59 protein-coding genes, 3 tRNA genes and 1 riboswitch (2 of these 63 running past the window's edge) are annotated in these 57,671 nt (G+C 41.8%); of the genes, 8 read left to right on the top strand and 54 right to left on the bottom strand.

Going from position 1 to position 57,671, the window contains the following annotated elements:
* The 24 genes from BLS16_RS07490 to BLS16_RS07375 form a co-directional block, all read right to left on the bottom strand.
* Positions 1 to 24, bottom strand: the beginning of a protein-coding gene (locus BLS16_RS07490; RefSeq protein ID WP_092331817.1) for a low molecular weight protein arginine phosphatase. It extends 426 nt beyond the left edge of the window; 24 of the gene's 450 nt are visible here — the first part of the coding sequence; it begins with the start codon at positions 22 to 24; the stop codon falls past the left edge of the window.
* Between the two features lie 86 nt (positions 25 to 110).
* On the bottom strand, positions 111 to 695 hold the full coding sequence (locus BLS16_RS07485; RefSeq protein WP_092331815.1) for a manganese efflux pump MntP: 585 nt from the start codon (positions 693 to 695) through the stop codon (positions 111 to 113).
* 62 nt (positions 696 to 757) lie between these two features.
* The gene (locus tag BLS16_RS07480; protein WP_092331812.1) at positions 758 to 1,804 is read right to left on the bottom strand and encodes an L-threonylcarbamoyladenylate synthase; all 1,047 of its coding nucleotides are present in this window, start codon (positions 1,802 to 1,804) and stop codon (positions 758 to 760) included.
* 6 nt (positions 1,805 to 1,810) lie between these two features.
* Positions 1,811 to 2,656, bottom strand: coding sequence for a peptide chain release factor N(5)-glutamine methyltransferase (gene prmC, locus BLS16_RS07475; protein ID WP_092331810.1), 846 nt, complete (start codon positions 2,654 to 2,656; stop codon positions 1,811 to 1,813).
* Between the two features lie 64 nt (positions 2,657 to 2,720).
* Positions 2,721 to 3,791, bottom strand: coding sequence for a peptide chain release factor 1 (gene prfA / locus BLS16_RS07470; RefSeq protein ID WP_034600832.1), 1,071 nt, complete (start codon positions 3,789 to 3,791; stop codon positions 2,721 to 2,723).
* A 16-nt stretch (positions 3,792 to 3,807) separates the two neighbouring features.
* Positions 3,808 to 4,689, bottom strand: a complete 882-nt coding sequence (locus tag BLS16_RS07465; protein WP_092331807.1) for a DUF1385 domain-containing protein — start codon at positions 4,687 to 4,689, stop codon at positions 3,808 to 3,810.
* Positions 4,690 to 4,853: 164 nt separating this feature from the next.
* A complete protein-coding gene (gene rpmE, locus BLS16_RS07460) occupies positions 4,854 to 5,051 on the bottom strand; it encodes a 50S ribosomal protein L31 (RefSeq protein ID WP_014905285.1) in 198 nt (65 codons plus the stop codon).
* Between the two features lie 126 nt (positions 5,052 to 5,177).
* On the bottom strand, positions 5,178 to 6,149 hold the full coding sequence (gene glpX, locus BLS16_RS07455) for a class II fructose-bisphosphatase (RefSeq protein ID WP_034600834.1): 972 nt from the start codon (positions 6,147 to 6,149) through the stop codon (positions 5,178 to 5,180).
* Between the two features lie 215 nt (positions 6,150 to 6,364).
* Positions 6,365 to 7,003 carry a fructose-6-phosphate aldolase gene (fsa, locus tag BLS16_RS07450; RefSeq protein ID WP_092331804.1) on the bottom strand — a complete coding sequence of 213 codons (639 nt, stop codon included), beginning with the start codon at positions 7,001 to 7,003 and terminating at the stop codon, positions 6,365 to 6,367.
* Positions 7,004 to 7,046: 43 nt separating this feature from the next.
* Positions 7,047 to 7,901 carry a class II fructose-1,6-bisphosphate aldolase gene (locus BLS16_RS07445; protein ID WP_092331802.1) on the bottom strand — a complete coding sequence of 285 codons (855 nt, stop codon included), beginning with the start codon at positions 7,899 to 7,901 and terminating at the stop codon, positions 7,047 to 7,049.
* Positions 7,892 to 8,578: a hypothetical protein gene (locus BLS16_RS07440; protein ID WP_014905289.1), complete on the bottom strand. Its 687-nt coding sequence runs from the start codon at positions 8,576 to 8,578 to the stop codon at positions 7,892 to 7,894. The genes BLS16_RS07445 and BLS16_RS07440 overlap by 10 nt, the downstream gene beginning before the upstream one ends.
* Positions 8,579 to 8,685: 107 nt before the next feature.
* Positions 8,686 to 9,057: a response regulator gene (locus tag BLS16_RS07435; protein ID WP_176786099.1), complete on the bottom strand. Its 372-nt coding sequence runs from the start codon at positions 9,055 to 9,057 to the stop codon at positions 8,686 to 8,688.
* A gap of 18 nt (positions 9,058 to 9,075) precedes the next feature.
* Positions 9,076 to 10,263, bottom strand: coding sequence for an alanine racemase (gene alr, locus BLS16_RS07430; RefSeq protein WP_092331799.1), 1,188 nt, complete (start codon positions 10,261 to 10,263; stop codon positions 9,076 to 9,078).
* A gap of 4 nt (positions 10,264 to 10,267) precedes the next feature.
* Complete coding sequence (locus tag BLS16_RS07425; protein WP_092331796.1) at positions 10,268 to 11,350, bottom strand: lipid II:glycine glycyltransferase FemX; 1,083 nt, start codon at positions 11,348 to 11,350, stop codon at positions 10,268 to 10,270.
* A gap of 226 nt (positions 11,351 to 11,576) precedes the next feature.
* Positions 11,577 to 13,172, bottom strand: coding sequence for a CTP synthase (pyrG, locus tag BLS16_RS07420; protein ID WP_092331794.1), 1,596 nt, complete (start codon positions 13,170 to 13,172; stop codon positions 11,577 to 11,579).
* Positions 13,173 to 13,397: 225 nt separating this feature from the next.
* Positions 13,398 to 13,805 (bottom strand): DNA-directed RNA polymerase subunit delta, encoded by a 408-nt coding sequence (rpoE, locus tag BLS16_RS07415; RefSeq protein ID WP_034600842.1) that lies wholly within the window; start codon positions 13,803 to 13,805, stop codon positions 13,398 to 13,400.
* A 92-nt stretch (positions 13,806 to 13,897) separates the two neighbouring features.
* Complete coding sequence (gene argS, locus BLS16_RS07410) at positions 13,898 to 15,580, bottom strand: arginine--tRNA ligase (RefSeq protein ID WP_092331791.1); 1,683 nt, start codon at positions 15,578 to 15,580, stop codon at positions 13,898 to 13,900.
* Complete coding sequence (locus BLS16_RS07405; RefSeq protein WP_092331789.1) at positions 15,580 to 16,014, bottom strand: YwiB family protein; 435 nt, start codon at positions 16,012 to 16,014, stop codon at positions 15,580 to 15,582. The genes argS and BLS16_RS07405 overlap by 1 nt, the downstream gene beginning before the upstream one ends.
* A gap of 249 nt (positions 16,015 to 16,263) precedes the next feature.
* Positions 16,264 to 17,628 (bottom strand): PepSY1/2 domain-containing protein, encoded by a 1,365-nt coding sequence (locus BLS16_RS07400; RefSeq protein WP_092331786.1) that lies wholly within the window; start codon positions 17,626 to 17,628, stop codon positions 16,264 to 16,266.
* Between the two features lie 10 nt (positions 17,629 to 17,638).
* Positions 17,639 to 18,331 carry a spore cortex-lytic enzyme gene (gene sleB / locus BLS16_RS07395; protein ID WP_092331784.1) on the bottom strand — a complete coding sequence of 231 codons (693 nt, stop codon included), beginning with the start codon at positions 18,329 to 18,331 and terminating at the stop codon, positions 17,639 to 17,641.
* A gap of 320 nt (positions 18,332 to 18,651) precedes the next feature.
* Complete coding sequence (locus BLS16_RS07390; RefSeq protein ID WP_092331782.1) at positions 18,652 to 19,215, bottom strand: hypothetical protein; 564 nt, start codon at positions 19,213 to 19,215, stop codon at positions 18,652 to 18,654.
* An 8-nt stretch (positions 19,216 to 19,223) separates the two neighbouring features.
* Positions 19,224 to 20,222, bottom strand: a complete 999-nt coding sequence (gene floA / locus BLS16_RS07385) for a flotillin-like protein FloA (protein ID WP_092331780.1) — start codon at positions 20,220 to 20,222, stop codon at positions 19,224 to 19,226.
* A gap of 32 nt (positions 20,223 to 20,254) precedes the next feature.
* A complete protein-coding gene (locus BLS16_RS07380; protein WP_092331778.1) occupies positions 20,255 to 20,740 on the bottom strand; it encodes an NfeD family protein in 486 nt (161 codons plus the stop codon).
* 38 nt (positions 20,741 to 20,778) lie between these two features.
* Positions 20,779 to 21,348 carry a DUF1836 domain-containing protein gene (locus BLS16_RS07375; RefSeq protein ID WP_092331775.1) on the bottom strand — a complete coding sequence of 190 codons (570 nt, stop codon included), beginning with the start codon at positions 21,346 to 21,348 and terminating at the stop codon, positions 20,779 to 20,781.
* A gap of 349 nt (positions 21,349 to 21,697) precedes the next feature.
* Between BLS16_RS07375 and BLS16_RS07370 the strand changes: the two genes are divergently transcribed.
* The gene (locus BLS16_RS07370) at positions 21,698 to 22,573 is read left to right on the top strand and encodes a radical SAM protein (protein WP_092331773.1); all 876 of its coding nucleotides are present in this window, start codon (positions 21,698 to 21,700) and stop codon (positions 22,571 to 22,573) included.
* Positions 22,574 to 22,628: 55 nt separating this feature from the next.
* Here BLS16_RS07370 and BLS16_RS07365 read toward each other — a convergent pair whose 3' ends face one another.
* Complete coding sequence (locus BLS16_RS07365; RefSeq protein WP_092331771.1) at positions 22,629 to 23,768, bottom strand: MGDG synthase family glycosyltransferase; 1,140 nt, start codon at positions 23,766 to 23,768, stop codon at positions 22,629 to 22,631.
* A gap of 312 nt (positions 23,769 to 24,080) precedes the next feature.
* On the opposite strand from BLS16_RS07365, the gene ybaK reads away from it, so the two are divergent.
* A complete protein-coding gene (gene ybaK / locus BLS16_RS07360; protein WP_092331768.1) occupies positions 24,081 to 24,560 on the top strand; it encodes a Cys-tRNA(Pro) deacylase in 480 nt (159 codons plus the stop codon).
* 152 nt (positions 24,561 to 24,712) lie between these two features.
* On the opposite strand, the gene BLS16_RS07355 is transcribed toward ybaK, so the two are convergent.
* The gene (locus BLS16_RS07355; protein WP_092331766.1) at positions 24,713 to 25,423 is read right to left on the bottom strand and encodes a C40 family peptidase; all 711 of its coding nucleotides are present in this window, start codon (positions 25,421 to 25,423) and stop codon (positions 24,713 to 24,715) included.
* Between the two features lie 300 nt (positions 25,424 to 25,723).
* Here BLS16_RS07355 and BLS16_RS07350 point away from each other — a divergent pair, with 300 nt between their 5' ends.
* Positions 25,724 to 26,812 carry a putative NPN-dependent ornithine cyclodeaminase gene (locus tag BLS16_RS07350; RefSeq protein WP_092331763.1) on the top strand — a complete coding sequence of 363 codons (1,089 nt, stop codon included), beginning with the start codon at positions 25,724 to 25,726 and terminating at the stop codon, positions 26,810 to 26,812.
* A gap of 107 nt (positions 26,813 to 26,919) precedes the next feature.
* Here BLS16_RS07350 and BLS16_RS23505 read toward each other — a convergent pair whose 3' ends face one another.
* The 7 genes from BLS16_RS23505 to scfA form a co-directional block, all read right to left on the bottom strand.
* Positions 26,920 to 27,081: a hypothetical protein gene (locus BLS16_RS23505; RefSeq protein WP_165574424.1), complete on the bottom strand. Its 162-nt coding sequence runs from the start codon at positions 27,079 to 27,081 to the stop codon at positions 26,920 to 26,922.
* Positions 27,082 to 27,197: 116 nt separating this feature from the next.
* Positions 27,198 to 28,889 carry a glutamine--tRNA ligase/YqeY domain fusion protein gene (locus tag BLS16_RS07345; RefSeq protein ID WP_207649737.1) on the bottom strand — a complete coding sequence of 564 codons (1,692 nt, stop codon included), beginning with the start codon at positions 28,887 to 28,889 and terminating at the stop codon, positions 27,198 to 27,200.
* A gap of 319 nt (positions 28,890 to 29,208) precedes the next feature.
* Positions 29,209 to 30,357 carry a S1C family serine protease gene (locus BLS16_RS07340; RefSeq protein WP_092331758.1) on the bottom strand — a complete coding sequence of 383 codons (1,149 nt, stop codon included), beginning with the start codon at positions 30,355 to 30,357 and terminating at the stop codon, positions 29,209 to 29,211.
* Between the two features lie 21 nt (positions 30,358 to 30,378).
* Positions 30,379 to 31,188 (bottom strand): MBL fold metallo-hydrolase, encoded by an 810-nt coding sequence (locus tag BLS16_RS07335; protein WP_092331755.1) that lies wholly within the window; start codon positions 31,186 to 31,188, stop codon positions 30,379 to 30,381.
* A 14-nt stretch (positions 31,189 to 31,202) separates the two neighbouring features.
* The gene (locus BLS16_RS07330; RefSeq protein WP_092331753.1) at positions 31,203 to 31,868 is read right to left on the bottom strand and encodes a tetratricopeptide repeat protein; all 666 of its coding nucleotides are present in this window, start codon (positions 31,866 to 31,868) and stop codon (positions 31,203 to 31,205) included.
* A 115-nt stretch (positions 31,869 to 31,983) separates the two neighbouring features.
* Complete coding sequence (gene scfB / locus BLS16_RS07325; RefSeq protein ID WP_092331750.1) at positions 31,984 to 33,459, bottom strand: thioether cross-link-forming SCIFF peptide maturase; 1,476 nt, start codon at positions 33,457 to 33,459, stop codon at positions 31,984 to 31,986.
* A gap of 100 nt (positions 33,460 to 33,559) precedes the next feature.
* On the bottom strand, positions 33,560 to 33,700 hold the full coding sequence (gene scfA, locus BLS16_RS07320) for a six-cysteine ranthipeptide SCIFF (protein ID WP_014905314.1): 141 nt from the start codon (positions 33,698 to 33,700) through the stop codon (positions 33,560 to 33,562).
* Positions 33,701 to 33,977: 277 nt separating this feature from the next.
* Positions 33,978 to 34,143, top strand: a riboswitch (M-box (ykoK) riboswitch).
* 190 nt (positions 34,144 to 34,333) lie between these two features.
* Between scfA and BLS16_RS07315 the strand changes: the two genes are divergently transcribed.
* The 5 genes from BLS16_RS07315 (at position 34,334) to BLS16_RS24860 (ending at position 38,856) form a co-directional block, all read left to right on the top strand.
* A complete protein-coding gene (locus tag BLS16_RS07315; RefSeq protein WP_092331747.1) occupies positions 34,334 to 35,632 on the top strand; it encodes a magnesium transporter in 1,299 nt (432 codons plus the stop codon).
* Positions 35,629 to 36,891 (top strand): Nramp family divalent metal transporter, encoded by a 1,263-nt coding sequence (locus tag BLS16_RS07310; protein ID WP_092331745.1) that lies wholly within the window; start codon positions 35,629 to 35,631, stop codon positions 36,889 to 36,891. The genes BLS16_RS07315 and BLS16_RS07310 overlap by 4 nt, the downstream gene beginning before the upstream one ends.
* A gap of 181 nt (positions 36,892 to 37,072) precedes the next feature.
* Positions 37,073 to 37,747 (top strand): DUF421 domain-containing protein, encoded by a 675-nt coding sequence (locus tag BLS16_RS07305; protein WP_092331742.1) that lies wholly within the window; start codon positions 37,073 to 37,075, stop codon positions 37,745 to 37,747.
* A gap of 501 nt (positions 37,748 to 38,248) precedes the next feature.
* Entirely contained in the window at positions 38,249 to 38,581 is a 333-nt protein-coding gene (locus BLS16_RS07300) for a LysE family translocator (RefSeq protein WP_207649736.1), read from the top strand.
* Entirely contained in the window at positions 38,563 to 38,856 is a 294-nt protein-coding gene (locus BLS16_RS24860) for a LysE family translocator (protein ID WP_092331737.1), read from the top strand. Before BLS16_RS07300 ends, BLS16_RS24860 begins: the two co-directional genes overlap by 19 nt.
* Before the next feature lie 353 nt (positions 38,857 to 39,209).
* On the opposite strand, the gene BLS16_RS07290 is transcribed toward BLS16_RS24860, so the two are convergent.
* The 21 genes from BLS16_RS07290 to BLS16_RS07190 form a co-directional block, all read right to left on the bottom strand.
* A tRNA-Gly gene (locus tag BLS16_RS07290) sits at positions 39,210 to 39,284 on the bottom strand.
* A 105-nt stretch (positions 39,285 to 39,389) separates the two neighbouring features.
* A complete protein-coding gene (locus tag BLS16_RS07285) occupies positions 39,390 to 39,695 on the bottom strand; it encodes a DUF3846 domain-containing protein (protein ID WP_092331734.1) in 306 nt (101 codons plus the stop codon).
* A gap of 118 nt (positions 39,696 to 39,813) precedes the next feature.
* Complete coding sequence (locus tag BLS16_RS07280) at positions 39,814 to 40,494, bottom strand: PhoH family protein (RefSeq protein WP_014905325.1); 681 nt, start codon at positions 40,492 to 40,494, stop codon at positions 39,814 to 39,816.
* A gap of 255 nt (positions 40,495 to 40,749) precedes the next feature.
* Positions 40,750 to 40,825 (bottom strand) — tRNA-Phe (locus tag BLS16_RS07275).
* Positions 40,826 to 40,833: 8 nt separating this feature from the next.
* Positions 40,834 to 40,909, bottom strand: a tRNA-Glu gene (locus tag BLS16_RS07270).
* Between the two features lie 361 nt (positions 40,910 to 41,270).
* Entirely contained in the window at positions 41,271 to 43,040 is a 1,770-nt protein-coding gene (locus BLS16_RS07265; protein ID WP_092331732.1) for a methyl-accepting chemotaxis protein, read from the bottom strand.
* A gap of 451 nt (positions 43,041 to 43,491) precedes the next feature.
* The gene (locus BLS16_RS07260) at positions 43,492 to 44,775 is read right to left on the bottom strand and encodes an adenylosuccinate synthase (protein ID WP_092331730.1); all 1,284 of its coding nucleotides are present in this window, start codon (positions 44,773 to 44,775) and stop codon (positions 43,492 to 43,494) included.
* Between the two features lie 27 nt (positions 44,776 to 44,802).
* Entirely contained in the window at positions 44,803 to 46,101 is a 1,299-nt protein-coding gene (gene purB, locus BLS16_RS07255; RefSeq protein WP_486598906.1) for an adenylosuccinate lyase, read from the bottom strand.
* A 65-nt stretch (positions 46,102 to 46,166) separates the two neighbouring features.
* A complete protein-coding gene (locus BLS16_RS07250; RefSeq protein ID WP_092331725.1) occupies positions 46,167 to 47,579 on the bottom strand; it encodes an NAD(P)/FAD-dependent oxidoreductase in 1,413 nt (470 codons plus the stop codon).
* Positions 47,580 to 47,790: 211 nt separating this feature from the next.
* Positions 47,791 to 49,125: a replicative DNA helicase gene (gene dnaB / locus BLS16_RS07245; RefSeq protein WP_092331723.1), complete on the bottom strand. Its 1,335-nt coding sequence runs from the start codon at positions 49,123 to 49,125 to the stop codon at positions 47,791 to 47,793.
* 91 nt (positions 49,126 to 49,216) lie between these two features.
* The gene (gene lonC / locus BLS16_RS07240) at positions 49,217 to 51,124 is read right to left on the bottom strand and encodes a Lon family ATP-dependent protease (RefSeq protein WP_092331720.1); all 1,908 of its coding nucleotides are present in this window, start codon (positions 51,122 to 51,124) and stop codon (positions 49,217 to 49,219) included.
* Positions 51,125 to 51,176: 52 nt separating this feature from the next.
* Positions 51,177 to 51,623, bottom strand: coding sequence for a 50S ribosomal protein L9 (rplI, locus tag BLS16_RS07235; protein ID WP_092331717.1), 447 nt, complete (start codon positions 51,621 to 51,623; stop codon positions 51,177 to 51,179).
* Between the two features lie 13 nt (positions 51,624 to 51,636).
* Positions 51,637 to 52,554, bottom strand: coding sequence for a DUF2232 domain-containing protein (locus BLS16_RS07230; RefSeq protein ID WP_242876223.1), 918 nt, complete (start codon positions 52,552 to 52,554; stop codon positions 51,637 to 51,639).
* Positions 52,555 to 52,596: 42 nt separating this feature from the next.
* A complete protein-coding gene (locus BLS16_RS07225; protein WP_014905335.1) occupies positions 52,597 to 52,887 on the bottom strand; it encodes a MazG-like family protein in 291 nt (96 codons plus the stop codon).
* A 289-nt stretch (positions 52,888 to 53,176) separates the two neighbouring features.
* Entirely contained in the window at positions 53,177 to 53,407 is a 231-nt protein-coding gene (rpsR, locus tag BLS16_RS07220) for a 30S ribosomal protein S18 (protein WP_014905336.1), read from the bottom strand.
* A 20-nt stretch (positions 53,408 to 53,427) separates the two neighbouring features.
* Positions 53,428 to 53,838, bottom strand: a complete 411-nt coding sequence (locus BLS16_RS07215; protein WP_092331712.1) for a single-stranded DNA-binding protein — start codon at positions 53,836 to 53,838, stop codon at positions 53,428 to 53,430.
* An 18-nt stretch (positions 53,839 to 53,856) separates the two neighbouring features.
* On the bottom strand, positions 53,857 to 54,144 hold the full coding sequence (gene rpsF / locus BLS16_RS07210) for a 30S ribosomal protein S6 (protein WP_014905338.1): 288 nt from the start codon (positions 54,142 to 54,144) through the stop codon (positions 53,857 to 53,859).
* Positions 54,145 to 54,338: 194 nt separating this feature from the next.
* Positions 54,339 to 55,439, bottom strand: coding sequence for a redox-regulated ATPase YchF (ychF, locus tag BLS16_RS07205; protein WP_092331709.1), 1,101 nt, complete (start codon positions 55,437 to 55,439; stop codon positions 54,339 to 54,341).
* Positions 55,440 to 55,566: 127 nt separating this feature from the next.
* Positions 55,567 to 55,761: a DUF951 domain-containing protein gene (locus BLS16_RS07200; RefSeq protein WP_092331706.1), complete on the bottom strand. Its 195-nt coding sequence runs from the start codon at positions 55,759 to 55,761 to the stop codon at positions 55,567 to 55,569.
* Between the two features lie 194 nt (positions 55,762 to 55,955).
* Positions 55,956 to 56,825 (bottom strand): mechanosensitive ion channel family protein, encoded by an 870-nt coding sequence (locus BLS16_RS07195; RefSeq protein ID WP_092331703.1) that lies wholly within the window; start codon positions 56,823 to 56,825, stop codon positions 55,956 to 55,958.
* A 27-nt stretch (positions 56,826 to 56,852) separates the two neighbouring features.
* A protein-coding gene (locus BLS16_RS07190; RefSeq protein ID WP_092331701.1) for an aminopeptidase crosses the window boundary here: on the bottom strand, positions 56,853 to 57,671 show its 3' portion. It continues 558 nt past the right edge of the window; 819 of the gene's 1,377 nt are visible here — the last part of the coding sequence; the start codon falls outside the window, past its right edge; the stop codon is at positions 56,853 to 56,855.

Here is a 57,671-nt window from a genome sequence, read left to right as displayed (position 1 = left end):
ACAAACAAATAAAAGTTTTAACATTTAAAACTCACCTCAATTGAAGAAAAAAATGGGTTTACACCATAATAAAGTTGCAGCAGAAATTGTCGAGTTCGGATCCAAATAGGCTAAAAGAGAAGTTTGATACCAATTAATAGTAACGCCAATCCGCCGAATAATTCAGCCCTATCTCCCAACCTTGTCCCCATTACTCGTCCTAAAACCAAACCAATTCCAGTCATCAATCCCGCAATCATACCCATAATCAGAACTGTCATAAAAATATCCGCTCGAATAGTCCCAAGTGAAATCCCGACACTTAAGGCATCTAAACTTACACTTACTGCCAAAAGATAAATACCGTATCCTTCCAGAGAGCTTTGATTGGTAATATTCCCAGCAAAAAAGGCCTGTCTAGCTTCTCCAAAGGGCAAACTTTGCTTAGCCGGCCAATAAATCTTATAGAGCATTCTGCCTCCTAAAACAATTAGAACGAACGCTCCAGCCAAACTTGCAAATTGCCCCAAAATTGACCCCAAAGCTTGGCCGAGCATCATGCCGCTAAGAGGCATAAATACGTGGAATACAGCTACTAATAACACTAACCTGACCATCATGCTCTTTCTTATACCGGCTAACCCAATTGCGAGAGCTAAGGAAAATGCATCTGCTCCCAAAGCAGTTGCAACAGCCACAACCCATAACAAATTCATACCCTTCCCCTCCGTTCCCCTATGTATATGCAATGGAAAGGGATGATTAGACGAATTACTTTCTAAATGTGTTGAGTTCGCTTTCCCGCTGCTTTCTCTAAGCGGTTCATCACCGCGCTCCCTAAGCCGCCTTCTTCAATACCTTCAACCAAAATTAAATCCATTTTCCTTTCATCACACAACCTTAATCCCTCAAACATATTCCTTGCCACTTCCGAAGGTTGATCTTTTGAACCTAGAACAAACAAAAGATCAGGATGCCGGTCATGCAAATAGGATGCACTTTCCAATGTACACAGTACTCCCACCTTCTTAAACCTGGAATGTCCTCTTATGATTTCTTGAACCATTCGTTGTACGACTCTTTCCCGCTGGCCGCTAACCAAAATTAATTCGCCCTGAGGCGCGTAATGCCTGTATTTCATTCCAGGGGCTCTGGGAGCTTGATTTTCGGAACAAGAGTCTGTATAAACGTCCCCTAATACCGCTTCTAACTGTTCCCTGGTAATCCCACCCGGACGAAGAATAGTGGGAACCTCCCCACTGACATCGAGCACTGTTGATTCCAACCCAACCTCACAGGCTCCTGCATCAAGAATTAGGGGTATCTTCCCTTTCATATCCCGCCAGACATGGCCGCCTCTAGTTGGACTAGGCTTCCCGGAAAGATTGGCACTAGGGGCGGCAATTGGGACTCCTGCCGCCTCTATTAAGCGTAGGGCAACCGGATGACTGGGCATACGAACAGCAACATTATCCAGGCCGGCAGTTACAATATCCGGGATTAAGCTGGTTTTCGGCAAGATTAAGGTTAATGGACCCGGCCAAAAATTCTTAACACATAACTCTGCTGAAGACGTCCAATTATTAACACAAGAGTTGGCCATAGAAAGACTGGAAACGTGCACAATTAACGGATTATCTTGAGGTCTTCCCTTTGCAGCAAAGATCTTAGCACATGCTGAAGCATCTAAAGCATTTGCTCCCAGCCCGTAAACTGTTTCTGTTGGAAAGGCTACCAACTCGCCTGCTCTTAGCCACTCCGCACCCTCTTTTATTAGTTCAGCTTCTGGATTGACTCTATCAACAGAAATTCTTTTTGTCTCCATTATCACTCACCTCGCCAAGATCACTCGATCACGTCCGGCCAAATCCGAAAAGACCTCTGTTTTAAAGCCATTTAACCGAAATAGCTTGCAAACAGCTTCTGCCTGATTCCAGCCAATCTCCATCAGTACTTTCCCTTGAGGATTCAATAAAGGGCGTATCTCATTAGCTAAACGCCGATAAAAATCCAATCCGTCCGCTCCACCTAAAAAGGCCATAACAGGCTCATGGAAAATCTCAGGTGCACACTGGCGATAGTCTTCTGCAGAAACATAAGGAGGGTTTGTAATCACATAGTCCCAACATTCTCCCCGGATGGAATCCACAAAGTCCCCTTGTCGCCATTGTACCGGAACCCCTAACTGTTTGGCATTTTGCTGCGCTACCTCTAATGCACCTGGGGAAAGATCAACTCCAAGCACCTCTGCAGACGGGAAAAAATGCGCTAAGGAAATTGCCAAGACGCCACTTCCAGTACAAAGATCTACAACTCTAACAGGGCGATCCAGCCCATTTTTATGATCTTGCCTTAGAATATCTAAACATTTCTCGACTAAAACCTCGCTGTCGGCACGGGGAATAAGTACTCTTTCATCAACAGAAAAAGAAAGCCCCATAAATTCTTGTCGACCTAAGATATACTGCAGCGGGACGTTCTCAGAACGTCGTTGTATGAGTTTCTGATAATGTTCCGACTCTTGCTCTGATAAAATTCGATCCCAATCCAAGTATAAACGATCTCTTGTTACCTTTAGAACCTCAGCTAATAACAAGTCTGCGTCAAAGCGAGAATTATCAATCCCTTTTTTTAAAAGTTCACTCTCGCCCCAACGCATTCCATCAATTACTTTCAAACCTGCAAACCCCTTACTCGATGTTCGAGACTCGATATTCGTAAGTTCGAATCTCATTTAACAATTACTGTATTTCTGCTTTTAGCCGTTCTGCCTGATCAGAAGAATTAAGGGCTTCAATAATCTCACCCAAATCTCCCGTCAAGATCGTATCCAAGCGGTGCAGCGTAAGGTTTATTCGATGATCCGTCACACGCCCTTGAGGAAAATTAAAGGTTCGTATTCTCTCACTTCGGTCTCCGGTACCTACTTGATTCTTGCGTTCAGAGGCTTGTTCACCCATGGCTTCTTCTTGTGCTTTTTCTAAAATGCGAGCACGTAAGACGCGTAAAGCTTTCTCTTTATTCTTAAGCTGTGATTTTTCATCCTGGCAAGAAGCAATAATTCCAGTCGGTATATGCGTAACACGAACCGCTGATTGTGTTGTATTTACACACTGTCCCCCCGGTCCACTGGAGCAATAAACATCAATACGCAGATCATTGGGGTTAATAGAGACTTCAACTTCCTCTGCTTCAGGAAGAACCGCTACTGTGGCTGTCGAAGTATGAATTCTCCCGGAAGATTCTGTGGCAGGAATCCGCTGAACACGATGTACGCCACTTTCAAATTTCAATTTACTGTAAGCCCCGTGCCCTTCTATCAGGAAAATAATCTCCTTATAGCCCCCAGCATCAGAATAACTCACACTGAGAACTTCAACCTTCCAGCCCTGACCTTCTGCATAGCGTGTGTACATACGATGCAGGTCACCTGCAAACAATGATGCCTCATCTCCTCCGGCTCCAGCGCGGATCTCCATAATGACATTTTTCTCATCCAAGGGATCCTTTGGCAAAAGTAGAATTCGAATTTGCTCTTCTAATTCCTCGGATTTTGATAATAAGTTTTCTTTTTCTTGCTCAGCCATCTCCTGCATTTCGGGATCCAACTTTTCTCGTAGCAGGGTCTCGGTCTCATCTAATTCCCGCTTCACTTCTTGATATTCCCTAAACACTGTGACGAGATTTGTCATCCCCGCCTGAGCTTTAGCATATTTTTGCCATTCACTCTGGTTAGAGATAATTTCCGGATCACTAAGGAGTTCTGTTAATTCATCATATTTCCGTTCAATTTCATAAAGTTTCTCTAACATTTTTACACCTCAAAAATTACGATAGTTCTTGACCTGAATCTAATACGCCCTTTAAAGCTGCTAGGGCAACTTCCAACTGAGCATCATCCGGTTCTCGTGTTGTTAATTTTTGTAATAACAAGCCAGGAACAATAAACCACTGCATCCAGGGAGACTCCAGATTTCGCGAGGAAAATTTTAAGACCTCGTAAGCAATCCCAGCCACCAAAGGCATGAGCAACATACGAGAAAGCAACCTCCACCACAAGGGATACAGTCCCACGAAAGCAAATACAAAAACACTTACAATAACAACTATAAGTAGAAAACTAGTCCCACAGCGCGGATGGAGTCTTGAAAAAGAGCGAGCATTTTCTATAGTAAGATCTTTCCCTGCTTCATACGTAAATATTGCTTTATGCTCTGCTCCATGATATTGGAAAACTCTTTGAATGTCTTTAAGTCGAGATATTAGAAGTATATACAAAAAGAAAATTACAAGTCTTATTGCTCCCTCTAAAAGATTCTGCCCTACCGCGCCAACAACCCTTGCTTGAAACAAGTGTGCTGCTCCCGTAGGCAATCCCACAAAAAGCAAAAGACCTAAGGCAAAGGCAACTCCTATTGTTAAGGCCATTTCCCAAAAGCCAAGTTCTTTTCCATCCTTTTCTTCTCCCATAGAACGATTGGCGGAAAATGTTAAGGAGCGAGTTCCAAGGACCAAGGAATCAACAAGCGCAACAAAACCTCGAATCAAGGGTAATTTCATGATCGATTTTGATGACCATGTATTGAGCTTACTGCGAGTAACTTCAATCTCTCCATTGGGCAGCCTTACCGCAATAGCACTCTCCTGGGGCCCGCGCATCATTACACCTTCGATGACCGCTTGCCCGCCATATTGAACCGGTCTGCTCATCCCTTCGTCCTCCTCTATTATATGGAGGCGCAGTGGGCGAAGTTCTGGGCTCGAAGGTAAACTATCGCCCTTCGCACCGCGTACTCGCGCATCACTTTAAGTAATTACGCAAAAAGCAGAGCTTGCGCTCTGCTTTTCCACCAGCAACGACCGCAGGCCGTTGTTTACATCCCATATTTCTTTTTAAACCGATCAACCCGTCCGCCAGCATCGACAAACCGCTGTACCCCGGTATAGAAGGGATGGCATTTTGAACAAATTTCCACTTTAATGTTCATTTTTGTACTTCCGGTTGGGATAACTTCTCCACAAGCACATGTAACAGTGGTTTGTTCATATTTTGGGTGAATTTTTTCTTTCATGTCTTCACCTTCTTTCCCATTTGGATCGAGGCGCTTTTTTGTCGCACCTTAAAAAACAATTTCCAGTCAACTCTTACTATTCTAGCACAAGGAGTATTAAACGGTCAAGGATTGTCTTTCTAAGTTTTAACAACCCTTCATCGCATAGCGTGGCTTTTTATCAAAACTATGCCTTGCTTCAATAAACCGAACTGTTCCGGTCTTACCGCGAGCCACAACAGTATGAGTCAGGGCACCCTTTGCAGTAAAGGTAACCCCCCGTACTAAAGGACCTTCTGTTATTCCTGTGGCAGCAAAAAAGACATCATCGCCCTTTACTAAATCATCCATTGTTAACAATTTATGAACATCCGTAATCCCCAGAGCCTTAGCGCGAGCTATATCTTCATCGTTTTCCGGCCATAAACGCCCTTGCATCTCTCCGCCAATACAGCGGAGGGCCGCCGCAGCGAGAACCCCTTCCGGGGCTCCACCGACCCCCATCATCATATCCACCCCAGTATCTTCAAAACCACAAGCCACCGCCGGAGATACATCTCCATCAGTAATGAGACGAATTCTCGCCCCACAAGCACGCACATCTTGAATCAGCTTGTGATGTCTTGGCCGATCCATAATTACAACCGTGATGTCCTCCATACTCTTACCTAATGCTTTTGCAACATTGGCAACATTCTCTGCTACTGGGGCATCAAGATTTATCCGACCAACCGCGGCAGGGCCAACAGCAATTTTATCCATATACATGTCCGGAGCATGAAGCAAGCAACCTTTCTTAGCAATTGCTACAACCGCTATTGCTCCGGCCATACCTTTGGCCACAATATTCGTTCCCTCGAGTGGGTCAACAGCCACGTCTAACTGAGGTTTTTCTCCGTTGCCAACTCGTTCTCCAATGTATAGCATCGGAGCTTCATCCATTTCTCCCTCTCCAATAACCACTGTCCCATCCATGTGAATAGTATCAAAAACCGCTCGCATCGCTTCCACTGCGGCGTTATCTGCAGCATCTTTATTTCCGAGACCTACCCAACGCGCCGAGGCTAAGGCCGCGGCCTCTGTTACTCTGGCAAATTCCATTGTAAGTTCTCTCTCCAATTTCAATTCCCCCTTAAATCTTAACCCAACCTTAAAGAATTATTCCATTGATTGTGAAACAGAATGAAACCACTTTTAAAAATCTCTATCTTATTGTGACACGCTTTTATTTGTTTTTCAACCAAGTTTCATAGGTACTCTATATAAACATAAAAATTTGGCATCACCTTATCCATTCAGATAGGCCAATGCCAATTTTATCTATAAAAGCAGTTCTATCGTTTTTTCCAATCCGCCAAAAACTTTTCGATGCCGGCATCTGTTAATGGATGCCGGAAAAGTTGCCTCAGTACCCCAAAAGGAACCGTTGCAAAATCCGCTCCTATTTTTGCCGATTCAGTCACATGGACTGGATTTCGTATACTCGCAGCAATAGTTTTGGTTGAGATGCCATGAGCCTGGTAGATCTCGCAGATATCCGCTAGCAGATTTAATCCGTTTTCCCCGATATCATCCAGCCGACCAAGAAAAGGACTAACATAGGATGCACCGGCCCTAGCTGCCAGTAAAGCTTGGTTAGCCGTAAAAATTAGTGTGACATTTGTTTTTATTCCCTCGCTGCTTAATACTTTTACAGTTTTGAGACCCTCTTCTGTCATCGGAATCTTAATTACAATGTTTGGATGAATAGCAGCCAGTACATGTGCTTCCTGCAACATCCCTTCATAATCAAGGGCTATTACTTCTGCACTAATCGGGCCATCAACAATCCCAATCACCGTGTTAAGAAGTTCATGGAAGTCCATTCCTTCTTTAGCAACTAAACTGGGATTTGTAGTAAGTCCCCCTATTACTCCCATATTCCAAGCTTGCTTAATTTCTTCGATATTTGCAGAGTCTAAGAAAAACTGCATTCAGCTACCTTCTTTCTAAAGTGCATTCTTTCTAGTGGTCGAGTTATGCCTTCCCAACGCTTCCAAAAATCCGAATTTTTTCTTGAATTATCTTTGTAGCCGCTTCTCGAGCAGGCCCTAACATTTTTCGAGGGTCAATTTCCTTCGGGTTTCCTTCAAGTGCTTGACGTGCAGCAAATACAAATGCTTCCCGGATATTCGTATCTATATTAACTTTACAAACACCTCGTGAAATAGCTTCCCGCAACGCGTCCTCTGGTACTCCTGAAGAACCGTGTAATACCAAGGGTGTGGAGACTCTTTCTCTAATCTGGGTTAAACGATCAAAATCAAGTTTGGGAGTACCTTTGTATTGCCCATGGGCTGTTCCTATAGCAATTGCCAAAGCATCTACTTGAGTTTTCTGTACAAAATACTCAGCTTCTTCAGGGTCAGTAAACAAGGCCTCCCGTTCACTAACCGTAATGTCATCCTCTGTCCCACCGATTTTCCCTAATTCTGCTTCAACCGAAATACCCAAATGCCGTACAGCTTCAATTACTTTGTTCGTTAAAGCAATATTATCTTCAAGAGGATGCTTGGATCCATCAATCATTACTGAAGAAAACCCATGGCGTGCGCATTGCATTACTTGAGCGAAACTTGTGCCATGATCTAAATGCAAAGCAATTGGCACACTTGCTTTTTCGGCTGCCAACTTGGTTAAAGTAGTAATGTATTCAATTCCCGCATATTTTATTGCACCTTGACTTGCTTGGATGATTACAGGGGCTTTTTCCGCCTCTGCAGCAGCCACTATCGCCTGGACGATCTCCATATTATTACAATTAAAGGCACCCACTGCATATTTTCCTTTTTGCGCCTTATCTAATAATTCGACCATCGATACTAACGCCATTTCTTTTCCTCCTCCATTGATCTCGAGACATGTTGACCCCTCAACGGACTATTGATAAGCCAAGTCTTATTCTCTTCCAAATAAACAGATTTTATTCCTTCAATTTGGCGGACATTATCTGAGCTATCCGCGTAAATAATTCCTACCGCTTCACAGCATTCACAATAAAGCTCGACACGGTCTGGCAACAGTTCAAAGGTTAACTGGTGATTGCCACAGGCACACCCTAAATCTCCTTGCCTAGCTAAGCTGCGAAGATAATCCAAAACCCAAAGCATTACTTCAGGATTTTCAAACTCTTCCTCATACCCTAACTCTAATGCCAATTCCCCAAGGGATTTTTCACGTTCACGACAAGCCTGTGTAACTTTTTGCTTTGATCCGATATAACCCACCGAAGCTCCCACATCAGGGCAAGTAAGAGGCAGAGCTTCTTTGCCCCAGATTGCATGATGGTTTAATTTTAAATAATGGGTCTCCCCACAGTAAGCACAAGCATAAGCGACGTTAAACTGTCTCCGATTTCTGCTGGTTACCGACATCAGTTGACGGCCACAACCACAATGGAGATTCTTACGTCCTTGCCGAGAAAATGCAAAGAGAGAGAGGGCATGAAATTCTAGCTCTCCACATTGGGAACACTGTATAGCTATCGTAGTATTTGTCGTTAGAATCATAATTCCCACCTCTTCCTACAGCTTATACTTCGTCATGCAAGAAGATTTTCCTGCCTTTTCTATAAAAGAAAACTAGGTCAGTCAGGAGGGAACCACTTTCTAAAGATTTAGGCGTTAATTAATATCTCTCTTACCCGTTCTCTCAATTCAAATAAATCAAAAGGCTTGCCCAGATAATGGAGAATTCCAAGTTCCTTAGCTTGCTCCATATTTTGAGCATCGCCATAGGCTGTCATCATAATCACGCCAACTTGACGGTCTAAAGAACGAATTTGCCTTAAAGTTTCAATCCCGTTCATCCCCGGCATCTTCATGTCCATTAAAATAAGGTTAGGCTTAAATGATTTCAATAATTCAACAGCCTCTTCTCCATTCGCAGCCATCTCAACCTCGTGCTGATCCTCTCGGAAGGTCTCAAAGAGTAGGCGACGCACACCAAGTTGGTCATCTACTACAAGAATCTTAGCCACTCCCCACATCCCTTTCCTTTATGAAGTCTAAAGTGAATATTCTGTATTTGTGGTTGAAAGTCCTTCTTCAATAGTTCGTTCTGACAAAATTCGTCCGCCTTGCTTATATTTTCTATGTATCCGTGGATTCGCTAATGTCCTTCGCAATGGAATTCTAACCTCATCTCCTAACGTACAAGCTTGCATTCCAACGTCAAGTACTGTAAGCTGCATTCCAATCTTCCCGGCAACTCGAACAGTCCGTCCCCCTAATTCTACTCGTTCTTGACCAAGAAAAATACCTATTAAGGCAGCAAAATTTTTTATGACTATTTTTATAAAATCCACCCATCCTTGGGGAACAAAATGGGGGGCTATTCCTAGTCCATCTGCATATCCCACCGGGATTACCGCCAGCTGAGTAGTTGACTTAGTACGATAGATGCTTTGATACCCCACATATGTCCCTTTGGGAACTTTTCGCAAATGAACAATTCGGCTCTTGGCAATCCATGGGTCTTTTAATGATAATTTCCCGCTATAGCCCGGACCTGGGTAATGCCCAATTAAAAGTGTTCCAATTCGGACAAAGTCCAGGTGCCACTCAGGATAATCTAGATAAGCAGCACTGTTACAAACATGTTTCCATTCAGGATTAATTCCCAATTCCTCCAAGCGAGCAACAAGGGCCTTAAAGGTGGCATATTGTTCCAAAGTATAGCGCTTATCCCTCTGGGCAGCCCGAGCAAAATGAGTATATACTCCCCTAACCTTTAAACAATCTGCACTCCCTAGTAATTTAGATAGCTCACTAAGCTCCTCTAACCGAAAGCCGGTTCTGCCCATACCTGTTTCCAATTTGAGCTGTACATGGGCAGCCTGGTACAGGCTGAGGCAGACCTCATTCAGTTTAGCAATTAGTGATAACTCTGTGATTGTTAGTTGTAATTGTGATTTAATGGCTTCCGGCCATTCTTCTTGGGTGGTCGGCCCAAGTACTAAAATGAGTCCCTTTATTCCACTTTTACGTAAGATTATCCCCTCTTCAACCTTGGTAACCGCGAAAGCTTCACATCCCACTTGCTCTAAGGCAAGCGCTACTTGTACTGCACCTAACCCATAGGCATCAGCCTTGACAACTGCCATACATCTTGCTTTAGGATGGAGGTGCTTAATTATTTCTTGATAATTATTTACTATGGCATCCAAGTCCACTTCGATCCATGTTCCAGACATGGTGTCATCTCCTCCGCACTCGCCGTAATTTAGCGATTACTCCCTTTAAAACATCGGAATAAAGCGGTTCCAAATGATTCCAGAGGAAATACGTAATAGGCCTGTACACTAAATCCCATTCTCCGATGAATTCTGTATACTCGCCATTAAACCCCTTCTTAAAGCGATAAAGGCCATAAAGGGGATTCTCTTCCGTCAAATGCCCGGGCACCCCTCGAAAATCATACAGCGTGCATCCTAATGACTTAGCCCAACGTATCATTTCCCATTGTATTAAGTAGTTAGGCATAACATTGCGATGGGCATTGGAGGAAGCCCCATATATATACCAAGCTTTATTTCCGATGACAAAGGCCAATGTACCCGAGATAATATTCCCTTCGTACTCAGCAATAAATAATTCTCCTAAGCCCACAGGAACCAAGGAATCATACAGGTCTTCAAAATAGGAATAAGCTCGCACCAAAAAACGGTCACGTTCAGTAGTCTCTTTGAGAACTCGATAAAAATCCGGCAAATCTTCACGAGTTCCTTTGCGGATTTGAACCCCTTTCTTCTGCGCCAAACGAATATTATACCGGGTTTTTTGCTGCATATTATTAAGAAGAGTCTGCTCCTCCGGGGAAATATCCAAACGAAACACATACTTTGGCTGAACTCCTTCAAAGCCCTTCCCACTCTCAGCCGACTTAAAACCTCTAGATATTAAGTACTGTTCTAACTCTTTTTCTGAAGATGGTAAATCCGGATCAACCTTTAAAAAAATCGCTCCCCGTTTTTTAGCTAATTTTTTAATTTCAGCTAAAACTAAATCAAACAACTCAACATTTTTCCAGTCGACTACCGGCCCCCTAGACGCATAAAAGATAGGAATTCCTACCAACGGAATCTTTCTTTCAAGTATTGAGATTGCTGCCACAATTTCATGGTTATTTTCAATAATTAATCGCCAAGGCTGCCATCCCGTCCTGCTTTTGATTTCTCCCCACTCCCAAGTTTGAAGCACGTGTCCTTTGGGGTGTTTTGCCAAAAACTCATTAAAGCGTGTATGCTCACTTTTATCGATCCACCTAGCAATATAGGTCATCGGTTCAATCCCCTTCCTCTAACCATTCTTCCCATGGTTCGATTCCTCTAATCAGCAAGCTATTATTAATAAAGAAAGCTCAGCCTCGCCCAACAGGCGACAGCCCAGCCCTGTTGCAATGATTCTGCCTTAGTATACAGGAAGCGCGAGGTTCTCAATAATGAACCTCGCGCTAATTCGCAAGCCATAACCTCCTAGGCTGGCAACTTTGTGCCTCAAGCAACGATTATTTGGTAAGCGTCGCCCGTATAAACTCCCTAAATAGCGGGTGTGCTCTATTCGGTCGTGATTTAAACTCCGGATGGAACTGAGAAGCGACAAACCAAGGATGATCGAGGAACTCTGAAATTTCAACTAACCGTCCATCAAGAGACGTTCCCGAAAACCTTAATCCTACCTTCTCCAACTCTGCTCGGAACTGGTTGTTAACCTCATACCGATGACGATGACGTTCATAAACAACTTGGTCTTGATAAGCTTGATAGGCCTTACTGCCCTCTACCAGTTTAGCAGGAGAAATTCCTAAGCGCATGGTGCCACCCTTGTCTTCGATGTCCTTTTGCTCCGGAAGAATATCAATGACTGGGTAAGGTGTATCTGCATCAAACTCTGTGCTGTTAGCTCGTTCCATACCGCACAGATTACGGGCGATTTCTATAATCGCTGTTTGCATTCCTAAGCAAATACCCAGAAAAGGAATTTTACCTTCTCTTGCGTAGCGAATCGCTTCAATTTTTCCCTCAATCCCTCGGTTTCCAAAACCTCCCGGAACCAGGATTCCATCCACGCCTGCTAAATACTTTTCAGCCGATTCTTCTTCAATGTTCTCAGAATCAATCCAACGAATTTTGATTTTAGCACCATGCTCAGTTCCCGCAGACCGCAAAGCTTCTGCTACGCTTAAATAAGCATCCGGAAGTGCAACATACTTACCTACAATTGCGATCTCGATCTCACGAGTTGGAGATTTAATCTTGTCAACCATATTTTTCCACTCGGTCATGTCGGCTGCAGGGGCTTCAAGACCTGCACTGCGCAGGACAATATCATCAAAGCCTTCCGCTTGAAGCATAAGGGGAACTTCGTAAATGGTTGAGGCATCCAGACACTGTACAACAGCTTCTAAATCCACGTCACAAAGCAACGCTAACTTTTCCTTCATCTCTTTGGAAAGGGCCTTTTCTGTTCGGCAAACAATTATTGAGGGCTGAATACCAATTCCACGCAGTTCTTTAACAGAGTGCTGAGTTGGTTTTGTCTTCAATTCACCAGACATAGCCAAGTATGGCACCAGGGTGACATGAATATAAATAACATTTTCTCGCCCAATGTCATTTTTCATTTGGCGGATAGCTTCCAGAAACGGCAAAGACTCAATGTCTCCAACGGTACCACCAATTTCAGTAATTACAAAGTCAGGATGACTCTCTCTAGCAACTCGATAAACCCGCTCTTTAATCTCATTGGTGATATGAGGAATAACTTGAACTGTTCCTCCTAAATAATCTCCTTTACGCTCTTTTCGTATAACCGACCAGTAGACCTTACCCGTTGTAACATTACTGTTCTTCGAGACCGGCACATCGATGAAGCGCTCATAGTGGCCTAGATCTAAATCTGTCTCTGCCCCATCATCCGTAACAAACACTTCACCGTGTTGGTACGGACTCATTGTCCCAGGGTCAATGTTAATATAGGGGTCAAACTTTTGAATTGCCACTTTAAAACCCCTATTTTTCAGAAGACAACCCAGGGATGCGGCAGCGATTCCTTTGCCAAGGGAAGACACCACTCCGCCAGTTACGAAAATAAATTTTGTCATGAGCTTTACCATTTCCTTTCAGAGCTTAAATGTTGGGCCAAAACACATAAATAAAGCTAGTTTCGCACTAGCTTTATTCTACCAGTCAATTGACTATGTTTATTTTGCATAAGTAGTCCAGCTATTCCCGATCAAGAATATTATCCTTACCCTTATTTTAGCTACACTTCTAAAGGATGTCAAGGTTGACCTGCATCCTTTAGAAGTGTCTTTATGATAATCTGACTACCACTTCTCTCCACGTTGACCTTCATCTGCTTCATCAAAAACTTCATCCGTTTCGGAAATATCCTCGTCCAAGGATTCATCCTCTAAATCCTCCGAGTCAGATTTATCGTCTTCATCCAAAGAACCTTTGTTTATCAGAGTTACCGCCGGTGCCCGACGAGACGTTTTTGCAGGCTCCCAAACCTTTAATCCCCATTCGCCCTTTCCGAGGAATGTAAATCTTGTGTCTAGATTAATCTGGGTGAGTGCCGCAGCTACCCTGATAGCCTCTTGAGAAATTCCTAAACGTTGAAGCACTTCTTCGATTAAGTTTTGATAATGCATCGGATTACCCTGGGTTTTCAGAACCTCATATGCTATATCTGCTTCCGTTGGTTTGTCTTTTCTACTTAAAGAGTGGGTCAAAAAACTCCACCGCCCTTCGTCGTTTTGAATATCACTATATTCGGCCCACCCCTAAATATTTCCTGCTAATCCCTGATCTAAACATTATAAATTTACATTCTTTCTGGGGCTGATACGCCTAGTATGTTTAATACATTGCCTACAATTTGCTTTACAGCTCTTACCAAGCTCAAACGTGCTCTTCGCAAAGCTTCATCTTCAACAAGTACGCGCTGACTATTATAAAAAGTATGAAAGAGTCCCGCTAAATCAAGGACATAACGAGCAAGTCTATGGGGTTCCATTAAACGTGCCGCGACGATGATTTCACTTGGGTAATCTGCCATCTTTTTCAGCAATTCCCGTTCCTCAGAGCTGTTTAGGCGCAAAAGCTCCTCTTCTGTAGGAGGAATATCCAAGGTGCCTAACTCATCAGCTTGGCGCAAAATACTGCATAAGCGGGCAAATGCATACTGAACATAATAAACCGGGTTATCCGATGACTGTGATTTAGCCAGATCCATATCAAACTCCACTGTAGAATCAGGATCCCTTAGAATAAAGAAGAACCGCGCGGCATCTTTTCCTACTTCGTCCATCAATTCCCGCAATGTAATGTACTGACCGGAACGTTTAGACATTTTTACTACTTCACCATTTTGGATAAGACGGACTAGTTGCATAAGAATTATTTGAAGATTTTCGGCATCATACCCTAAGGCAGACATGGCACCCTTCATTCGAGCCACATGCCCATGGTGATCCGCCCCCCAAATGTTGATGACTTTGTTAAACCCACGGTCAAACTTATTGCGATGATAAGCAATATCAGCAGCAAAATAAGTTGGGGAACCATTACTTCTAATGACTACCTCATCTTTTTCATCACCAAATTGTGTAGACTTAAGCCAGTGAGCGCCTTCCTTTTCGTAAATGTACCCCTTATTCTCTAGGTCTTCCATCGTTGAACGAACTGCTCCTGAATCATGCAGAGATTGTTCGTTAAACCAAACATCATAGGTGACTCCGAAATCCTCTAAGGTTTCTCTAATATTCCTCATTTTTTCGTCTAAGGCATAGCGAACCATCAACTCTCTTCTTAGTCCCGATTCAACTGATAAGTACTTATCCCCTACTTTAGCAATTAAACCCTTGATTGTGTCAATCAGGTCTTCACCGTGATAACCACCTTCCGGAAAAGGGACATCCTCACCGAGTTGCTGCAAATACCTGGATTCCAGGGATAAACCAAAATTATGTATTTGGTTTCCAGCATCATTGATATAGAATTCTCGGGTAACCTCGTACCCGGCCTTAGAAAGCAATGAAGCCAAACTGTCGCCCAAGGCTGCCCCTCGGGCATTACCCATATGCAGTAATCCTGTAGGGTTAGCGCTAACAAACTCTACTTGTAACTTTTGGCCCTTTCCAATATCCCCTTCTCCGTAACTTTCCCCAGCTTTTAACACCTCTGTAATAACCCCGGTGAGCCAGGCAGGGTTTAAGCGAAAGTTAATAAAACCAGCTCCTGCAATTTCAGAGGATTCTATCCATGTCCCGCTAGTTTCCATATGCTTAATAAGTGCAGCCGCAATATCTCGAGGGGAACGCTTTGCTTGCTTAGCCAACACCATAGCTAGATTCGAGGCCAAGTCTCCACGTTGCTTTTCTCTCGGTTCCTCTAAAACGAAACTTGGCAATTCCTCAAAATTCAATTCCCCAACTGCCTTGGCCTTATTTGCAGCTTCAACTAAATGGTTTGTAATCTTTGTCTTTATATTCTCGTAGAGACTCATTAAGGGATATCCTCCTTTACGTTTACCAAAAGACCATTGTGACTTACCAACTTATCATCGATAAAAAGGTCATATTCTAGACTAATACGTCCCCCATGGACTGTCAAGTCAGACTCTACTTTGTGGGGTAAGACGCTTAACCATAGTTTCCCATAACAGGTGGTATAAATACTGTTGTTAAGTATTCCCTTTCTAAATTCTTGGGTCAAATCCACGGCACCTTTGCGATTTAAGATAACCGCTCCTGCTTTTATCGTTATAAATGTTGTCACTTCACCTAGATCCGTAGTATTCTTTCCCTCTTCCTTATATACTACATAAAAAACTCCGTTTCGTTCATAAAACTTCCCAAAGGTCAGCAATTCCTGTTGATCTTCTTGCCCTTCCGGATATTTTTGTGTCCCTTTGATTTGAACCGATGCATTTTTTTGCATAGAAATCGCTCCTTCCTTATGAAAAGTCATGATGAATGAATTATAACGTATAATTTGTATAAGTGCCTATTCTCGTAAATTAATAAAAATCCTTTATTGTTTGTCAAGAAATTAAAAACAATTACATAACCCCTGGGATATCCTGTAGAAGAATGATTGCGAAAATCTTTTTAACTCCAATTAATTATATTGAAAGCACTAATTGCGAGAGGGAGATTTCCCTCTCGCTTATCATTGTTCAGTGGATATTTACTTAAGGTATTCTCCTCGAGGCGTCTTAATAATTCGTTGGATTTTCTCCTCAGCACCATTGGTTGCATTTAGATATATAAGGTATTCTTCCCCTTGATACCGACCTCGAAACTCATAACTATAAACTTCTTTATTCCCGCTTTTCGGAATAACGGCTAAACGACTCTCTAAAACCTGAAAATTCGGTCGCAATTTACGTACAGCCTGTTCCATTGTAAGTTTTGCTGGGAAAGTCCGTTCATGATGAAATGCATAATAGGGTGTGGCATCAAATCCTACTAGCTGACCATTGTCCAAAGCAATCATCAGGCGTACCTTGTCGGGGTAAATCCTTACCCCATTTTTTTCATAGACTGCATCAAATTGAACATATGAACCAAACTCTTCACTTGATGTTATCGCTACTTGTTGCCAATCTAAGGCTTGTAAAATAGCCTTCGCTTTGTTGGATGCATCTTCTACCCTGAGTGTCTTAGGTTCAATCGCTCTTTGATCACGATAGAGGACTATAGCCCCTCCTTGACGACTAACTTCCAGATAGGATTCTTTGTAATTGAAAATATAACAAGCAAGTTCAGTTTGGGATTCTCCCGAAAATTCGGGGGTTGCATCGCCATATCCAATTTTACTCAAGAAATCTCGGGCCTTTTCCAGGGCTTGATCTTTTGTCACTTCTCCCGCAGGGAGGCCCAATGGTTTTGCAACAACTCGAGTAGCATACTCCCCCGTATACGAAAACGGAGGAAGCTTTTGTAAGCTCGCATCTAGCTGATCAAGACCAGAGCTTACTGATTTAGAAGGAGCTTCCGAGCCATCCGCTGCAGCCTCTGCAACTTGAGTACCTAAGCCAAGCCGTTGCCTCCAGGATGGATCAGGATCTGTCCAAACTAACTTTTCTGTGTCCATTCTAAGAATTAAGTCTTGAACTTGTTGATTAACCGGCATCAGACGTTCATGCATATCTCTTAGAGTCGTTTCTTCTTCAGAAGTAATCGTCCCTCCCCCAGCAACTCTTTGAGCTAAAATCCGAGCAAACTCACCGGACTGTGTTAAGAATTGACCTACATAACTCAGTCCGGTCTGCTGGGCAGGGATTTGAGCGAAATCCTTAAGGGCCGCCTCACTTTTACTAGAGACTTGGCTTAAGTAAAGTATCTTTTGAGCAGGATTACTAGCCACATTTCCTTTGGCCAAATCTGTTTCCAATTGATCAAGATGACTTGCAAAATCGTTCAAAGCCCTTCGATTATTATTTTCTCCAGCAAGCCTATATTCTCCCGCTAAACGATATTCATTCCAACCCCAGCCCAGTGAGATTAACAAGGCTAATGTTATAGCACCGATCCAAAGTTTTCTGCGCATGCTTGTCCCCCTACTTCGTAAACATATGATTTCCGATTTGTTTAATCTGTGGCCTTGACCAAATGTATTTATTTGATGTTTTTGCCGGATTAAAAAAGAAGAGCGCTCCGCCGGAGGGGTCAGATCCGGTTACTGCTTCTTGTGCAGCACGCATCGCAGATGCTGAAGGAGGCAAATTGATTTGACCATCATCTACACTGGAAAAGGCTCTCGGTTGATAAACGATATCAGCAACTGTTTTTGGGAAGGCAGGATCCGCAATCCGGTTTAAGATTACTGCAGCTACAGCCACTTGGCCAATGTAAGGTTCTCCTCTTGCCTCAGCATTCACCGCTCGAGCCAATAGATTAGTGTCAATGTTCTTATAACCTACAGCCTTTCCTGATGCATTAGTGCTCTGCCCAGTTAAGCGCTTTAGTTCCTTTATAGTTTGTGTTCCAGCTAATCCATCGACTCTTAGCCCATGCTCCTTTTGAAAGCGTCGTATCGCTGCTTCAGTTTTGGATCCGTATTTTCCATCAACGGTTCCAACAGCATAACCTAACTGAACCAACTTCTTTTGTAATTCCGTTACTTCAGACCCCTTACTCCCTCTGCCTAGTAACCGATCGCCTAAAGCAGCATAGGCAAACCCAGACAGAGTTATGCTCAGTAATAATCCGATGGTTATAACCATCCTCCAATGCCTAATGTGTACTTTCATACCCTCACCTCACTTTGTTGATAGTCTTTAGTGTGGCAAAGTTCGGAAGAAATTATCCAGCTATAACCTATAAATGCCAATAATAATATTTTATTCAGATTCTAGGCGGTTACTATGAGCATTAGAAAACTTGACTAGCGCCAAGCCTCCGGCGCAGGCGGTAGCTTAGTTGCACTTATGCTTGGACGAAGACACTGTCTTCGCACGAATTAAATCTTCTTGCAGTATATAACGCAAGTTTATACTTTCTGACTGTATTAAAAAAGCAAATAGCCATAGGTGTTTAATAACCCATGACTATTTGTTCGATTGCCCTCTTTTTATGGACGAGATACCTTAAATGGCTGCAATGCTCTTGGTTTTCCCAGAACTTCCGCCCAAACAATTCCCCGTATGAGGTTCTTTTCTTCAAGAGAAAAAGTCAGACCCTTTGCAATTCTCTCTTTCTCGGGCATCCTATCCTCGAGGTTTTCCTCTCTATCACGGTAGGTTTCTACTTCATAATTTCCTTTGTAGCTGCTTGTTCCTTCAATCCCCTGGGTTCCTTCAACTCCTTGTGTACCCTCAACTCCTTGTGTCCCTTCAACTCCTTGTGTCCCTTCAGTTTGAACAAATCCATCCATAAAACTTCTTGCTTCAGTTACTTCTATGGATTCTGCCCGAACCGGCTCTTCTTCTAATTGACGTGAGCTTTGAGTAAATGCTTGTTGCATCTGTTCCTGCCAAGATCCCTTGGCTGGTTCCTTCAGAACCGCTCTTATACTCTTCGGCAATTGAGGGGGATGAGAGAAATTTCTCGGGGTTTGCTGCTTACCCTTCTTGATAAGTGAGCCAATTAGTTGAAAAATTACCCAAATGATAATTACAACAGTGAAGACCGACATGATTTCACCTACTTCTTGGTTGTGCTATCATTGCCTGAGTCAGATTTCCCCGCTTGAGCAATGGTTCCTCTCATTTGGGTATCCGAAATAATATTTTGCATATTGTAATAGTCCATAACACCTAGTTTACCGTCTCTTAAAGCTTGGGCCATAGCTTTTGGTACTTCAGATTCTGCTTCGACAACCTTTGCCCGCATTTCTTCAACTGATGCTCTCATTTCTTGTTCTTTAGCAACTGCCATAGCACGTCGTTCCTCGGCTTTTGCCTGAGCAATACGTTTGTCTGCTTCGGCCTGATCCATCTGGAGTTGTGCCCCAATATTCTTTCCTACATCAACATCCGCCATATCAATGGATAGGATTTCAAAAGCCGTTCCCGCATCAAGTCCCTTTGCCAAAACTGTTTGAGAAATCAGCTCCGGCCTTTCTAATACGGCTTTATGGGATTCGGATGAACCAATACTGGTTACGATACCTTCCCCAACCCGTGCAATAATTGTTTCTTCACCAGCACCACCGACAAGTCTATCGATATTAGCTCTTACTGTTACTTTTGCCCTAACTCTAAGTTCAATTCCGTTTTGAGCAACCGCAGATACAACAGGGGTCTCAATTACTTTTGGATTAACTGACATTTGAACAGCCTGCAGAACATCCCGTCCTGCTAAATCAATAGCTGCCGCACGTTCGAAGGGCAACGGAATAGCTGCTCGTTCCGCAGCAATTAAGGCGTTTACAACTCTATCAACATTACCACCTGCCAAGTAGTGTGCTTCAAGTTGATCTGTAGTAACCGTCAAGCCGGCTTTATGCCCTTTAATCATCGGACTTACAATTTTAGACGGGACTACTCTTCTTAACCGCATACCAATCAAATTGAAAATTCCAACATTAACCCCTGCCGCCAATGCGGATATCCAGAGCCCAACAGGGATGAAGGTTAAAATAACACTTAAGACAATAAAACCCAGAAAAAACATAGCCAGAGTTATATATAATGGATTCATTCATTGCCCGACCGCAGTCGAGCTTCACCTCCTTATAATTTTTCTTCCCGAACAATGATTCGAGATCCCTCGACTCCGATAATCTTAATAGTTGTTCCTAATCCTATAAAGCCCCCTTCCGTGACAACGTCTAACTTAACACCATTAAAATCGCCTGTTCCCGCTGGGCGTAATTGAGTTAGCGCTATCCCTACTTGACCCAGGTACATTTCATACTGAGGTTTTGGGGCAACATACCCTTCCTTTGATGTTTGACGAGTGCTTAAAGAAAACTTCTTCCACAATTTCTGTGTCCTGGGTGATTTAAAACTTAGGTAAATGATAATACCCAAAACGATCAGCGCCCCAGCAGTGAAAATTAACCCTTCTAAAAGAGAATCTGTCACTAAAAATATGCCCGAGATTAAAGCAGCTATCCCCAAAATACCACTGACTCCAAACCCTGGAATAACAAAAATTTCAATTGCCAACAAAGCGATTCCTAGTAGAATCAGCGCAATAACAATACTCTGCGACACTCCCTTCTCCTCCTTTCTGTTGGCTAAGCGTATATCCTCTATGTTTCTAAACTATTCAACCATCGCTTAGCAATTTGTTTATATAAATTGGCTCTCGCCAATAGATTTAGAATAACTAGCGTTGTCTCAACCTTTTCTCGGTCCTCCCCCGGCATTTCATCTTCGGCCAGTGTTTGCTGGACTTCTTTCTCTAATTCTCGAAGGGATTTCTCCCAGTCCATCTGGGTACAGTCAAAAGTTTCGCTGTAATACCGGTAAAGTTTAGTAGGATTTATTCTGTCATCCGAGGTATCTAAAAGGCTTTGATTAACATAACCAAGTAATTGAGAGACCTCTTCAAGGGATAGAATATCTCGCAAATCATTAATGAGCAGAATGTTCGCAACCTGTTCCCGGCTATACTTTCTTTTCAAGGGATTAGGAAGATACTTGCGTCTAACCCAATTTTGTACATGGGTAGGATTAATATCATTTTGGCTAACTCGCTTAGCCACTTCAACAACTTGCGCCAACATCATTGAATCTAATTCTAAATAGGGCAGAGCCTTTTGTTTCGGTTCTAAATCATTCAACACATTTCGAATTGCTTGCAAATGCTTTACATTCATTATCTCACCTACTTATGTTCTTTTTAATGCTCCAACGTCTTATTGATATTATTATATGATCATTTTGATCACTTGTCAATGTTATTTTAATCTTTATATGTTATTATCGTTTCCTCATCGAGAAGTTTTCGCACCCTCCTATATTACTACAACTCATCTCCGCCTCAGTGCTTTGACATTTATAATATCGAATGAGGCTAGCATTTCTCATTAAATATAGAATAAGGGCCCCACTTGAAAACTTGGTCATCTCGGAATTAATAAAACATAATTTGGAATTAAGTGCAGGGAATTCCTACATCATTGTAGAACAAAGAGACAATAATATAATTGGGAGATGGTGGATTATATGTTCTATGAAGGTAAAATTTTTCGTCCTCCAAGTGAGGCGAAAAGCGTTATTTTACAGATCTCTGTTGGGTGTAAACATAACGCCTGCACTTTTTGCACAATGTATAAGGACAAATCTTTTCGGATTAAATCACGAGCTGAAATCAAAGATATTCTTAGCGTTGCCCAGGCTCAGGAACCAGATGCAGAACGAGTTTTTTTGGCAGATGGAGATGCAATTGCCATTAATACTGACCTGCTGACTGAAATTCTTGATGAACTCTATCAAAAATTTCCTCATTTAAAGCGAGTTGGAATTTATGGCGGCCCTAAAGACATTCTTGCCAAGAGCTCAGAAGAATTAGCTGCCCTAAAGGCCCATGGCCTTAATATCGTCTATTTAGGCGTAGAAAGCGGGAATGAAAGTATTCTAAGGTCTGTTTGTAAGGGGGTCACCACTGACCAAATGATTGCTGCGGGACAAAGGGTTAGAGCAAGCGGTTTAACACTATCCTGCACAGTTATTACCGGTCTGGGAGGAAAGGCCCTTTCCCATGAACACGCCATTGATACCGCACATGTTATCAGCCAAATAGACCCTGAATATTTAGGTGCTCTTACGTTAATGTTAGAAGAAGATGCACCTCTTGCGAAGGCTATAAAAGATGGCTCCTTCCAAGTTCTCAGTCCCTTTGAATCTTTAAAAGAACTTAGAACTATGCTTGGGAATCTAAAAGTATCAAACTGTATCTTTCGGAGTAATCACGCCTCGAACTATCTGTCGCTTCGAGCTACGCTTCCTGATGACAGGGATGAATTATTACGGACTTTAGATAGTACCATTAATAATCATACAATAGAGAGCCTTCGTCCCGAATACTGGAGAGGGTTTTAAAATAAAAAGAAGCATAAATTGATATACTCAATTTTGCTTCTTTTTTTTAATAGAGTTACGCTAACATTTCCTTTTTAACCAACCTAAGCATCTCTCCAACCGCACATTTTGTAGAATGACCAGGTAAGGCAGTAGCTGTCTTTTCTCTCATTTTCTGAACTTCTTCAGGATAGGTCAGGAAATAATTTATCAACTGACTTACTTCCTCTTCAGTCTGAGCAACGATTCCCGCTCCTATCTTCTGAACAAAGTGTGCATTTTCTTCTTCTTGTCCGGGTATCGGCTTAAATATAAGAAGTGGTAAGCGCTTAGTTAGCGCTTCCGAAACCGTTAGTCCACCGGCTTTAGTAATTATCAGATCAGAGACCGCCATTAATTCTTCAACATTATGGACATATTTCAACCTCACTAGAGGGTTACACCCTTGAGCGCTAAGCTCTTTCAAGGATTCATATAGTTTTTCATTTTTCCCACACACAATTATAGCTTGAACGGGAACTTTAGAATCAACGAGTTTCTGGCAAATTCTATTTGCACTCTTTAAAATTCCATAGGATCCTCCCATTACTAAAAAGGTAGGTATCCCCGACTTTAAACCTAACTTAGAAAGTATTAACTCTCGGTTTACAGTTTCTTCAAATTTCGGACTTACTGGTATCCCGGTAACATGAATACTCTCTGCCTTTATCCCCCAGGCTTGTAAACTATTCTTAACTTCTCCACAGGCAACGATGTATCGATCAACACCGGGATGAACCCAATGACTGTGAACTGTATAGTCAGTAATTATCGTAACTACAGGAATCTGTAGAATCTTTTCATATCGTAATTGGGCTAATACGGATGAAACTGTTGGATAAGTACACACGATAAAGTCAGGTTTAAAGGTCTTAATATACTTCAGGAAATCGTTTCGTCCTAATTTATTTAAAAACTGTTGACTTATTGAGCGGGGCTGAACCATAGAGGTTTTGTAATAAAACCGTCCCCAAAGTTTCGGGATATGATTGATAATTTCACCATAGACACTCTTGATCATTGAATTAATGGGTTTACTTAGAAAATCACCAAAATCGAGGTGAGCAATTGTTGCGGAAGGTTCCTGAATACGTATCCCTTCAATAACAGCTTCCGCTGCCCGCAAATGTCCGTTTCCGAATGATGCGGAGAATACAAGAACCTTTAATTGTTTCAAAAGTTTACTACCTCCCTCTTTATAAGAGCTATTAACATGACGATATCACGACTTAGTGAACTTGTACAGCCAAGCCAAAATAAACCACTAAAAAGCAAGGAGTTCGGAGATATCTACAACCTAATACGTAGAATGGGAACTCCCAGAATTTAAGTCAAGTCTAGGGTAAAAAAATCTTGACAAATTCCCAAGGCTATAAGTTATATTATAGGGACATCCTTCGTAAAAGAAAAGAAGCTTGGCGAAGATAGATTATCTTAGTCAGACTTCCGAAAGGAAATTTCTTCTGCTTTAATAAAAGGAGCGTGAATTATGTCCCATAAAACAAATGCAGCCCGAATTTTAGACAAGAACAGAATACCCTATGAGCTAAAGGAATACGTGGTCGATGAATCAGATTTGTCAGCCGTTACTGTTGCTAATAAGGTCGGGCTAAGCATTGAGCAAGTCTATAAGACTTTAGTTGCCCGTGGTGATAAAACTGGTGTCATCGTTGCTTGTATCCAAGGTGATCATGAACTCTATCTCAAAGGGTTAGCCGCACTGAGCGGGAATAAGAAAGTTGAGATTGTCTCTCTAAAGGAGGTATTGCCTTTGACTGGTTATATACGTGGAGGCGTTTCCCCTATAGGAATGAAGAAGAGCTATCCTGTTTTCATTGATTCTTCTATGACAAATCAAGAAAAAGTGGCTGTAAGTGCAGGATTGCGAGGATTCCAGCTTTATCTTAATCCCCATGATCTAATTTCAATAACCAAGGCACATTTAGGCCCGATCTCAACAAAGCTATAATAAATTTACATATTTTTATAGCCATAAGACAACAAATCCTACTGGGTATATTTCCTGTAGGATTTGTGTCATTTTACCTGGCTATTTAGTTTATCACACTAATACATAGAATCTAAGATTAGTGAAATTATTTAGTCCTAATCTACCGCTTTCTAAATCACTCGCCGGGCTCCAACATAAACTGATTTCCAGTATGGCCCAATACTATAAATTGTAACTCCCTTTGAAGAGGAAGAATTAATGAATTGTCCGCCACCGATATAAATTCCGTCATGATCTACAACCCCATTTCCCGCAAACGAGAAGAATACTAAATCACCCGGCCGTAGATTCTCAAAGGACACATAGGTTCCCACAGTATATTGATCCCGGGATATCCGAGGCAAAGTAATTCCATTTTGTTTAAAAACATAATACACAAATCCGGAGCAGTCAAAACCCGTTGAAGGGGAAGTCCCCCCCCATTGATACTTAACTCCTATATACTGTTTTGCTGTACTTAGTATACTATCGACCTTGCTCTGTGTGGGAGTCTGAGTCGGAGAAGTCTGAGTTTGGGTCTGTTGTTTTTTGAAATAAACATTGTTTAAGGTTTTTGCTGTTATCGGACCAACAATTCCGTCAACAGTTAGCTTGTTCGCTTTTTGAAAGTTAATTACGCCTTGTTTGGTCAAGCTCCCGAAAACACCATCCGCCTTACCAACATTGTAGCCAACATAATTTAGTTTTGTCTGCAACTCCACAACATCGGGTCCTTTAGAACCTACTTTGAGTAAAACATCCCCAAGCGTTGCCATAGCAGTTGTTGGCAAAGAAAACATGAAACAAATTAAAAAGAACACAAGGATAATTTTCTTTTTCATTCTCTTCCTCCCTATTACTTTGTTAATTTTTGGGGACATTTGTTAGTGAAAAATCCACTTACTTTAATATCGGAATCCATAGGATAAGATTTCATCCTAAAAATCTGCCACAATTGAAAATTTTTTACATTGCTTGGGTTAAATTAATTTTATAAGAAATGATCCCTATCTACGTCTAAAAGGTCAAAACCATTGTTTGGGTTTCGACCTTTTAGCTAATCTCTTAATAAAATTTTGAAAAGGGAATGTTAGTTTATTTTTTTGGGGCAAAATAACTCAAACATTTAAGGAGGATACCGGATGAGTTACCAACTACCAAACTATAAACACCCCAGTTTTGATCAAGAACCTTTCGTATCTGCTCCAAATGCTCAAATAGTCGAAGTAAAAAATGCAGGGTCGGCTCCGGAAAACTATCATGCTCTCTCGATATATCCGGAGTATTTTAAAATAAATGGGGAATGGATTTTAGCGAGTGAAAGCCGAATGGATGGGGTTCCTGTCCTAAGGACAGATGGAAGGGTTCAAGTGGTTGAGTTTAGAAATTTAAACATTGGGGATAAAGTAATAACCGGAAGAACCGAAGATGGAAGTGAGGGTGTTTTTGTTTATGCATCAGGGTTTAGTTCAACTGATGCCCATTCGGAGTTATTTTCTTTTCGTTCCGGCCGTTCTAGGGAAACCGCTTTTTCAAAGGACTACGATGAACTTTATGAGCTATTAAAATATGAGAGGGATAATGGGTACATTGTTTGGGTCTTAGGTCCGGCAGTTGTCTTTGACTATGATTCTAGAACCGCTCTTTCCAGCCTTATATCAAATGGCTTTGCTCATGCTATTCTAGCGGGTAATGCTATGGCAACCCATGACCTGGAAGCAGCAATTTTTGGTACGGCGTTGGGGCAAAACACCTATAATCAACAGTCTCCCCCCAATGCCCATTATCACCATTTAGATTTAATTAATATGGCTCGAGATGCGGGCTCCCTTCAAGGTCTCATAGAAAAGAAACATATAAATGAGGGTATTGTTTATTCTGCTATCACTAATAACATCCCCTTGGTTCTTGCAGGTTCAATTCGTGACGACGGTCCACTGCCTTCCGTAATAGCTGATGTATATAATGCCCAAGATGAAATGCGCAAGCATACTCGTAAAGCTACGACTCTCATTTGTCTAGCCACTCAGCTTCACACTATTGCAGCAGGAAATATGACGCCGGCTTACATACAACATAATGGAGAGATCCGCCCCGTCTTCATATACTGTATTGATATCGCCGAGTTTGCCGTCAATAAACTCAGAGATCGCGGATCTTTAGAGGTCACTACTATGGTAACTAATGTACAAGACTTCTTGGTTCACCTAAAAAACAATTTGGTAAAATGATTATATTTGTTGAACTCTTGTCACCCAGAGTCACCTCTCCAAAAAAGAGTAGAGGCACAAATAACTGCCTCTACTCTTTTTTGGTATAAATCTACATTCATTTCTAATTATGAGAACGTAAGCTCTTCAACCTGTGCATTTCTTAGTTTCTGCTGACTAAGACCGATAGAGTCATCCAAATTATTTGATACTACTTCACTGCTAATAGTTCCATTAACCGCTGCTTCACCTTGAGTGAGTTCACTCCCTTGAATTTCTTTACTTTCCATTTATAAACCCTCCTAAAATTTTTATTATTATTCTCAAAAAGCTAAAAAACATTCAAAAAAGAACTCTCCAAGTTATTTTGAGAGTTCTTTTTTGAATGTTTTTTATTTATCTTTATTTATTTATTTAATTGAAATGAACTCTTCAATGACACAATTCTATTAAATATAAGCTTGCCTTGTTTCAATGACAAGGGATCAACATTAAAGTAGCCATGCCTAAAAAACTGAAATTTATCCTGGGGCTTTGAATCTTTAATATTCGCCTCGACAAAGCCCTGGACGATCTCTAAGGAGTTAGGATTAATATGCTCCAAAAAGGAAGTATCATCATCCTCTTCCTGATCCAGAATCAAAGGTTCGTACTGTCTAAACTCTGCCGAGACTGCCTGAGAGGCTTCCACCCAATGAATAGTCCCCTTTACCTTCCTTCCTGTAAAGCCAGTTCCACTCTTGGTTTCCGGGTCGTAGGTGCAATGTAATTCGATAACTTTACCCGCTTCATCTTTTACTATGTCATTGCATTTTATAAAATAGGCGTTTTTTAAGCGGACTTCATTTCCCGGAAATAGCCTGAAATATTTTGCCGGAGGATTCTCCATAAAATCATCTTGTTCTATATATATTTCTCGCGAAAAAGGAATTTGACGAGTACCCATTTCCGGGTTTTCAGAATTAATCTCAGCCTCTAACATTTCAACTTGATCTGCAGGGTAATTTGTAATAACAACTTTGAGCGGCTCTAATACACCCATTGTTCTGGGTGCTTTAAGCTTTAAATCCTCTCGAATAAAAAATTCGAGCATTTTACTATCTACTACACTATCCGCTTTAGCAACACCTATTTCCCGAGCAAAACTACGAATAGCTTCTGGAGTATAACCTTTTCGACGAAGTCCTGAGATTGTCGGCATGCGCGGGTCATCCCACCCGTCAACAACGTGCTCATCAACTAATTGTTTGAGTTTACGCTTACTCATAACTGTATTAGTAATGTTTAACCGGGCAAATTCGTATTGATGTGGTACCTGTTCCATTTCACACTCTCGTATGACCCAGTCATACAGGGGACGATGATCCTCAAATTCCAAGGTACAAATCGAGTGTGTGATTCCTTCGATAGCATCCTCTAACGGATGGGCAAAGTCATACATGGGGTAGATACACCACTTATCTCCTGTATTATGATGGGTTGCATGAGCAATCCTGTAAAGAACCGGATCCCTCATATTAATATTGGGAGAATCCATATCTATCTTAGCACGGAGAACCTTTTGTCCGTCTTCGAATTCCCCTTGACGCATTCGCTCAAATAATTCCAGGTTTTCTTCAACTGAGCGATCTCTATAGGGGCTCTTTTGTCCGACCTCTATAAGGGATCCGCGCATTTTACGAATTTCCTCGGCTGTAGAATCGCAAACATAAGCCTTACCTTTCTTAATTAACAGGACAGCTCGGTTATACATTTCTTCAAAATAATCTGAGGCAAAGAATAATTCGTCCCATTTATATCCCAGCCACGTTACATCTTCTTTGATAGATTCTACATATTCTGTATCCTCTTTGACAGGATTAGTATCATCAAAGCGCAGATGGGTTTTACCCTTGAATTCATCCGCTAATTCAAAATTTAAAATAATGGATTTGGCATGACCAATATGTAAATAACCATTAGGCTCCGGTGGGAATCGAGTAATAATGTGATCAACTTTACCCGATTTCAAATCCTCGTTAATAATATTCTTAATAAAGTTCGAGGAGGCTTTATGTTCCATCGATATCACCTTTCTATTCTTCATCCTATCTGCCATTTTTTCCTTTGCCCTAAATAATACTGCATTAGACCCGAGAGTTCAACTTTAGCCTATAAATACTTCCCGAAGAGGTTTAATATTTTGTCTATTTATAGCATAGACAATTTCGGAATGATTTCAGTCCCATTTATCAATTTTAATAATCCATCTTTGGTCATCTAAACGAAATTACACAGATAAAAGAGGGGATGTAACAAACTTAAAGCTTTGTTGCATCCCCTTTGAACTGATACCTACGCAGGTTCGGCTCAGTTCGTTGGTAAAGGATATATTTTACGGAATATATACCAATACAAGTCTCGGTTCCTCATATTAACTATTGGGATTTGATTTCCACTAAAGTAACTGAAACATCGACATTTTTGTTATCCCGGTATACTGTGACGGTAACCGTATCACCAGGTTTATTCTTTAACAACTGATGGGTTAATTCCAATGAGCTCTTAATAGCGATTCCATTAATCTTCGTTAAAACGTCCCCAGCTCGAATTCCTGCTTTCTCAGCCGGTCCCCCGGGTGTAACTTTGGAGACATACGCTCCTTCAGGCCATCCTCGCTGAGTGGCATATTCAGCCGTATATCTGGGATCAATTTGGACATTTAGCCCCGGATGACTGGCATATCCCTTTTCAATCAGCTGCTTAATTGTCGGCAGTGCATCTGTAATAGGGATTGCAAAGCCCATACCTTCAAATCCTTGTTCCTGATTCTTTGCAGAATTTATCCCAATCACCTGACCTTGGTAATTAACAAGGGGACCCCCGCTATTTCCGGGGTTAATAGCAGCATCTGTTTGGATAAGGTTAAAACTGGCTTCTCCGGGAATATTTAAAATCCGATTTGTTGCCGATACAACTCCTGTTGTTACTGAGCGAGCAAATTCCTGTCCGCCGGGATTCCCAATAGCTACTACCGGTTCTCCGACTTGCAGCTTGGAAGAATCACCCAGTTGTGTAGCAACTAAGTCCTTCGTATCCGGTACTTGTACTACGGCTAAGTCAGTCCGCTCATCACCGCCAACAAGTCTGGCATTAATATTTCTGCCATCCGCCAAACTAACAATAATCTTTTCTGCGCCAGAAATGACATGATTATTGGTGACGATATATCCATTTTGTGCATCAATGATAAACCCGGAGCCACTTCCTACTTCCGTCGATCCGCCCCCTCCAAATAAGGAACCCCGAGATTGGAAATTAGCAATCCCGACCACAGCCGGACCGGTAGCTTTAGCAATCTGAGTTACAGGAAAATTTGCAGTCCCTTCAGTTGGAACAGAGGGGGTGGTTGGACCTGCATTTAAAACAACTTGGCTTGAGGGGGTTACTTGTTTATTTCCGTATACCGTTGGAACTAAGGTTACGGCAATGATTCCGCCTAACAAGGCACTGACTAAAGCAACAATAACTGTCGAAAAAAAGCCAGGACCTCTCCGAGAATAATTATTATCCTTATAGTAGTCCATAACTTTAACCTCCTAGTGCTATTATTCCATTAACATCATCAATTCATGCGGCGAATGCCTGGGGGCCACATGGACAGGGACATTTGAGAGATTCTTAGACCCCTTCGAGTCGCGAAGAATGCCCAGCACCGTGGATAGGGCAATTTCCGGGGTGTTATTTTCTTGACTCAGATGAGCCAAAATAACCCTTTGGGTGTTTTCCTGTATCCACTCTAAAAGTCCTTCAGCTACCTGTTTATTATCTAAATGACCAAACTTTCCTCGTATTCGCTTCTTCAGATAGGCTGGATACGGCCCATATTGCAACCGTTGATCATCATAATTCGCCTCAACGATAAGGGCATCGCACCCCTTCAAATGCCGATGCATTTCCTCAGTAATTATGCCACTATCAGTAGCAATCCCGACAGCCAAATCCTTCTTATCCTTTTCCTTGGGGCGAGAGATTTTGAGCCCATAGCTTTCCCGGCTATCGTGGGATGTCGGGTAGAGCAGGATGTCCAAACCGGCGCAGGAAAAAGATTCTTCCACTTCAACACGTTGATCTTCGGCAAGCTTTCCCAAGGAATGACTCATTACCTTCCAAAGTCCGGTTGTAGCATAGATGGGAATTTTTAGTTTCCTGGCAAGAATTCCTACTCCCCTAATATGATCGACATGTTCATGGGTAACCACAATTCCTTCGATGCCTGAACAAGAAAGATTTATTTGAGACAGGTTATGTAACAGACTCTTGCCACTAATTCCACAATCCACAAGCAAATGTCGGTTATCCTCTCCAATAAGAATTGCGTTTCCGGAACTTCCGCTTGCCAAAGTTGTAAAGTGCAATTTTAGTTCCTCCGTTACTCACCATTTTTTAAGTTGGGATTAGACAACCCGTCGTTCGTTTGATTAGTGCCGAGTTGGCTTTGGGCCTGACTAATCATTGCCTCGATTTGTTCTTTGTCGGTACTGTTTTGAGCCAGGGGCAAGGCCTTTTGCCAATAATTAATAGCTCCCGTCCAATCCTGCTTTGCTTGAGAAAGGAAAATGCCATAGTTGATCATTGCTGTCATAAAATCCGGCTTGATTGTCAATGCCTCATTATAACTCTTTTCGGCTAGTTCATAATCCCCGCTGTAAAAGGCAGATGTGGCCATATCCACGATAATATTAGGATCTTTATTTGTTTGCAAAACCTTTTGGTAAACCTCAACAGCCTTTTTGAAATTTTCCTGAACTTCAGTGGGCGCAACCATTTGAGCTGTCATACCGGCATTATAATATTCATTACCGAGAGCTGTCAGTAAAGGAATATTCTCCGGGGTGCTTTTTTCCTGCTCAACCATTGCAGCTATACTCGCCTTCTGAGATTGGTATTTAGCCTCTAAATTGGCGGTAGCATTGTTCGCCGGATTAGCCGAGGGGGTCTGGTCGAAGAAATATCCAATAAATGCTGACCCAACCATCGCAAGACTTACTAAAACTGCTAGAATACCTGCAAAAATTCGTTGTGATCTTTTATTCAAACTTATCCCTCCATTGACCATTAAATCCCAGTTACCATTGTACCATGTCTCTTTAAACCATCCAACCTCTAATCTTAAGGGTTATCCCACTCTCTTTAACTTAGCAGTGACTATTCTACACAAGAGATAAGGGATTGTGATTGTGTTGGATTTCTTTGATCTTTAAGTATAATGCTACCTCCAGACGCTTCTTCTGAAGCTCGCATCCTAAAGTATAAACATCTGTTAGACTTTTAGTAAAGGAGACGTTAGCAGCGTGACATCCCCCGCTGCAAGCAAAGCGGGCCCAACATTCACGACAAAGAGGCTTCTTATATATGTGCGCGGAGCGAAAAGACTTAACTATCTCTTCCTTGAGCTGATTCGGATTTTCAGCGTAAAGGGATCCCAGTTTATAGTCCTCTTGTCCAACAAACTGGTGACAAGGATAAAGATCGCCCTCTGGAGAAATTGCCACATATTCATGCCCGGCGCCACATCCCGAAAGCCGTTTAATCATGCAAGGCCCCTGGTCCAAGGCAACATTAAAGTGGAAAAAGTTAAACTCTTTATCTTGACCACGACGGCTTAAATATTCCTCTCCCAGCCGATCATAGGCTTCACATATTTTTTCAAGATCTCCTTCTTGGAAAGCGTAGGGTGCTTCCGGACTGGCTACGACAGGTTCAACAGAGATTTGATTAATCCCTAAATCCGCCATGTGTAAGACATCTTGATCAAAATCCGGGTTGAAATGAGTGTAGGTCCCTCGAACGTAGTAATAGGTTCCTAAGGCGTAAGGTGAACTTTCCGGTCGTTTCGCAGCAAACTGTTTGATTAGAGGGGTGACTTTAGCGTAACTTCCCCGGCCATCGGAAAAGGGTCTCATTCGGTCATGCACTTCAGGGCGACCGTCTAAACTTAACACAACGCTGATGTCCTCTTGTTCGAGATACTCCTGGATTTTATCATTTAATAATATCCCGTTGGTTGTTAACGTGAATTTTATGGTTTTATCCCGATCCGCTGCAGCCTTTCTCCCATATTCAACCAGAGATCTAATTAAACCGAAATTAAGCAAGGGTTCACCACCGAAGAAATCCACTTCACAATGATTTCTATGTCCAGACAAATCTAAAACAAAGTCGATCCCCTTCTTGCCTGTCTCCAAATCCATCATGCTTCTGCTTCCACCAAAAGCACCTGTTTCTGCAAAACAGTATTTGCAGCGCAGATTGCAGTCATGAGCCACGTGAAGACAAATGGCTTTAACAATCGGCTTTTCCGGGTACGTCGGAAGCACCTGATCTGCTTCTCTGGAAAACAGTGTACCTTGCTGGCGTAGTTCTCCCAGTTCTCCAACTATTTCAGAAAGTTCTTCTACAGTTAGTTGATTGCCGGATTGCCAAAGAAGCTGTCTAATCCCTTCTTCATTGACTTGTTTCGAGGCCTCCTGCAACTCCTCGACAGCTTTCAGTACCTCATACGTGTCTTCATCAAGAATGTGCAGGGATCCGGAATTGACGTCGTGAGCGATGAATAAATCTCCTTGACGATAACTATGCACATTTTTTTTAACCGAATATTCGTTGTTTGACAATAAATCAAGCATTAATAATCCTCTCTTCCATAACCCTTATGAACAGAAACAGAACCCAACCCGGTATGCGGGTGGGTTCTGATATCCTATGTTGCAATTAAGCCTATAAGCCTTATTTAACACACACTTGGTTTCCAACAGTGCACGACGTCTTACAAGCAGATTGACAAGAGGTCTGGCACTTGCCACATCCTCCGGTTTTCACAGTAGAACTTAAGTTTGCTTTCACAATGGTCTGAATGTGTTTTGCCATTCAAACACCCTCCTCTCGAGTCTATCACGTCATTTAATTTGATTCATTTTTAAATTATAACACAAAAATAAGAGGAATGGCAAAGACTAAAACTTTATAAAGGGGCCTTCTTAAGGTTTTTTCTTCAATATTTTGTGTTGTAATCTTTTTAAAATTTAATCTGAAACCCTTATACAGGTATTCAAAAAATAATCTTTAAGGATAATCCTAATTATTCCCGAAGGATGTTGACGAATTTGCTAGATTGTACATATAATGAGGTGTCACCGGGAAAATTTATATTCTCTGTTAGGTGAGGCTCCTGCATAGACATACGCCACTGCCCAGAAATGTCGAGAGACGCCAATTGGGTAGAACAGGTACTACCGACATAAGGTTTTACTTAAGGTGGCTGAGATCCCTCTACGCTATGCAGTGCTAAAGCTCAACGAGTAGGGAGGTCGAACTTGTGTTTGCAGACCTTCTATTTTGGCATAGAGGTCTTTTTCTTTTACCCCATTAGTTTTTCCGAACATTAAAGGAGGTGGATTTTATGGATTCTGGCCCTTATCACTCGCGTTTCCAGTTCTTAAACCGAATCATCTCGATTTTTCCGATGGTGCCAGACCTCCGTTGCTGAAAGGAGGAAGTTAAATGGAGGACTTAAGAGTATTAGGAGAATTTTATTTTAGTCAATTACTTAACAAACCCATTAGAGATGCTAAAGGACATCGGGTTGGTCGATTACTGGATATGGCAATCCGTTGGGATAGTGTCTCTCCTCATGTTACAGGTATTCGTTACACAAAAGGGGCACATGACTTAATTCCCATTAAGTTAGTCGATTCCTGGGATCATAACGGAATGAGGCTTAATACAGCGTTTAATCCCAAATTAACCTGCCCTATACATGAGGATGAAACGTTTATAGGTAAATGGCTGTTAGATAAACAAATCATCGACTTAGAAGGCTCAAGAATAGTACGGGTCAATGACATTTCATTGTCTTGGGTGGCTCGGGAAGGTCACAATTATATTGTTTTAGTAGCAGTAGATATTGGTGTGCGTGGCTTATTCCGAAGATTAGGGGCAGAGTTCTTATTAAGTCGCCTAGATAATAAGTTTGTTGGTTGCCAGTTTATTAAACCTTTGGAAAACAGGACTTCAGCTCTTCAGCTCACTCGTGAAAAAGAGCAGCTTCGTCAACTTCATCCTGCAGATATCGCGGATCTGATAGAAGACATGGACTATAAGCAAAGAGCTGCTTTCCTTGACTCTTTGGATTCTCAACAGGCCATTGACGCGTTAACTGAGATGGAATTAGATGTACAGGTTGAAGTTATTACCCAAATGGATGAGGAACGAGCTTCTGATATTTTAGAGGAAATGCCACCTGATGAGGCAGCTGACATTCTAAGTGAATTATCCTCAGAGAAATCCGAAGAGCTTCTAAGTTTAATGGAATCGGACGATGCCGAAGATGTTCGCGAATTAATGCAGTACGAAGAAGACACTGCCGGTTCTCTTATGACAACAGAATTTATTGGATTGCCGATTTGGCTTACTGCTGAGCAAGCAATTAACGAACTAAGACGCTTAGCTCCTGAGGCAGAAACTATCTATTATTTATATGTCGTGGATGAGCAAGAAACCCTAGAGGGTGTTCTTTCCCTCCGGGAGCTGATTATTGCCTCCCCTGAAACTACACTTAAAGATTTAATGCATACTAAAGTTGTTAAGATCTCTCCTTACGACGATCACGAAAAGGTGGCCGATACAATTCATAAATATGGTTTACTGGCAGTGCCTGTCGTGGATGACCAAGATCATATCTTGGGGATCATCACCGTTGACGATGTCTTAGAACTATTGATGCCCGACCGACCTCGGGTGGAAATTTACTCCACCTTGATTGCCCGCCGGCGCCAAGCGAAAGGAGGGCATAGCGAATGAACTTAAAAGCACGTTTTGCCTTGTTTTTTGCTATCATGGGGCCGGGAATGGTTACGGCCTTTGCTGATAACGATGCCGGTGGAATCGCAACTTATGCTGCAGCAGGGGCTAAATATGGCTACTCCCTTATCTTTACCATGCTGATAAGTACTGTTCTCCTGGCCATTGCTCAAGAAATCTCAGCCCGAACGGGTGCAGTAACCGGCCGGGGACTCTCAGATTTAATCCGGGAAAACTTCGGAGTCAAATGGGCATTTTTTGCAATGAGCGTCCTCTTAATTGCTAATTTGGGGACAACCACCTCTGAATTCTCGGGGATTGCCACAAGCTTCGAAATATTTGGTGTGAATAAATATCTCTCCGTTCCGATTATGGCCTTTATAATTTGGTGGCTTGTCATCAAAACAGATTATGCCAAAATGGAGAAAATCCTTCTGTTTTTATGCTTAACATTTTTTAGTTATGTTATTTCCGGGATTATGGTCAAACCGCCTTGGCCGCAAGTCTTCGTCGAATCTATCACTCCCACCCTCTTGGGAACCCCCGCCTTTCTGCTCATGGTTGTCGGGGTCATAGGAACCACGATTACACCTTGGGGACAATTCTATGTTCAGTCTTCAGTCGTCGATAAGGGAATCACTGCTCAAGATTATCGCTATACACGCTGGGATGTCTTGATCGGAACCTTCTTTACCGGATTCATTGCCTTCTTTATTATCGTATCCACTGCCGCTACTCTTTTTGCCAATAATATCCCCATAGAAACTGCTAAGGATGCTGCTCTAGCGCTAAAACCTTTAGCCGGAGAATATGCCAGTTTATTGTTTGGCTTTGGCTTACTCGGTGCTTCAATGTTAGCAGCCTTCGTGCTGCCACTCAGTACTGCTTATGCTGTTTGTGAAGCCTTCGGTTTTGAACACGGGATCAGCAAGTCTTATAGAGAAGCCCCGGTATTTTTCAGTCTATATACTATCTTAATTGTCTTAGGAGCAGCTATTGTCTTATGGCCTGGGTTATCCTTATATCATGTTATGTTGACGACTCAAGTGGTTAACGGGGCTCTTTTACCTCCTATTTTAATCTTCATGGTTCTTATCGCCAGCAAAAAAAGTATCATGGGGGAATATGTTAATTCTACGTTTTTTAATATTATCGCTTGGACATTCACTTTAATCCTAGTTTTACTTTCTCTACTTTTGCTACTATCTACCCTGTTCCCTGAATTAGCCACTAATGCTTTCAGAAGCATAGGATTGTAGCCAACCTTCTAGTTCAATATGAAAGCTTTTTCGAGTATGAAAAATAGGCACCACGGTGCCTATTTTTTGTGCTTGAGGAAGCTCCTCCAGCAGTGAATACTGTTGATTTACTCCATTAGGGTATATTCCTATAGTTATCGTTTAATCTATCTGCATAGGTGAAAAAAGGAGTGTTCTAGTTATGGACTTTGGGCAATTGACAGTAGAGCTGATCTTTGGTTTTTTTAGTTTATTACTAGTTACGAGATTTTTAGGTAAAACTCAAATAACACAACTCACTGCTTTTGACTTTATTTCAGCTCTAATCATGGGTGAGCTTCTAGGGAATGCCATCTATGACGACGACACCGGCATAGTAAAAGTCTTTTATGCCATTACTGTTTGGGGACTCCTAATCTTTGCAATTCAATTTTTAGGTCAAAAGTCCATTTTATTTAGAAACCTTCTGGAGGGAACACCTTCTCTAGTTATTCAAAAGGGAGTCATTAACCGCCAAGCCCTTAAAAAAAACCGTATGAACATTAATGAACTACTTAATCTGCTAAGGATTAAAGATGTTTTTTCTGTTCGGGAAGTTGAATATGCTATCCTCGAAGCAAATGGGTCTTTGACCGTTTTAAGAAAACCTGAATTTGATACCCCGACACTAAGCGATCTCAAAATTCCTTTCAAAAGCAAATCACTACCCAAGCTTCTTGTAAGTGATGGAACAATACTCTCAGATGAGTTACTAAAAGCTAACCTAAGTGAATCTTGGCTTAGAAATGAGCTGAAACTACAGGGCTATACCGATATTAATAATATTTTTTATGCAGAATGGCGAGAGGAAGATGGATTATTTGTTATTGAAAAGTAATTATTATAAATTTTCTATGGATTATGGGGATTAGCCTTCACCACGCGGAACAAGCCTACATATGCTGTTATTAAAACTATTAAAATGCGGGAATCAAAATGGATAACGGGGCAGCTCAAATTCGTCAGTACTGACGAATTTGACCCTACTACTAGGGGATTCGTTATCTACCAACCTTTCACTGATTACTAAAGAAAATACCTACAAAATTCAGTCCTGCATTATGTATTGAATCGCACGAGTCGTTAACTTTGTATCTTTTCTAAGGTTCGCAAAAAGATACCCTACACGTCATACAATAATTTATCGTAGAATGCAATATTCTATTCGATAAATTGGGTGCCTTCACTTTTTGTGATTTCTAATTATTAATATTGGTCAATTTACAAGCGTTTTGAGGTATAATAACTATAATTTGGTTGTATGACCTTTTATCGAAAACTGCGATCCATTGAAAGGGATGATCTTTTGAATTTCTCGGCATCCGAACTAATTTCCTTTATGGGGTTAGTAACTATACTCGTTATGATTCCTGGTCCAAATACTATATTAGTCGCCCAATCAGTTAGTCTATATGGTAAGAAAGCGGGACTCTATAACGTAGTTGGCTTTATTTCCGGTCTTTACGTTCACGCTATTCTCTTTTCCATAGGTCTATCCATATTGATCATTAAATCATCAGAGATATTTCAGACAGTTAAACTTTTAGGTGCAGGATACCTGGCAACTCTTGGGGCTATTAGCTTATATTCTGCTTATAAAAATGATTTAAAAGATATTGATGATGTGCCCGGTAGAAGTGATACTACTCATCAATACGTACAGAAGCAATAATAAAGTCTTTTCTCAAAGGTTTTACTTCCAGCGTCACAAATCCTAAGGCGGCCTTATTTTTCATATCTTTTTTCCCTCAGTTTATTCACAACTATTCTAATGTATTAGTTCAATCGTTATCTTTGACAATGTTATATTCAATTGTGTCTTTAGCTTGGTATTCTTTACTTATCTTCTTCATCCATAGATGTAGCAAGGTTTTCAAAAGCAGCAGGGTTCAAAGAAGAATAAAAATCATAACCGGTTTTATTTTCCTTAGCTTAGGCTTAAATTAGCTACCCAAAAATAATGTATCTAAAAATTTCAGAAGCATGAAATCTTTAGATGACCTGTAGCTATTAGGGCAAACATATTTGTATTTAAGTTCCGGATCAATACCTAAAACCAGTACTACATTAGATATTTACGGCCACAGCTCTACCCTTGGCAAAGAAAGAGCCATCGCGCGTTTAGGAGATCTCATAAAATCAGCTCGATAAAACCACAAAAGATCGGTCAACCCGATCTTTTTTATTTTGCATCATATTTTTTTCCCCGTTGCAGTAAAATTGCAGTCAAAAGGATTTTGATATACTGTTGCAGTAATAATCAAAACACCGCAATCCCTTGCGGTGTCTACGTTTTCTTATGGAGCGGACGACGAGATTCGAACTCGCGATCCTCGGCTTGGGAAGCCAATGCTCTACCGCTGAGCCACGTCCGCATTATATTGGAGAGTTTGTCCTTTTTATCATTGGACACCTTTTTCCTGACAAAGAGAATTATAAGCGGAAAGCTCAAATCTGTCAACTTCTAATGCCAAAGGTTATTAGACTACCGGGAAACCGATATATTCCGATATGTATCCGATTTGCTGATCTGAAAGAGAATCAAACTCGGAGTTTTTAGCTGCAGTAAATACGCAAGTCCCCATGACCCAACCTAGCCGGTCATCGTAGAAATTCCTTCCTAGTTCTTGGCCTTCACCTTTCTCATTACAGATACACACAATGTTGTCTGTTATAGGTACGATTTCAATAGACTCTCCAACCATTTCTTGGAAGTCTTCAAACGTACCTTCAATTTCCTTCAACTGTAAAGGCTGATTGATCGGTTCTCTTACTAATACTCTCAATCTAACTACCTCCTCTATTTTACTATGGACTTAGATATAAAGTCACTTCAGGTAAGAATACCTCAATATTCATAAATATTCTACCCTTAGTAAAATAAAAGAACCTCCAAAACTTTAGTTAACCTTGGAAGGAGTCTGCCCAATTTGCGAGCTCCCCTCTAAAGTTCTTGGATAATGTTAAAATTTTACAATAGGGTTGGCTTCTGAAATGCTCCATGTACGGTACAAAACCGCTTTTAGCAGCTGGAATATCAATCTGGCCTGAATGTCCAATACATATAACTTTGCATGAATCATGGACTCGAGTAAATATCTTTCTTAGTTCTTGCACGGTGAAATTTTGGCATTCATCTATAATGATCGTCATATCTTTAAGATTAGTTCCTCTAAGAAATAAAGGAGTCTTAGGATAACACCAAATGCTATCCATTACGCGCTTCATACTTACCTTTCTACGTATAGCTTCGTTCACTAGCGCCTCTTCATTATAAACACATTGAGCTGGGTTCTCATTTATTTCTAATAAAGCATCTATCAAGGGTTGATGATAAATGCTTTCCTTCTCTGACTGAGTCCCAGGTCTAAAACCCATTGCGGATTCTTGGACTGGATTAAAAATATATGTAAGTGGCTGCTTAAAAAGCTTAGCACATGCAACCGCCAAAGTTGTTTTTCCAGTTCCCGCCTTAGCATTAACCATTACTAATTGATAATCAAATATTGCATCAACATATTCACGTTGTTCTGCCGTCAGTCTAGGTGCAAACCCAAACAGCAAGTTATTCTCCGCTAAGGGCATAGTCCTCACCATCCTTTTGTGAATCCTTAAGTCCTTTGTTCCTGTTATTGTTAATTCATCCACAATAACTGACAATTCATTTTCTAGTATTTCTAAAAATGTTAACTTAATTCAATAGCATTTGCAATCTATAACTCTTAGACAACCTTCACAAATATTAAATACACAAAAAAAGTCCTGATATTTCCTCTCAGGAAATTTACAGAACCTTAGGTTTTGCTATCTAATTATGACCTTATAACTACATCCATATGATGGTGCCTCAGGACGGAATCGAACCGCCGACACGAGGATTTTCAGTCCTCTGCTCTACCGACTGAGCTACCGAGGCAAACAAAATGGTGACCCGTACGGGATTCGAACCCGTGTAACCGCCGTGAAAGGGCGGTGTCTTAGACCGCTTGACCAACGGGCCATTATAGTTTGTGAGGCATTTAAAAGGCGCTCACAAATATGAATATTACACTAAGTAGCTACTTTTGTCAACACTAATTCTTTAATTCTTATAGTTATTTGGCAAATTTCTTGCGCTTAGAAATGCCATTTTACTTTAAAAATGAAACTACCAAATTTATTATACCTTTTCAGGTTTTCGAACTACTTTTTTAAGTAGTCTCTGACGTTTAAGAGGATTTATCCCATTTAGGTAATCATTAACAGCAAACACGTTGGGTATAAAGAAAGGATGACTTAGTCTTCATGACGCCCCCACTATAGATATAGAATGGGGGCGCTAAAAGGCTAGGCCATCTTATAACTCATTTCACTAAACCTTATTAATCTACGCTAAACTTCTTTAAAGTTTCCTGCAACTCTTCCGCCATATTAGCCAACACCTGGCTGGAAGAGGCAATTTCCTCCACCGAGGCTGATTGTTCCTCTGTGGCCGCCGATACAGTTTGGGTCTGTCCTGTAATTTCTTTACTCGTCTCATAGATCTCCGAAACGGAGGCGACTATTCTTTCACTGCCTACAGCCATTTGTTGAATCTCTTCAGAGATTTCTTCAATCTGTGCGGTTACTACATTAATTAAACCCGTTATTTCGCTAAAGGCTTGTCCTGCGGTTTCTGCTACCTCTGTTCCCAATTTGACTTGATGGGTACCTTCACTAATCGATAACACAGCCTTTTGTGTATCTTGCTGGATACCCGCAATTAGTGTCGCAATTTGCTTTGAGGCTTCTTGAGACTGTTCTGCCAACTTTCTTACCTCGTCTGCAACCACCGCAAAACCACGACCCTGTTCGCCGGCTCGTGCTGCTTCAATGGCCGCATTCAAGGCGAGAAGATTGGTCTGGGCTGCAATACCGGAAATGGTATCTACAATTTGTCCGATCTCCTTGGAACGCTCTCCTAAGTTCGTAACCATATCGGCTGATCCGGTGACCGTTCTTTCAATGTTCATCATTTGCTGAATCGTCTTATCGATCGCCTGACTTCCTTCAGACGCGGAGTGTGCAGTCTTTTCCGATGACTTTACCACTGTTTTCGCATTCTCCAACATATGTTGGATTCCTGCTGACATCTCTTCGACGCTTGCCGATGTCTCATTGACGGCAGTCAGCTGTTTCTCAGCACCTAAAGATACCTCCGTTATAGCTACCGCCACTTGGTGCGAGGCTTGAGCAGATTGCTCCGCTCCCAGACTCAACTGCTGAGATGAGGCAGCAACTTGCTTGGAAGACGATGATATATGTTCAACCAGCTCAATTAAGTTTTCCGTCATTGTTTTAAAAGCTTTGCCCAGTTGACCTAACTCATCTTTAGAATCAATACTAAGATTCTCAACCTTGAGGTTTCCTTTGGCAATTTCATCGGCATTTTTGGCTATTGCTACAATATTATTTGTGATCTTCTTACTTAACATAGTCCCTAGCATAAGTGATATTCCTATAGCAACGAACATGGATACTAGCGTGAAAATAATGTCTTGTTTAGCTTTTTGTTCTAATTCAAGTTGTTTGGCTTCAACAAGTTTATCAATATTATCTACCCAATTCCCAGTCCCGATTACCCAATTATAGGGTTTAAATAGCAAGGAATAGCACTTTTTCGGCAAAGGCTCTGTTTCATTCGGCTTAGCAAAACTATAATTTGTAAAGCCCCCGCCATCCTGAGTTCCTTTAGCAATTATCTCTTGGATAAAAAAACTTCCCGAGCTATCTTTGGCTTCATAGCGAGATTTACCTTCAGTATCTCTTCCCAGCAGAACAACGTTTATTCCCTCTGTGGTATCAATCCAAAAGTAATTGCCATCATCAAAGCGCAAATTTCTTACTAAATCCGCCGCCTTCTTCTTTGCTTCTTCTGGAGTCAATTCTCCTCTTTGCTGGCTATTGTAAACATCCTGTACTAAGCTGTGAGCAGTCTGTACCTGTAGCATAATCGTCCGATCGAATTGATCGTACAGGGTAGTTCGATACTGTTCAAGATTAGCCTTTTCTGCAACTAGTAAATTATAAATGCTGTACCCACCGAGAATGGAACCCATAATAAGGGCTAATGTTATTAACATAAGAATAATTCGGTACTTAATTTTTGTCATTTCTGTATATCCCCTTCTGTCAAATACTTATAGCTGCAGAACAATGACAAAACCTATCCAAGGCTACATAAACAACTGTACCTGAACTTACATGACTTAGCTAAAACTAGTCATCTAGTCAGTGTTCTATCCAATGTAGAGATTTCGATAGTGTCATATTTCTCTTATGAATATATCACATCAAGTGCCAATATTATATACATATCGCCAATTTAATCCTGATTTCGACACGCTGTAACTATTTCCTTAATTTCAAACATTTAACTTGACTGCCTCTCAATAACATACCTTGATCCTCAAAATTCCTTATTGTATGCTGAAATCTTAATCTTTCTCTGGAACAGTCTAGACAGAGCTGCTAAAACATCCCACTAAGATAGCAAAAAGGGAAGCATATCAAAGACACGCTTCCCTTTTCTAATTAGTATTATAAAATTGAGCAGTAGTACTCCTAAAAAATCTCTCCGCGGACAATAGTTTGCTCACGCCCAGGTCCTACTGCTACTAAGGTAGCCTGCACTCCAGACAATTCTTCAATCCGCAGAATATAGTTTTGAGCTGCCTGAGGCAGTTCTTCAAAGCGACGAACTTGGGTAATATCTTCGTTCCAACCGGGCATTTCCTCATAAACAGGCTGACATAGCTTGAATATTTTTTGGCTTTGGGGGAATTCACGGATAATCTGTCCGTCAACACTATAGCCCACGCAAATTTTAAGTTTCTCAAATCCTGTTAGAACATCAAGTTTAGTCACTGCAAAATCTGAAATTCCACTCACTCGAACAGCATAACGAGCTATGACCGCATCAAACCAGCCGCATCGTCGTGCCCGACCAGTCGTAGTTCCAAACTCGTGTCCATTCTTCCGCATTTCTTCCCCAACTTCATCTAATAACTCAGTAGGAAAAGGTCCTTCTCCGACACGAGTGGTATAGGCTTTAATAACCCCAATTACACGATTGATACGAGTAGGGCCTACTCCCGCTCCAATACAAGCTCCACCAGCAATCGGATGGGAAGAGGTTACAAACGGGTAGGTACCATGGTCTATGTCCAGCAGAGTGCCTTGTGCTCCCTCAAAGAGAACTTTCTCTCCTGCTTTAATGCTTTCATCAATGGTAAGGGAGCTGTCTGTGACCATTGAACGGATTTTTTCCGCATAGCCCATATAGGTATCGTAAATCTCGTCGAAGCCGAGAGCTTCCTTGCCATAGACCTTTACAAACAAATTATTCTTTTCTACTAAATTCCGCCGAAGCTTCTCAGCAAACTCATCCTTGTCTAATAAATCAATCACACGGATTCCAATTCGAGACGCTTTATCCATATAGGCGGGCCCAATTCCCCGCTTGGTGGTTCCGATTTTATGGTCCCCACGTGCCTCTTCTTCCAAGCCGTCCAGTACCCTGTGGTAGGGCATAATAATATGAGCATTGCTGCTAATGACTAGTTTCCCTGTTTTAATACCACGCTTCTCCAGATAATCCAATTCTTCTAGTAGTACCTTCGGATCAATCACTACACCATTGCCAATAACACATGTCTTGTCTTCATAAAGGATTCCAGAAGGTATAAGATGGAGTTTAAACTCTTCTCCATTTGCCACAACCGTGTGACCAGCATTATTTCCGCCTTGATATCTAACAACAACATTTGCTTTCTCTGCCAGGAAATCTGTTATCTTGCCCTTTCCCTCGTCCCCCCATTGAGAACCAATTAACACAACAGCAGCCATATAGATTTTCCTCCCATCTTTCCAGCTCTAATCTTCTAATCCTAGTCGCTTAAAGATATCCTCCACGTGACGCAGATGATAGCCTAAATCAAATAAGCCTTGAATCTCCACTTTCGTCAAATAGTTTAGAACCCGACTATCCTCAGATACAACATCTATAAAATCCAGCCCTTGATCCCAGGCATGAAAAGCATTTTGTTGAACCCAAGCGTAGGCCTCTTCTCTCATACATCCATGTTCAACAAGTGCCAAAAGTACGCGTTGAGATGATGTCAATCCATAGGTCTTCTGGAGATTCTTCTTCATCTGATCATCACGAATTTTGAGTCCAGAAATAACCTTGGTCATCTGGCGAAGCATATGATCCAGCAAAATACAACTGTCCGGGAGAATGATCCGCTCCACGGAAGAATGAGTCATATCCCTCTCATGCCAAAGGGCAATATTTTCCATTGCTGCTAGAGCATTTCCTCTTAACAGTCTCGACATTCCGGACACTTGCTCGCAAATGATTGGATTGCGCTTATGGGGCATTGCAGAAGAGCCCTTTTGCCCTTCTGCAAAGGGTTCTTCAACTTCTAGGATATCCGTACGTTGCAGGTTTCGAATTTCTGTGGCTATTTTTTCGATAGAGCCGCCAACCAGGGCTAAGGTAGTAACAAAATGGGCGTGTCTATCTCTTTGCAAGATTTGATTACTTACCAGAGCATTTCCTAACTTCAGTTCCTGACATACAGCCTCTTCTATTTCTGGAGAGACGTTAGCATAGGTTCCGACAGCGCCTGAAATTTTTCCCGCACTAACTGATTCTATAGCTTGGTCAAGACGTTCGCTTTGGCGGTCAATCTCGGCAATCCATAAGGCTAGCTTCAAGCCAAAGGTAAGGGGCTCTGCATGAATGCCATGTGTCCGCCCGACCATTACGGTATACTTACTCTCCAACGCTCGCTTAGCCAAGGCATCTCGTAACTCTTTTAAGTCTTTCTTAAGCAACAGCCCGGAATCTCTTAAGACAAGGCTTAATGCCGTGTCTTTAACATCGGAAGAGGTCAAGCCAAGGTGCAAATATTTCCCCGACTCCCCTATTTCCTCTACGACTGCTTGCAAAAAAGCAATTAGGTCATGGCGCACGATAGCTTCTATTTCTAAAACCCTTTTTGGATTAACTTTGGCCTTTTCCCGAATTTCCTTCATAGCTCCTTGAGGGATTTCCCCCCGCTTAGCCATAACCTCGGCGACTGCTAATTCAACTTGCAGCCAGCGTTCATATTCATATCCGTCCTGCCACAGTTTTCCCATTTCCTGATGCGTATATCGATCGAGCAACAAACTTCGCCCCCAGTCATTCTTAACCCCTTAGATGGATCTAAATTGTTATACTTAATTACTAACTATTCTTTAGCGACAATATCTCTGGCAACAACAATTCCTGTGGCCGAAGCCTGCATTAACCCTCGGGTTATTCCTGCTCCGTCTCCTATGGCATATAACCTAGGTATGGTTGTTTCAAAATTTGGCGCAACTTTAACTTTAGATGAGTAAAATTTAACCTCTACCCCGTATAATAGTGTGTTTTTGGAATACATACCAGGGGCAATTTTATCAAAGGCTTTCAACGTCTCAATCAGAGAGGTCAAGTAGCGTTCAGGGAGTACATAACTCAGGTCTCCCGGAACAGCTGAACGAAGAGTTGGAACCGTTGTAGACTTCCGTAAGCGTTCCTCTGTGGTACGTCTCCCTTGTAAAAGATCTCCTAAGCGCTGAACCATTACACCCCCACCAGTCAGCATATTAGCCAATCGGGCGACATATCGTCCATATTCTATTGGTTGGTTAAAGGGTTCAGTGAAACGAGTGGACACTAATAAGGCGAAATTCGTATTCTTAGTTTTTTTAGTCGCATCGGCATAACTATGTCCGTTTACAACCGCAATATTCCCGTCATAGTGCTCTTCTGAGACTACACCGCCGGGATTGACACAAAAGCTCCGTGTCTTCAAATCATAGGTATCTGAATAATACACTAGCTTAGGTTCATATAGTTCACGTGTTAAATGATCAATTATAGAATTAGGAACCTCGACACGTACACCTATATCCACCTCATTGTTTTCTGTTACGACACCCAAGCGAACTGTCTGATCGGCAAGCCAATTCGCTCCGCCCCGGCCAGGGGCTGCAACCACATAGCGGGCATACACTTCATCAAGTTCTTCTTCACTTCGACGTTGAATTTCAGCACCGATAGCACCTTCCGAGTCGGCAAGGATATTCTTTACCTCAGCGAGTTCCCAAAAAATTGTATTGGTCTTTTGCATAAGATGCTCATACATACCCTTGAGGACATCGTAAGCCAGTTCTGTTCCTAAATGTCGAACAGGGCAATGAATCAGGGTAATATTGTGACGAGATGCTTCATACTCAATCTCTTCAACCCGACGGTTATCTAAGCCGTACACTGTTTCTTGAGCTCCGAAATGTCTGTAGATAGAATCGGCATAATCAATTAAATCTTGAGCTTGATCTTCTCTCATATATTCAACTAAACGACCGCCTACTGCAGGACTTAGAGACAACTTTCCATCACTGAAAGCTCCTGCGCCCGACCACCCTCTGGTAATAGCACAAGGATTACAGCCTCCGCAAACTCCTGTAGTACGCGCAGGACACTTTCGCTTTTCAATACTTCGCCCATTATCAACAATTAGAATTTTCAGATCCTTATTATGCTTCGTTAACTCTAAGGCCGTAAAAATTCCGGCCGGACCGGCTCCGATAATTAAGACATCAACATTATGTTTCAATGGTTTTCCCTCCTAAGAGCCGTTAATTTTTAGAATTATAAATAACCACATTCGCAAACAATTTTATCTTAACAATCCAGCCTCTCATTGTCAATCCAATTGTCGAACATTAATCTAAAAAATACATAAAACATTCGACATTTCGACTTCACTAATTTATCATAAAAACACACAAAAAACCCTTGCTAAAATTCGCAAGGGAAAATATGACTTAAGCACTTTGATGTTGTCGATCAAGATTCACAAACTTAGTGAACTCTTTAAGAAAACCTAACTCAACGGTACCTACCGGGCCATTCCGGTGTTTTGCAATAATCAATTCCGCAATTCCCTTTTTCTCTGACTCCGGATGATAATACTCATCTCGATAAATAAATGAAATCACATCCGCATCTGCTTCAATTGCCCCTGACTCTAGCAAATCTGACATAATTGGTCGCTTATCTTGGCGTTGTTCAACTCCTCGATTAAGCTGAGACAAAGCAATGACCGGTACTTTAAGTTCACGAGCCAGACCCTTAAGCGATCTGGAGATCTGGGCAACTTCCTGCTGTCGGCTCTCAGATTTTTTTCCAACCGACAAGAGCTGAAGGTAATCAATAATTATCATCCCTAAATTGTGCTCCGTCTTTAGTCTCCGAGACTTTGAACGAAGCTCCGCCAAGGAAATACCAACGGTATCATCAATAAAGATTGGCGCATCAGAGAGCGGCCCCACTGCCCGGGTCAACTTAGGCCAATCCGCATCTAATAGATCTCCCGTCCTTACACGTTGTTGGTCGACCATAGCCTCTCCGCAGAGCATTCGTTGAACTAACTGTTCCTTAGACATTTCTAAACTAAAAATTGCCACAGGCACCTTAGCTCGAACTGAAGCATTTTGGGCCATATTTAGTACCATGGCCGTTTTACCCATTGAAGGTCTCGCTGCAATAATCACTAAATCTGAAGGCTGCCATCCGGAGGTCATTCTGTCTAACTCGGTGAAAAAAGTAGGAACACCTGTGAGATTTCCTTTATTAGCGTAAAGATGCTCAATTTTTTCAAAAGTATCTAACAAAACATCCCGAATCGCACTAAACCCATCTTTAACTCGTTGTCTGGAAAGATCCAGAATCAGTTTTTCTGCTTCTTCTAATAGGGAATGGGCTTCTTCCCCTGGCTCATAGCCCCGTTCCAGAATACTGCTAGTTGCCCGAATAAGCTGACGAAGAAGGGATTTTTCCGAAACGATCCGCGCATAATATTCGACATTTGCCGCAGTAGGAACGGAACGGGCAATTTCAGAAATTGTGGTTATGCCACCGACTTGTTCCAATCGCCCTTGGCGGTGTAAAGCCTCAGCAACACTGACCAGGTCAACCGGATCCCCCTTTTCCGAGAGATCGCGAATTGCTGAAAACATTAAACGGTGATTGTCTCGATAAAAGTCATCCGGTTGAAGCATCTCAAAGACCGCACTTCCAGCCTCCGGTTCAAGCATCATTGCCCCTAAGACCGCTTGTTCGGCCTCTAAATTCTGTGGTGGAACTTTTATGAGTTCCATATTCTCTCTCCTCCGGTTCTAATCGGCATTGATGCCAAGAATCCCTGCAAATAAAAGAAAGTAAAAGGGCCTTTGGGAAAAGTTATAACTTTTAATCTTGAATAAAAATGTGGCTCATTGCCTCTTCAATCGTACTGACCGCTACAACTTCTATTCCTTGTAAACTTTGCGGTACATCCGCCATATTTTCAAATGGAATTAAAACTTTTCGAACTTCAACCTGCTTAGCACCGAAAATCTTTTCATAAATGCCGCCAACGGGTTTAACTTTGCCTTGGATGGAAATCTCACCTGTCACAGCAACATCCTGTCGAAGAGGCTGTTTTTTTAAAGCACTATAAATGGCTAGGGTGGTTGCCAGTCCAGCTGAAGGACCATCAATCTTCGCCCCACCAATTACATTAACATGAACATCATAATTCCGGATATCTTCCCCTGTAAGGTCACGAATAACAGCGGCTGCATTAAAGACAGCATCCCTGGCCATACTTCCTGCTGTTTCATTAAATCGAATGGTCCCTTTACCCTCTAAGCCTGTAAAGGTAATCGCCTCAATCTCCAAAACAGAACCCAAAAAGCCTGCTACTCCCAGTCCTAACACTCTGCCAATTTCCACATTGCTTTGAACCTTACGGAAAATAAAAGGGGTAAGCCGGGCAGATCGCAGAACCTCATAAACATCTGCGCTTGTCACTCTTACTTGCTCTTGATCCGGGTTACGATACCTAGCTAGACCATAGGCATCTGTCAAAATACTATTGGCCTTCCTACCCTCAATGACGTATTCACTAATTATCTCCGGAACATTGTCGTCTAAAATTACACCCAGCTTTTCACCTGCCTGGTAAATAATTCTTTGGACATCTTTCGGTTCCAAAGGGACAAAGAATACCTCAGAGCAGCGTGAACGCAGGGCTGGATTAAGCTCGCCAGGATCCCGGGTGGTGGCTCCAATGAGCACAAAATCTGCCGGAGCCCCCTCATCAAAAAGCTTCTTAATCCATTGTGGTATCTGCACATTACCAGGATCATAGTAAGAGGAATCAAAAAACGCCCGCTTATCTTCAAGCACTTTAAGAAGCTTATTCAAAAGCAAAGGATCCATTTCTCCAATTTCATCGATAAAAAGAATCCCTCCATGAGCATCGCTTACTAAGCCCATTTTCGGTTCAGGAATACCTGTATCTGCTAAGTCATGCTTGGCACCTTGATAGATTGGATCGTGTACGGAACCTAAGAGAGGGTTAGTTACATCCCGAGGATCCCACCTTAAGGTTGTTCCATCCACTTCAACAAAGGGAGCATCCTTAGAAAAAGGAGAAAAGGAGCGCTTCTTGACTGTCTCCAAAGCAACCCTAGCCGCAGATGTTTTGCCTACTCCAGGAGGGCCATAAATAATCATATGTTGAGGATAGGGTGTCGCCAACTTTGCTAGGAGAGCCTGTACGGCAGCCTCCTGCCCAACAATTTCTTCTACAGCCTGAGGACGGAGTACATCAATAGCGGAGCGTTTAAGTGAAATAGTATTCATCTTTTCCAGAATAGCTAACTTTTTTAGAGTTTGGGCATTCTCGGGCCCAGTAGTTTCTTTAAGCACATTCATTTTAATCTCTTTGACGTAATCCTCATGCCGTTCTTGCATCTTCTCGGAAACTACACGTTCCAGACGATCTTCAACAGCACGCCGTGCAATAAGGTCTGCAATTTGCTCTTCAACTTCATCTAGGAATTGGGGTATTTCTTGCAGCTTTGGTATCCTTTGATCCGTCGGATCATCAGAGACAATTTTCTTTAATCCTGCAACACGCTCAGTCAGTATATCCGAGCGCATCAGCGCCAGTGCCTCCAAGCGACTGGCCTTAAGGACTAGCTTATCAGTTCCATAATAATTTGAAAGCAACACATAAAGTGCTTCAACTTCCCGACTCCACTCTTCCTCATCTTGTAACCGGTCTCCGTGATTTGCTTGATTTAACCATTTTGTCAAAATCCCTTTCATTAGGGGTCCCCTTTCACGAGAACAGATTATTTGATATCAGTTGAAATCGATTTTAGATTGAGCTTACATGTACCTGAAGCTTAGCAATAACCTCAGGATGAACCTTCACATTAACTTCATAACTGCCAAGAGCTTTAATCGGTTCTTTCAGATCTAACTTCCGTTTATCTATTTCCACACCATGCTGTTTTTTTAAGGCATCGGCAATCTCTTTACTGGTTACTGAGCCAAACAAACGGCCGCCTTCACCGGTTTTTGTTTTTACTTCTACTTTGAAGGTACTTAATTTATTCCCTAATAAAACAGCATCTTCTTTTTCTTTTAATTTACGTCGCTCTTCAACAGCCTTTTTATGAGAAATATCGTTAATATTACCTGTCGTAGCTTCAACAGCTAATTTTTTCGGGAATAGAAAATTTCTTGCATATCCATCTGCAACCTCTAAGATCTGTCCTTTTTTGCCGGTTCCTTTTACATCAGCTTGAAGAATTACCTTCATGAAAGCTCCCCCTTTATGATTCTTCCGGTAGACGACGGAAATTCACAACTAGATCAAACAATCCAAATATAATAATGCTCACAAAGCTAAACATGAAATAAATTAAATTCAATAAAATTAACACCCATTTAAGGATCCTGGGAATTTTCGGTGATTGTAACAGAAAAAGGTAGGCACAAATTCCTAAGACAAGGGTTAAGGCCCCATAAACAACCATAAGATTAATCCCTAGCCCCCGGATAAAAGCCCAAGAGAATTGATCCCCTAAGAGATAACAAGCAATTCCCAAAACTGCACCCCAAACTGAGTACCAGGGAAGACGCCAATGAGTAAACGGAACCCATACTAAATCCTTTCTAAAAAGGCGTCTCACAAAATAAAAAACAAAACCGAATTCAATAATCGCTAAAATCGCTGCTATACTCGGAATGACTAAAGCATAAATCTCAATTCCCTGTTGCAAAATATCTCGGATCTGCACCTCGTTTATCCCTTGCTGACCCATAATCTCCAGCATACCGGATGCTTGGTATTGTTCTATGGTTGTATTGATCATAGCACTTGCGGTATTAGCATCAATTCCATGCACAATAAAAGGTAGGGTCTGGGCTACTCCTAAGGTTCCTGCCAAGACAGCACTCCAAAAAAAATTCACCCGAACAGGCCATCCCTTTTGCCAGCCGAAAACTCCCAGCAAACCTGCCAGAGGTACGAAGCCTAGATAATTAATTGCGTTTACCCGATAGACAAGCAAGGCGGCGATATAGCCAAGGGTTAAAAAGATGGAGGCAGTAAGTATTCCTTTGCGACGACCTACGATAAATACACTAAACAATAAAAATACTTCCCAAAAAAATCCCCAGGTTCCCATAGCGATTCCCACAACCGGAAAGGTCATCAGAATTCCTCTGGCCAAATAATCTTGTGCCATTTCATCACTAATAAACATTATCTCCAACTTTCCCCATTAAAGTTAGTCCTCGGGAGCTAAGTAGCTTAATAATAAGCTCAAATCTCCCCATTGCTTTTCAAGACACATTTCATCCGTGATCTTTAAACTGTCTAAACGTTGCAATAACATACGATCAAGCCTTGAAAAATCAAAACCTAATCTTCTGGCTAACAAATAACTCATTCCTACAAGATCAGCTAAACCCTGAATCATTTCATCCTCAGATCCACTTAAAGTTCCATGATGAACAAGCCACTGTGCCTGAATTAGATTAACCTTTAGTTCATCAATAGCTTTTAATCCTTTAACCACATCTACTTCAATATCCAGAGATGCCCCCTCCTAATCTCCATCCATTTCAGAGGCCCCTACTTCTGTCTAAGTAGGAGTTCCATGCTCTGCATAATTCTCATCTCAGCTTAGGCTGCAACAGTTCACAATCTGCAAAAACTGTCAGAGAATACAAACCATGCCTACCAGATACAGTTCGTGATAAACCTATAAATCTCCTGCAGTTCTGATTAATGAAAATTTAACCATTGCACAACAATGTTAAGGGTATAAGGCAAAAATACAAAAGGGAGCTCTCGCTCCCTTTCTTCTACTCTACACTATATGGCAATAAAGCAATACTGCGAGCCCGTTTGATGGCCAATGTTACTTGGCGCTGATGCATAGCGCAGTTTCCTGAAATACGACGAGGTAATATCTTACCACGATCCGTAACGTATTTACGAATTTTATGTGTCTCTTTGTAATCCATTGACTCAACTTTATCTACACAAAAACTGCACACCCGCTTGCGTGGGCGACGTCCGCGTTCACGTTTCATACTAATTCTCCCCTTCCCTATTAGAATGGGATGTCATCATCCAAATTTACTTCATGTCCAAAGGAACTATTTCCTCCAGAGGATCTCGATTCTGCGCTTCCGCCTCCACTGTCTTTCGGACTTAGGAAACGAACATCTTCAGCAATAACCTCTGTTACCCAGCGCTTTTGACCATCTTGTCCAGTGTACGAACGCACCTGAATTCGACCATCAACTGATGCCAGTTTACCCTTAGCTAAATAATTAGCACAGAGTTCAGCAAGCTGCCGATAAACCACGCAATTAATAAAGTCGGTATCTCTTTCCCCTTGAGAATTCTTATAATTGCGATCAATTGCTAATGTAAAATTCGCAACCGCTACACCTGTTGGGGTGTATCGCAATTCGGGGTCTTTCGTCAAACGGCCTATCAAGATGACACGATTTAACATATATGCCCCCCCGCTCTATTAGTCGTCTTTTCTAACGGTTAAGAAACGGATTACATCGTCGGATATTTTCATAACCCGCTCAATTTCTTGAGATGTACGGCCTTCACCTTCGAAATTCATAAGGATATATTGGCCCTCTTTGTAATCATCAATTTCATAGGCTAACCGACGTTTACCCCACTTTTCAACCGTTAAGTTAGCTCCGCCATTGCTAGCAACGAGCCCGGCTAAACGATCTACAAGTGCCGTAGTTGCCTCTTCATCCAAGTCTGGACGAATGATATAAAGTAATTCATACGCTTTCATATTTGCACCTCCCCTCGGACTAAACGGCCCCGACTTTACGGAGCAGGGATATTTAGACTACCAAGCAGAAATTATACCACTTCAAACTTTAAAAAGCAACATTTTAAGATAACTTACCACATTCATAGTTTTTCTAATTATAATACGAGCACGCATTCTATACCTTAGCCCGATACTCCAAATCAATTTATTCTCTATACATTAAAACGGAAGTGAACAATATCTCCATTATTCATAATGTACTCTTTGCCTTCCAGACGAACTAACCCTTTATCTCTGGCACCATTTAATCCGTTAAACTCAACAAAATCTTTATAAGAAACTACTTCTGCTCGGATAAAACCGTGTTCAAAATCAGTATGAATTACCCCCGCAGCCTTTGGAGCTTTTGTTCCCTGATAAATAGTCCATGCTTTCACTTCAATGGGGCCAGCAGTAAAAAACGTCATTAAACCCAATAAGTGGAAGGCAACACGAATTAAGCGATCTAAGCCAGATTCTTCAAGCCCTAAGTCTTCCAGAAAAACAGCTTTTTCGTCTGCCTCAAGTTCCGCTATTTCCGCTTCAATTTGAGCGCAGACAACAACGACTTCCGCACCTTCTTCAGCGGCAATCTCCCGAACTTGTTGAACATAGGGATTATCAGCTGCTGTAGCTAACCCACTTTCACTAACATTAGCAACATAAAGCACCGGCTTTAGAGTCAAGAGTGGAAATCCCTTCAGAATCTCCTTCTCATCATCTGTAAAGGTCAAGGAACGGGCCCCTTTGCCTTGATTGAACACTTCCTTTAACCGTTCTAAAAGTGCAATTTCACTTTGTGCCTTTTTATCCCCCGTTTTTAGGAGTTTGGAGGTTCGATCTGAACGTTTCTCTATGCTTTCCATATCGGATAAGATTAATTCTAGATCAATCGTTTCTATATCTCGCTTTGGGTTTACATTACCTTCTACGTGGACAACATTCTCATCCTCAAAACACCGTACGACATGCACAATTGCGTCGACTTCACGAATATGAGATAAGAACTTATTACCTAAACCTTCCCCTTTACTTGCTCCTTTAACAAGTCCGGCTATGTCCACAAACTCCACAGTCGCTGGAACAACCTTTTTCGGATTAACCATCTCTGCCAGCTTTTGCAAACGTGAATCAGGAACCTCTACCATTCCAACATTAGGATCAATCGTGCAAAACGGATAATTTGCGGCTTCCGCCCCGGCTTGTGTGATGGCATTAAATAATGTCGACTTGCCTACGTTTGGCAAACCGACTATTCCTGCATGTAACGTCATGTCAGAACCTCCTCATAATACGCAAACGAACTACCTTTACCGATTATATGTGATGTTTTCATACACTGCAACCACTCTGCTCATTCAATCATGATACCCCAAAATAAGGTGACCCTGATCTCAGTTTCTATTTTTCATCAACCCGCTGAAGAATCTCTTTTAAATTTCGTTCGAGTTTGGCCCGCGGAATCCAGGCTTGATGCTGACATCCTAAACACTGTATGCGGAAATCCATTCCCGTTCTCATTACCTTCCAATCCAGACTTCCACACGGGTGTGGCTTGCGAAGTCGAACAATATCTCCTACATTTAACGGAATCATTCAGTGATACCCCCTGATCGAGATTCGGAATTCGAGGTACGAAGTCCGAAGGAAGAACTTACCACGTTTTACTTCTCATCTCGAATTTTTGAGTTTCCTACCAAGTCGCTAGATTTGAGTAACTTAGTTTGATCTCCAAACTAAACAAATGAACGAATAAACGTTAGTCTTTCTAAAGTAACTTTGTCGAGTTCTTAACCACTTGAATCCTTAATGGGATTAGTCACAAAGACATTTTGTTGTGGTGTGCGAATTCCTTCTTTTAAGAAAGCACTATGTATTTGCCTCCGCAGTTCTCTCTCCAAACTCCACTGTTCATTAGGCTGAGTAAAGGCAATTACTCTCAATACCGTATTCCTTTCACCAAACTGGATTACACCTTGTACGGTTGGCGGATCAATTATCTTATCACCAAACTCAATACCGACCTGTTCACAAACAGAATGCATTACAGCCATAGCCTTGTCCAAATCTTCATCATAAGGAACCTGAATATCTACTAAGGCCCTCATTTTACCTCTACTGTAGTTGGTAACCGCAGTGATACTACCATTTGGAATAATATGAAGTTCTCCGCCCCAATCTCTTAGATGTGTTGCCCTGATCCCCGTCTCTTCAACTACCCCTGAGAATTGACCGGTTTGTACATAATCGCCGACAGAAAATTGATCCTCAAAGAGGATGAAGAAACCTCCAATTATATCTTTAACAAGGCTCTGGGATCCAAAACCTAAGGCTACTCCTAAGACACTGGCGGAAGCCAGAAGGGTACCCGTATCAAAGCTAAAAAGGTGCTTAAGAACATGAATAATAGCCGTAAAGGCGATTAAATAAAACGCCATACTCTTAAGCAGCGAAAAGATCGTATTAGCCTTGCGTTCATCAAGCAGTTTTTTTCCTCTATGGTCTAGCAGCATCCGACGTAATAAGAAAATTGCTAACCCATAAGTAACACGTGCAATGATTAGTACTAAAATTATATATATCAGAGAATTTAAGATCGTCATTCCTAACTTTTGCCAATCAAAATCTAAGAAACTATTATTAATCCATAGACTATTCATGTTACTGTCTTCCTTTTAGTTAATGGATCAGCCGGAATATTTCAAAAATGCCTGGTAGCCCCGGATCATCATAACTAGGTCTACTATAGAGGCTATTTCCCAAGGTGCATGCATACTCAGAATTCCGACACCGCAATCTAAGACCTCCATGCCGTATATAGCCATGTATTGGGCTATCGTTCCTCCACCGCCTTGATCGACTTTTCCTAATTCTGCAGTTTGCCAACAAATCTTAGCATCATCAAAAATCCGCCGAACCTCCGCAACAAACTCTGCATTGGCGTCACTGGTATCATACTTCCCTTTAGAACCGGTATACTTACTGATAACCAGACCTCGTCCTAAAAAGGCAGAATTACGTTTATCCATAACCTCAGCATAATTAGGGTCGTAGCCGCCTGTGACATCTGCTGAGAGAGCTTTTGCTCGTGCTAAGGATCGTCTAACCAGTAAGCCATCATATTTACCGCTTTGCAAGGTAATCAGTTCGGCAATGAAGTTCTCTAAATAACGAGCCTTCATTCCCGTGTTAGAGTCACTGCCAATCTCTTCTTTATCCGCAAATAGAACCAGTGTTGTCCACTCCGGCTGTTGAATTTCTGCAACTGCTTTCCAAGCTGCAAAGGAGCAAATACGATCATCTTGACCATAACCGATTATTAAGCTTTTATCCAATCCTGAATAGCGGGCTTTACCGGCTGGAACAACCTCCAGCTCTGCGCTTACAAAGTCATCCTCTTCAATACCATATTTATCTCTGAGGATAACTAAGATTGCAGATTTCACCCGTTCTTCCCCTTCCCCCAAGGAAGGATTGTGCCCTAACAGAAGATTTAGGCCTTCTCC

The organism is Desulfosporosinus hippei DSM 8344, from assembly GCF_900100785.1.
Classification (GTDB): Bacteria; Bacillota; Desulfitobacteriia; order Desulfitobacteriales; family Desulfitobacteriaceae; genus Desulfosporosinus; species Desulfosporosinus hippei.
Note: the sequence above shows the minus strand (reverse complement) of the source record. Positions and strands in the feature narration are given on the sequence as shown.

What these genes read in the sequence shown, in the direction of transcription:
- BLS16_RS07485 (WP_092331815.1), bottom strand. Translation starts at nt 695, where the DNA reads ATGAATTTGTTATGGGTTGTGGCTGTTGCAACTGCTTTGGGAGCAGAT.
- BLS16_RS07480 (WP_092331812.1), bottom strand. Translation starts at nt 1,804, where the DNA reads ATGGAGACAAAAAGAATTTCTGTTGATAGAGTCAATCCAGAAGCTGAA.
- prfA (WP_034600832.1), bottom strand. Translation starts at nt 3,791, where the DNA reads ATGTTAGAGAAACTTTATGAAATTGAACGGAAATATGATGAATTAACA.
- BLS16_RS07465 (WP_092331807.1), bottom strand. Translation starts at nt 4,689, where the DNA reads ATGAGCAGACCGGTTCAATATGGCGGGCAAGCGGTCATCGAAGGTGTA.
- rpmE (WP_014905285.1), bottom strand. Translation starts at nt 5,051, where the DNA reads ATGAAAGAAAAAATTCACCCAAAATATGAACAAACCACTGTTACATGT.
- fsa (WP_092331804.1), bottom strand. Translation starts at nt 7,003, where the DNA reads ATGCAGTTTTTCTTAGACTCTGCAAATATCGAAGAAATTAAGCAAGCT.
- BLS16_RS07445 (WP_092331802.1), bottom strand. Translation starts at nt 7,901, where the DNA reads ATGGCGTTAGTATCGATGGTCGAATTATTAGATAAGGCGCAAAAAGGA.
- BLS16_RS07440 (WP_014905289.1), bottom strand. Translation starts at nt 8,578, where the DNA reads ATGATTCTAACGACAAATACTACGATAGCTATACAGTGTTCCCAATGT.
- BLS16_RS07435 (WP_176786099.1), bottom strand. Translation starts at nt 9,057, where the DNA reads ATGTGGGGAGTGGCTAAGATTCTTGTAGTAGATGACCAACTTGGTGTG.
- alr (WP_092331799.1), bottom strand. Translation starts at nt 10,263, where the DNA reads ATGTCTGGAACATGGATCGAAGTGGACTTGGATGCCATAGTAAATAAT.
- BLS16_RS07425 (WP_092331796.1), bottom strand. Translation starts at nt 11,350, where the DNA reads ATGACCTATATTGCTAGGTGGATCGATAAAAGTGAGCATACACGCTTT.
- pyrG (WP_092331794.1), bottom strand. Translation starts at nt 13,172, where the DNA reads ATGACAAAATTTATTTTCGTAACTGGCGGAGTGGTGTCTTCCCTTGGC.
- argS (WP_092331791.1), bottom strand. Translation starts at nt 15,580, where the DNA reads ATGAGTCTCTACGAGAATATAAAGACAAAGATTACAAACCATTTAGTT.
- BLS16_RS07405 (WP_092331789.1), bottom strand. Translation starts at nt 16,014, where the DNA reads ATGCAAAAAAATGCATCGGTTCAAATCAAAGGGACACAAAAATATCCG.
- BLS16_RS07400 (WP_092331786.1), bottom strand. Translation starts at nt 17,628, where the DNA reads ATGCGCAGAAAACTTTGGATCGGTGCTATAACATTAGCCTTGTTAATC.
- sleB (WP_092331784.1), bottom strand. Translation starts at nt 18,331, where the DNA reads ATGAAAGTACACATTAGGCATTGGAGGATGGTTATAACCATCGGATTA.
- BLS16_RS07390 (WP_092331782.1), bottom strand. Translation starts at nt 19,215, where the DNA reads ATGTCGGTCTTCACTGTTGTAATTATCATTTGGGTAATTTTTCAACTA.
- floA (WP_092331780.1), bottom strand. Translation starts at nt 20,222, where the DNA reads ATGAATCCATTATATATAACTCTGGCTATGTTTTTTCTGGGTTTTATT.
- BLS16_RS07375 (WP_092331775.1), bottom strand. Translation starts at nt 21,348, where the DNA reads ATGAATGTAAAGCATTTGCAAGCAATTCGAAATGTGTTGAATGATTTA.
- BLS16_RS07370 (WP_092331773.1), top strand. Translation starts at nt 21,698, where the DNA reads ATGTTCTATGAAGGTAAAATTTTTCGTCCTCCAAGTGAGGCGAAAAGC.
- ybaK (WP_092331768.1), top strand. Translation starts at nt 24,081, where the DNA reads ATGTCCCATAAAACAAATGCAGCCCGAATTTTAGACAAGAACAGAATA.
- BLS16_RS07355 (WP_092331766.1), bottom strand. Translation starts at nt 25,423, where the DNA reads ATGAAAAAGAAAATTATCCTTGTGTTCTTTTTAATTTGTTTCATGTTT.
- BLS16_RS07350 (WP_092331763.1), top strand. Translation starts at nt 25,724, where the DNA reads ATGAGTTACCAACTACCAAACTATAAACACCCCAGTTTTGATCAAGAA.
- BLS16_RS23505 (WP_165574424.1), bottom strand. Translation starts at nt 27,081, where the DNA reads ATGGAAAGTAAAGAAATTCAAGGGAGTGAACTCACTCAAGGTGAAGCA.
- BLS16_RS07345 (WP_207649737.1), bottom strand. Translation starts at nt 28,889, where the DNA reads ATGGCAGATAGGATGAAGAATAGAAAGGTGATATCGATGGAACATAAA.
- BLS16_RS07340 (WP_092331758.1), bottom strand. Translation starts at nt 30,357, where the DNA reads ATGGACTACTATAAGGATAATAATTATTCTCGGAGAGGTCCTGGCTTT.
- scfB (WP_092331750.1), bottom strand. Translation starts at nt 33,459, where the DNA reads ATGCTTGATTTATTGTCAAACAACGAATATTCGGTTAAAAAAAATGTG.
- scfA (WP_014905314.1), bottom strand. Translation starts at nt 33,700, where the DNA reads ATGGCAAAACACATTCAGACCATTGTGAAAGCAAACTTAAGTTCTACT.
- BLS16_RS07315 (WP_092331747.1), top strand. Translation starts at nt 34,334, where the DNA reads ATGGAGGACTTAAGAGTATTAGGAGAATTTTATTTTAGTCAATTACTT.
- BLS16_RS07310 (WP_092331745.1), top strand. Translation starts at nt 35,629, where the DNA reads ATGAACTTAAAAGCACGTTTTGCCTTGTTTTTTGCTATCATGGGGCCG.
- BLS16_RS07305 (WP_092331742.1), top strand. Translation starts at nt 37,073, where the DNA reads ATGGACTTTGGGCAATTGACAGTAGAGCTGATCTTTGGTTTTTTTAGT.
- BLS16_RS07300 (WP_207649736.1), top strand. Translation starts at nt 38,249, where the DNA reads ATGGGGTTAGTAACTATACTCGTTATGATTCCTGGTCCAAATACTATA.
- BLS16_RS07280 (WP_014905325.1), bottom strand. Translation starts at nt 40,494, where the DNA reads ATGCCCTTAGCGGAGAATAACTTGCTGTTTGGGTTTGCACCTAGACTG.
- BLS16_RS07265 (WP_092331732.1), bottom strand. Translation starts at nt 43,040, where the DNA reads ATGACAAAAATTAAGTACCGAATTATTCTTATGTTAATAACATTAGCC.
- BLS16_RS07260 (WP_092331730.1), bottom strand. Translation starts at nt 44,775, where the DNA reads ATGGCTGCTGTTGTGTTAATTGGTTCTCAATGGGGGGACGAGGGAAAG.
- dnaB (WP_092331723.1), bottom strand. Translation starts at nt 49,125, where the DNA reads ATGGAACTCATAAAAGTTCCACCACAGAATTTAGAGGCCGAACAAGCG.
- lonC (WP_092331720.1), bottom strand. Translation starts at nt 51,124, where the DNA reads ATGAAAGGGATTTTGACAAAATGGTTAAATCAAGCAAATCACGGAGAC.
- rplI (WP_092331717.1), bottom strand. Translation starts at nt 51,623, where the DNA reads ATGAAGGTAATTCTTCAAGCTGATGTAAAAGGAACCGGCAAAAAAGGA.
- BLS16_RS07230 (WP_242876223.1), bottom strand. Translation starts at nt 52,554, where the DNA reads ATGGCACAAGATTATTTGGCCAGAGGAATTCTGATGACCTTTCCGGTT.
- rpsR (WP_014905336.1), bottom strand. Translation starts at nt 53,407, where the DNA reads ATGAAACGTGAACGCGGACGTCGCCCACGCAAGCGGGTGTGCAGTTTT.
- BLS16_RS07215 (WP_092331712.1), bottom strand. Translation starts at nt 53,838, where the DNA reads ATGTTAAATCGTGTCATCTTGATAGGCCGTTTGACGAAAGACCCCGAA.
- rpsF (WP_014905338.1), bottom strand. Translation starts at nt 54,144, where the DNA reads ATGAAAGCGTATGAATTACTTTATATCATTCGTCCAGACTTGGATGAA.
- ychF (WP_092331709.1), bottom strand. Translation starts at nt 55,439, where the DNA reads ATGACGTTACATGCAGGAATAGTCGGTTTGCCAAACGTAGGCAAGTCG.
- BLS16_RS07200 (WP_092331706.1), bottom strand. Translation starts at nt 55,761, where the DNA reads ATGATTCCGTTAAATGTAGGAGATATTGTTCGACTTCGCAAGCCACAC.
- BLS16_RS07195 (WP_092331703.1), bottom strand. Translation starts at nt 56,825, where the DNA reads ATGAATAGTCTATGGATTAATAATAGTTTCTTAGATTTTGATTGGCAA.